Consider the following 55975-nt stretch of genomic DNA (forward strand, 5'->3'; position numbering starts at 1 on the left):
CTCACCCACGAGCTCGGGCAACAGGTCAGCGGTGGTGTCGGAGACGACGAATCGGCCACACATGCGATCAGTGTGCCCGAGCGCAGCCGGTGTGCTCGAGTCTGGGCGCGCTCACCGGACAAGGGCAGCGCGCTACCAGATCGGTGTCATATGCTCGCGCATCCGGCACGTTCCTGATGTGCTGGTACCGGCGCGGACCCCGACGTGCCGTCCACGATCTCGAGAGGTACCCGCCTCGTGACCAACGAACACCCCGACGTCCGTCGTCCCTCCGCGCACCACCTCGACGAGGCGGAGCAGGCGGCCGAGGCCGAGCGCGCCATCGCCATCCGCGAGGAATCCGAGCGCGCCGAGGCCGGCCACGCCGGCGAGGCCGCGCTCGTCGTCCCCGTGCCCGAGGAAGACGACGACGACCTCGACGCCGAACTCGCCCCGAGCGGTCCGTCGATCGCCGGGCTCCTCGCTTCCCCCACCCCTCGGACCGCGCAGGCATCCGCCGTGTCGGTGGCGCGGCCGGGCGACGGCGGTGTCCTCCACGATCCCGACCTGCTCGCCGCACCGAACCGCGCCAATGCCCGTCGTGCGACGCGCCGGAACGTGCTCATCGCCTCCATCGGGTTCGTCGTGCTCGGGCTGGTGCTGCTCGTCATCGCGGCGCCGACGCACGCACCGATCTCCGTGCCGATCGTGCTCATCGTCGCCGGACTGCTCGGTGCGGCCCTGTCGCTCGTGCTCCGCCGCGACAGCCGGGAGGACCGGGAGCCGTCCCACGGATCAGCCGAGGGCCGACGCCGACGCTGAGTCGCCGGGTCGGGCCTCCCGGTCGTGTCCCCGCGGCACCCGGAGCGCGCCGTTCCGGCGCGGTCAGACCACCGAGAACCCGTCCGGGAGCGACCCGCGCCCGGTCAGGGCCAGGAGGACCGCCTCGCCGTCGCCGCGCGCGTTGCCGGCCGACACGGCCAGGACCGCGCACGACTCCACCGCGTCCGGCGGGGGCGCGCACGGCACCTCGATCGCGCGTGCGAGGTCGATCGTGTGCACGACGAGCTCGAACACCCGCGTACGCAGGTACTCCTCGAGCGGGATCCCCATCCCGCCGATCGACACGGCACGGTCCGGGGGAGCCGCCTCGATCGCGGCCTTCGCGCGGGCCAGGGCGTCCGTGATCCGCAGGAGCTGCTCGTCCCCGAGCCAGATCCCCGCAGCGATCCCGCGCTGCGTCACGGTGTTCGAGTCCGTGAACTGCTCGTAGACGGTGGCGTAGTACAGCGCCGCGGTCGGGATCGTCACCTCGGCCGGGGGCTCGAGGTGCAGGTACTGCTCGACCGTCAGGAGCGCGCGCGTGGTGTGCCCGACCAGGCTCCGCACGGTCCACTCGCCCAGTGCCGGTCGCTCCCACGCGTCGTGGGGGACCTGCGCGACGACGGCCACGAAGGCATCGGCGGACGAACTGAACTGGGCAACGCTGCTCATCATCACATCGTGGCCGCTCCTTGCGGTGTGCGTCCACCGGATACACGTCAGCGACCGTCCAGTCCCGTGGTGTGAGGTGGGGTCCATGACCCTTGACATCACGTACACCGCGATCGCCCACGCCACGGGCGGCGGTCGCGACGGACACGTCCGGAGCGAGGACGACCGCCTCGACTTCGACACCCGCCCGCCCACGGAGATGGGTGGCAACGGCGAGGGCACCAATCCCGAGCAGCTGTTCGCCGCCGGGTACTCGGCCTGCTTCCTCGGCGCCTACCACCTGGTCGGCAAGCGGCTCGGCGTCGACACCACCGACGCCTCCGTTTCCGCCAGCGTGAGCATCGGCGACAACGGCGAGGGCGGGTTCGGCCTGGCCGTCGAGCTCGACATCTACGCCCCGAACGTGCCGGCGGACCGTCGGCAGGAGGTCGCCGAGGCCGCGCACCAGGTGTGCCCGTACTCGAACGCGACGCGCGGCAACGTCGAGGTCACGCTCTCGCTCGTCGACTGATCGTCGGCGAGCAGCGCCGAACGCCCGGTCCCCGATGCGGGGGCCGGGCGTTCCACGTGCCGGGACGTCGTACTCCTGTTCGTGAGTGGTTGTCAAACCCCAGTGTTGGAGCGAACGTACCCGCCACCCCCGGGCCTAGCGTGCGCAGGAGAACAGCTCGTGAAGGGGGCGCCATGCGACGGAGCGTGGGAATGCGGTTGTCCGCGGTCGGCTTGTCCGCGGGACTGGTGGTTGGAGGTGCCCTCGTCGTCGCAGGACCGGCGTCAGCGGCACCGGGGGATGCGTCGGCGGTCGGCATCAGTGCCGTCGCGGACGCGGATGTCGCAGGCGTGGCCGCGCTGGACGTCAACGCGGCCGTCGGTGACGTCGCGGTCACGGGATCAGGTGACCGCGCCTTCACCGATGCGGACGGCTCGACGCTGGCCGATGTCGCGGCGGCGGACATCACCGTCGGGGCGGTGACGACGTCGGCGAGCAGCAACGCGACGCGATCCACCGCGTCCTCGCGGATCGCGGGTGCGAACGTGGCGCTGTTCGGGCAGAGCGTGCTCACCGCGGACGCGGCGACCGCGACGGCGACGTGCCCGGTCGGCGGGACGCCGACGAGCGCCGCGGACCTGGTCGGCCTGACCCTGCTCGGCCGTGCGGTGACACTGAACGCCGCCACGCCGACGGCGACGGTGAGCGCGGACCTCACCGGCGCGCTCGCCGGTGCGACCCTGACGGTCCAGGCGAGCCGCGTCCAGACGACCACCGGGACCACCGCGACGGGCACGGCCGTTCGCGCGGTCGCGACGCTGAACGGCACCGTCGCCGGTGTTCCGCTGGTCAACGAGACCGTCGCGACGGTCGTCCTCGCGAACGCGACCTGCGAGACGCCCACCGCGCCGACCCCGGTCACCGCGACCCGGATCACGCCCGCGACCGGACCGACCACCGGAGGCCAGACGGTCACCATCACCGGCACGGGGTTCACGCCCGACACCACCGTGACCTTCGGCGGGACCCGGGCGACGAACGTCCAGGTCGCCGCCGACGGGAACTCCCTGACCGCCGTCACGCCGGTCGGCGCCGCGGGCCCGACCACCGTGGTCGTCAGCGACCCGAACGGGACCGCCCGGCTCGGGTACACGTACGTCGCGCCGACCGTGACCGGGATCACGCCGGACCAGGGCCCCGCTGCGGGCGGGACGTCCGTCACCATCAGGGGAACGGGCCTTCAGAACGCGACCGGCGTCACGTTCGGCGGAACGGCCGGCACCGTCCGCTCCGTCTCCGCGGACGGCACGCAGATCGTCGTCACGACGCCGCCGGGTGCCGGCCTCGCCGACGTCGTCGTCGGGTTCCCCGGTGGCACGACGGTCGCCGCGCCGGACCAGTTCCTCTACGTCACCGCCGGTGCGCCGACGATCACCGGTGTGACCCCCGCGTCCGGTCCGACCTCCGGCGGCCAGACCGTGGTCGTCTCGGGTACCGGGCTCGGTGACGTCACCGGCGTCACGTTCGGTGGCGTTCCGGCGACGATCCTGGGCACGCCGACCGACACCAGCGTCACCGTCACCACGCCCGCCGGCGCGGCCGGGCCGGTCGACGTCGTCCTGACCGACCCGGCCGGTGCAGCCCGTGACGATGACGGCTACACCTACCGCGCCGCACCCACCGTCACGGGCACCGACCCCGGGCAGGGATCGACGACGGGAGGCACGACGGTCACCGTGAGCGGAACCGGCTTCGTGCCCGGCGGGACCAGCGTCACGATCTGCGGGACGACCATCCCCGCTGCGGACGTGACGGTGAACGCTGCCGGCACCCGGCTGGTGTTCACGACGCCGGCCTGCGACCCGGGAGCCACGACGATCACCGTCACGACGACCGGTGGCACGAGCGGCGCCACGGGCTTCCGCTACGTGGCTGCGGCGGCCACCGGGACCGACGCGACCGGTGCAGGCACCGGCGCTGCGCCGCTGACCGGCGACCGTGGCGGTGACGGCACCGGGGCGAACGCCCTCGCCTACACCGGCTCGGACGCCCGACCCGCTGCGATCACGGGCATCGGCCTGCTCGGGCTCGGCGGGATCGTCGCGCTCATCGGGTACCGACGCCGCCGCCACCTGCGTCTCCGCTGACGCGGCGACCGGTGACCTGGAGGCCGCCGTGGGTGATCCTGATCACCCGCGGCGGCCTCCGTCGTCCGTGGGCTACTGCGCTGCCGCGTGCCGCTGCAGGTGCTCCGACGTCTTGAGCGTCAGGTAGGAGCACAGGTGGCCGATCGCGCTCACCTCGGCCGCCAGGGTCAGCACCTGCTCGGCCGAGACCCGGGCGTCGTTCTCACGGCGCTCGAACGTCACCGTCCACTCCGGCGAGACACCGATCTCGCGCTGCAGGTAGACCTCGGTGCCACTGGTCTCCAGGTGCATGACGATGAGCGCGGTGTCGATGGTCGCCTGGTCCCACGACATGTCGACCGCCTGCGGGCTCGAAAGCAGGTGCGACGACCCCGCCCGGAACTCCGAGATCCAACCCTCGAGCTCGTCCATCGTCAGTCGGGGCACGGCGCCTCCTCGGGGCGGGATCGTGCGGCGGTCTCATCCGTCGCGTGAGCCATTGTCCCTGATCGGACGGGCTGCTCGTGTCAGCCGACCCGGTCCACGTCCTCGGTGTCGACCTCATCGCGGTCGCTCAGCGGCTTCCGCATCACGACGAAGTGCACGTCCGGCACGAGCGGCGTCGCGCCCCAGGCCTCGGCTGGGAACGGCCGGGTCGCGCCGGTCGGCACGAACCCGAGGCGTCGGTACCAGGCGATGAGTGCCGACTGCTGCGCGACGACCGTGATCTCGAGCGCGGCGGCGTCGAACGTCGTGCGGGCGTGTTCGGCGGCGGCCTCCATCATCCGGCGCCCCAGGCCCCTGCCCTGGATCGTCGGCTCGACCGCGAAGGTGCCGAAGTACGCGAGGCCTGGGCCATGCCGCTGGACCTGGCAGGTGGCGATGATCCGGCCCTCGTCGACGCCGACGAACACGACCGAGTGCGGCGCAGCGATGAGCGCGCGGATCTGCTCCGTGTCGGTGCGTCGACCGCCGATGACGTCGACCTCACTCGTCCAGCCCTCGCGGCTCGCCTCGCCGCGGTAGGCACGCTCGACGAGGTCCGCGACGGTCGCGGCGTCCTCGAGCGTGGCGCGGCGGATCGTCAGGGGAGTGCTCATGGACCAACCGTAAACGCGGTCGCGGGGTGCGGCGGTCCTCTCGGGCCGGTGGTGGGGTCGATGCGGACGTCACGCGTGCGGCGGGGAGGGGTCGGGCCTCCCGAGCCGGTGGCGAGGCGGCGTCGCGGTCCTACGCTGAGGACATGTCAGCGGAACGATGCCCCTGCCTGAGCGGCAATCCGTACGCGGAGTGCTGCGGCCCCCTGCACGCGGGAGCGGCCGCGCCCACGGCCGAGCGGCTCATGCGCTCGCGGTTCACGGCGTTCGCGCTCACCATGCCGGAGTACCTGTTGACGTCGTGGCACCCGCGGACGCGGCCGACGAGCCTCGAGCTCGACCCGATGATGCGGTGGACGCGACTCGACGTCCTCGGGACCAGCTCGGGAGGCCCGTTCGACACGAGCGGGACCGTCGAGTTCCGCGCGTGGTGGCGGACGCCCTCGGAGCGGGGCGAGCTGCACGAGGACAGCGCGTTCGTGCGCGAGGCCGGGCGCTGGTTCTACGTGGACGGTGTGACGAGCTGACGCCGGTTCCTCCCGGTGGCCGGTTCCTCCCGGTGGCCGGTGCCTCCCGGTGGCCGGGCCCCTCCCGGTCGTCGGTCCCTCCCGGCAGGGGGTCAGTCGGCGTGCTCGACGGCCTGGACCGCCGCGGCGACGCCGCCGCTCCACGGGGCGCCGTGACCGGGGAGCACCCAGTGGGCGTTCGTGTCGACCAGGGCGCGGAGCGACCGGACCGCCTGCTCGGGTTCGTCGGTGAACGGCGCGGGCGCGGGACCCGTGCGGCCGGTGAGGACATGCCGGGTCGTCAGGCCGTCGCCGACGAACACGGCGTCGACGGCCGGGACGAACACGGCGATGCTGCCCGGCGAGTGCCCCGGCGTGCTGATGATCCGCGGGGCGCCGGGGAGGTCGAGGGTCTCGCCGCCGTGCACCTCGACCACCTCGGTGAGCCAGTTCGTCCGGAGCCCGCCCTTGCGCATCGAGTAGCCGACGAATCCGAGCAGGGGGCCGAGGCGCATCGACTGCTTGCCGGCCTTCGGCTTGTCGCCGCCCTTGGCCCGCGCGGCGTCGGCGGCGTGGACGTACACGGGGACGCCGCGCTCACGGCGCAGGCGTTCGGCGAACCCGACGTGGTCGGAGTCGCCGTGGGTCAGGACGAAGCCGCGCACGTCGTCGAGCGAGCGGCCCATCGAGGCGAGTTCGGCGACCAGGTCGTGCCACGACCCGGGGAGGCCGGCGTCGATGACGGTGATGCCCTCGGGCGCCACGACGAGGTACGCGGCGACGATGTCGTTGCCGATGCGGTGGAGGTTCGGTGCCAGTTCCATGATGGCTACTGTACGTAGCCATGATGGCTACCGTCAATAGCTATGCTGATGGACATGCCCACCCCGGAACGCACCTCCCTCGACGCGATCGTGACCGCCGCCCGTGACCTGCTCGAGCACGACGGGCTGGCCGGTCTCACCATGCAGTCCGTCGCGCTGCGGGTCGGGGTGCGGGCGCCCTCCTTGTACAAGCGGGTGTCGAGCCGCGACCACCTGATCCAGCTCGTGGCCGAGGCGACCCTGTCGGACCTCGCGGGGCGGATGGAGTCCGCCACCACTGCCGCCGAGGTCGCCGACGTGTTCCGGGCGTTCGGGCACGAGCGGCCCGCTGCGTTCCAGCTCGTCATGACGCCGGGCGCGGGTGTCTCCGCTGCCCGGCCGGAGTTCGGCGCTGCGGCCAGTGTCGCCGTGGTGCGGTTCGGCGGCGAGCTTGCCGGCGAGGAGCACGCGCTCGAGGCGGCGCGGACCCTCACGGCCTGGGTGGTGGGGTTCGTCGGCATGGAACTCAACGGGCGCTTCGAGCTCGGCGGGGACGTCGAGGCGGCGTGGGCGTTCGGGCGGGAGCGCATCGTCGCGGCACTGGGGATGGGGCGCTGACGCAGGTCGGGTGCGCATGCGGACGACAACGGGGCATGCGGCCGCGTGCGCACTCGTCGTCCGCATGCGCAGCCCTGGCGTCAGGCTCGGTCCCGCGCTGGCGTCAGGCTCAGTCCCGCGCCGGCTCGAACCCGTGGCGGCGATCGCCGAGCACCCGCTCGGTGACCTCGCGCTCGGCCTCGGGCGAGAACGGCTCCTGCCGCGCTCGCACCGCCGCGGCCGTCTGCTCCTCGATGAGGTCCATGTTGACGGCCGCGCCGGCCATCACGCCCGCGGCGGCGGAGCTCATGACCTGCGCGCCGATGTCCGTCACGTTCCCGGCCGCCCACACGCCGGGCAGTGCAGTCCGACCGGTCGGGTCGGCCGGGACGTGTCGGCCCATGCCGCTCGGATGCTCGGCGACCTCGCCGCCGAGGTGCTCGAACACGTCCGCTCGGGCGACCACCCGCGTCTGCACGGCCACCGCGTCGAGGGGGAACACATGCCCGTCGTCGAGTTCGACGCCCGTCAACCGGTCGTCGTCGACGAGCACCCGAGCGACCGGACCCTCGACGACGCGGATGCCCCGAGCCGCCAACCGCTCCCACTCCTCGTCCGAGGGCTCGGGCATCGTGTGCCGGAAGAGCGTCACGTCGTCGCTGAGCTGCCGGAAGAGCAGCACCTGGTGGACGGCCATCGCGCCGGAGCCGAGCACGCCGATCCGCTGGCCCCGGACCTCCCAACCGTGGCAGTAGGGGCAGTGCACGACGTCGCGCCCCCAGCGCTCGCGCAGTCCGGGCACGTCGGGGAGCTCGTCGACCGCGCCCGACGCCAGGACGAGACGGCGGCCGCGGAGTCGGCTGCCGTCCTCGAGGCTGACGGCGATGCGGTCGCCCTGCCGTGCGGCGGCGGTCGCTCGTCCGACGGCGATGCGGACGCCGTAGCGCTCGGCGTCCGCGCGGGCCACGCGCAGGAGGTCGGTCGGTGCGGTCCCCTCGCGGCCGAGGACGTTGTGGGCGGCCCCCGCCCGTGCGTTCCGGGGCTCGCCCGCGTCGACGACCACCACCGATCGCATCGAGCGCGCCAGTGCCGTCGCGGCGCTCAGGCCGGCCGCACCGCCGCCGATGACGACGACGTCGTGGTCAGTGTGTGTGGGCATGTCGTTCCTCCTCGTTCGACCGTCAGCTTGTGCGGTGCTCGCGGAAGTGGCAATCGTTCTTGCGGGAATGGCAAAGTGAGTCCATGGACGAGACGTGGGAACGCACCCTCGACGCGGTCGGCGGCCGGCTTCGGAAGCTCCGGACGAACCGCGGATTGACGCTCGCGCAGGTGTCCGCCGCCACCGGGGTGTCCGTGAGCACGCTGTCACGGCTCGAGTCGGGCGGGCGACGTCCCACACTCGAGCTGCTCCTCCCGCTCGCCCGCGAGTACCAGGTGCCGCTCGACGAGCTCGTCGGAGCGCCGCCGAGTGGCGACCCGCGCATCCACATCCGACCGTTCCGCGCCCACGGCCACACGATCCTGCCGCTCGGGCGCGGGGCCGTCGGGATCACCGCGTTCAAGCACGTCATGCCGGGGCGGGTCGCGCCGGCCGTGCCCGAGCCCATGACCCATCCCGGGCACGAGTGGCTGTACGTCCTGACCGGCCGACTCCGCCTCGTGCTCGGCGACCAGGACATGGTGCTCGGTCCCGGTGAAGCGGCCGAGTTCGACACCCGCACCCCACACTGGTCCGGTGCTGCGGGGCCGGAAGCGGTCGAGTTCCTCAGCCTGTCCGGGAGGAGCGGGGAGCGCGCGCACGTCCTGCCCACGTCCGGCGCGCGGTAGCGTAGGGGCGTGCGCAACTCGTCATGGCAGGAGGTCGCCGGCGGTCCATCCGCCGACGTCAGGTGACGGCCGCCCCGGCCCCCGCTTCCGCGGATGCCGGCTGGCGGCGCAGTGGATCGATCCCGGTCGTCGTGACCGTCGTCCGCTGTGCCCTCCTCCCCATGACACCCGCCCGGCGCCAGCGCGCCCGGGCTGAGAGAACGGCACACCCATGCTCCCCATCACCGAGAAGGCCATCCGCGCCGCGTTCGTGAACGCCTCGCGGAAGGAGGTCTCCGACATCACCCTGCCCACCGGGTTCGACGCCCTCGACTGGGACGCGCTCGACTACCTCGGCTGGCGCGACCCGAAGATCGGACGTCGGGCGTACGCGATCATCCCCGACGGCGACGCCCTCGTCGGCATCCTGTTCCGCCAGGCCGATGGCGGCACCCGCACCCGGCCGCAGTGCGCCTGGTGCCAGGACGTCCGCCTGCCGAACGACGTGCTGTTCTACAGCGCGCGCCGGAGTGGGGCCTCGGGGCGGAACGGCAACACCGTCGGCACGCTCGTCTGCGCCGACTTCCAGTGTTCGGCCAACGTGCGGAACCCACCGCCGCCGGCGTACCTCGGGTTCGACGTCGAGGCGGCCCGGCAGGAGCGCATCGTCAGCCTCCGGCAGCGGGCGGCCGCGTTCGCGCGGGACGTGCGGGGGGCGTGAACCGTCCGGGGGGCGTGAGCCGCTGGGGAGGCGCGGGCCACTGGGGAGGCGCGGGCCGCGCCTCCCCAGTGCATCGGAATTGACAATCATTATCGATAGTGAATAGCGTCGCGGTGCGGGCGCAGCGTGGTCGCCGCCGCCCGTCCCTGTCGAGCGGCCTCGGAACGGACCTCCACCCCTCATGCGTCAACGCGCCCTCATCGCCCTCGCCGCCGTCGCCGGCGCCGCCGCTCTCGGTCTCACCGGATGCTCGAGTTCCGGAGGGGCGGGTGGAACGTCCGGATCCGGGTCGTCCGCCTCCGGTGGCTCCGGGTCCTCCGGCCGCATCGACGTCGTGGCGTCGACCAACGTGTACGGCGGCCTCGTGTCGACGATCGGCGGCTCCCACGTCCACGTGACGAGCATCCTGTCCGACCCCTCGCAGGACCCGCACTCGTTCGAGGCCTCGCCCCGCACCCAGCTCGCCGTGTCCCATGCGGACCTGCTCATCGAGAACGGCGGCGGGTACGACTCGTACATGGAGACCCTGCGTGACTCCACGAAGTCCAAGGCCGACCTCATCGACGTCGTCAAGCTGTCCGGGCTCCAGAAGGCCGGCGACGACGACTTCAACGAGCACGTGTTCTACAGCTACCCGACCATGGTCCGGTTCGTCAGTCGCGTGGCGACCGAGCTCGGCCAGGAGCAGCCCGCGCACAAGGGGTCGTTCCGGGCCAACGCGGCACGGGTCACCAAACAGCTCCAGGGCCTCGAAGCGCAGACGGCAGCGCTCAAGCAGCAGGACGCCGGCGACCGCGTGGCCTACACCGAGCCGGTGCCGGGTTACCTGTTCGACGCGATCGGGCTGCGCAACGTCACCCCGCAGGACTTCTCGGAGGCGATCGAGGAAGGCGACGACGTGCCACCCGCGGCGCTCAACGACACGCTCCAGCTGTTCAGTGGCAAGGACCCCGTCAAGCTCCTCGCCTACAACGACCAGACCTCGAGCCCCGAGACCGAGCAGGTCAAGTCCGCGGCGCGCAGCAACCACGTGCCGGTCGTCGGCGTCACCGAGACCCTGCCGTCCGGCAAGGGCTACATCGCCTGGCAGCAGAGCAACATCGACGCCGTCAAGAAGGCGCTTGCGGGCTGATCGCCGACAGCCCGACCGAGGCCCGCATGGCATCGCGGACGCGGGCCTCGTCGGGCAGCAGCAGGTCGGCGTCCCCGCTCGTGAAGAACCGGATCTGACCGATGGCCTGCTCGACGAGCATGTCGAGCCCGTTGAGCACCCGGCCGCCCGCTGCCGACCAGCGCTCGGCGACCACCGACGGCCACGGGTCGTACGCGACGTCGAACAGGACGGCGTCGTCGCCCGACGGGTGCAGTTGCAGGGTGTCGGCGGCGCCGCCCGGCAGCGTCGAGATGACGAGCCCCGACGCGGGAGCATCGGGCAGGTCCGCCAGCGGGTGCACCTCGAGCGTCACACCGAGCCGCGTCGCGAGCAGCACGAGTTCGCTCGCCTTCGTCGTGTCGCGCAGGTACACGCGCACGAACGACGCACCGAGACGGAGTGCCGCGAACAAGGCGCTCGCCGCGGTGGCTCCGCCGCCCAGGATCGTCGCGGCACCCGGCACGTGCCCCAGGGCCTCGACCGGGCGGACGATGCCGTCGACGTCGGTGTTCGCCCCCGAGAGCACGGTGCGGCCGGCCTCGGTCCGGAGGAGCAGGGTGTTCGCGACGCCGAGCTCGTCGACGAGCGGCGTCGTGCGATCGAGCAGGGGCAGGACCTCGCGCTTGAGCGGCATCGTCAGGCTCAGGCCGCGCCACGAGCTGTCCAGGTCACCGACGAACGCCTCGAGCTCGCCGGAGCCGACCTCGTGCCGCTCGTACGTCAGATCGAGACCGAGGGCCTGGTACGCCGCGGCGTGCAACGTCGGCGAGAGCGAGTGGTCGATCGGCTGACCGAGGACGGCGAGGCGGGTGCGGTCGGGATCGGGGAGAGCAGCGGGCACAGCGCATCACCCTACCGACCGGCACCGTGACCGCTGGGCGACTCAGCTGGGCAGGAGCGGCGAATCCGCGGGGTCGAGCGGTGCCGCCCCGGTCGCCCCGAGTGCCCGGATCAGGTCGAACCGCGAGGCGTCCTCGGTGCCCGGCTCGGCCGTGTTCGTGACGATGTGCAGGTCCTCGCCTGACACGTTGAGCACGTCGCAGTCGAGCAGCACCGGCCCGACCGTCGGGTGCAGGATCGTCTTCCGCTCCGTCCGGTGTCGGGCGGCGCCGACCTGCGCCCACAGCTCGGCGAACCGGGGACTCCCGGCGACGAGCTCGTCGATCAGCGCCTGCAGCTGCCGGTCCTGCGGGTAGCGCACCGTCGTCGTCCGCAGGTCCGACGTGATCGCCTGCTCGAACCGCTCGGTCTCGCCCTCCTCGCGCAGCAGCCGGGTCGGCGAGCCGAGGAAGTGCCGCCGGACGACGTTCCGCTCCGGCCCGCTCGCCGGAGGAGCGCCGTGCAGCGCGTCCCATGCCGCGTTGGTCGTCAGGATCGTCCAGTCCGCGCTGCACACCGCGATGGCGGCGTCCGGCATCCGCGTGATCAGCCGTTGCACGCTCGGTGGCACGAACGTCGGGACCACCGTCGGTAACGGAGCGGCGAGCCCGGCCGCCACGTACAACTGGTCGCGCTCGCCCTCGGACACCTGCAGCGCGCGGGCGATCGCGGCGACGACCTGCGCCGACGGCCGGTCCGCCCGCCCCTGCTCCAACCGCACGACGTAGTCGACCGACACCCCGGCCAGGGCCGCCAGTTCCTCACGCCGCAACCCAGCCGCCCGCCGCCCGGCACCGGCCGGGAGGCCCGCCGCGGCCGGGTGCAACCGGTCGCGCCACGCGCGCAGCAGGGTCGCGAAGTCGCCTCGTTCGGTCATGCATCGATGGTCCCACCGACCGCGGTCCCCTGGGTGGTACCGCCGGTCACACTGTTGACGGTTCCCTGGTAGCCCCCGCTGTGGAGGAGCACGGTGGAGCCATGACAACGACACTCATCACCGGCGGCAACAAGGGACTCGGGTACACGGCGGCGCAGCGACTCCGCGACCTCGGGCACACCGTCGTCATCGGATCCCGCGACCCCGAGCGCGGTGCATCGGCAGCAGCGGAGCTCGGCGTGGACTGGATCACCATCGACGTCGCCTCCGACGAGTCGGTCGCGACGGCCGCCACCGAGTTCACCGAGCGGTTCGGCACGCTCGACGTGCTCGTCAACAACGCGGGCATCGCCGGAGGCCGTGCACCGCTCGACGAGGTGGACGGGCCCGCGATCGCCCAGGTGCTCGACACGAACACGGTCGGCCCCGTCCGGGTCGTCCACGCGTTCCTCCCGCTGCTCCGTCGTTCCACGGCACCCGTCGTCGTGAACGTCTCGAGCGGCCTCGGCTCGTTCGCCGTCCGCGCCGACGACTCCCGGATCGAGGCGCAGATCCCGACCCTCTCGTACAGTGCGAGCAAGGCCGCGCTCAACATGCTCACGACGATCTACGCCAAGTGGATCCCGGAGGTGCGCTTCAACGTGGTCGACCCCGGCTACACCGCCACCGACCTCAACGGCAACTCCGGCCACCAGACCGTGGAGGAAGGCACCGACGCGATCGTCGCCATGGCCACGATCGGCGCCGACGGCCCGACCGGCACGTTCGTCGATCGCAGCGGCGCCGTCGCCTGGTGATCGGGCCATCGGCCACGGCCGGGAGGCGGGGCGCGCGTCCGACGTGCGTCGCGCCTCCCGGCCACGTCCTGGAGGGGCGGTGTGCGTCCGACGTGCGCCGCGCCACCCGGCGGGGCCGCGGACGCGTCGCTAGCGCTGGGCGATGAGGACGGCGGCCGCGTCGCGGGCCTCGGCGGCCCACGGCAGCTGCGGCTCAGTGTGTGCGCCCACCATGGCACCGTCGTAGAGCATCGCGAGCCGGATCGCCGTCGCGGCGGGGTCGGCGGTGCCGGCCCGGCTGGCGAGGTCGGTGAAGAGCGCCCGGATCCAGGTGCGGTGCTCGACGTTCACGACGTGCGCGGGCGAGTCCGTCGTGCTCTCGGCCTCGGCGTTGATGAACGGACAGCCGTTGAAGTCGTCCGTCGCGAACCACGTGCCGAGCAGGTCGAAGACCATGAGGATCTGCTCTGCCGCGTCGACGTCGGCCGCGGCGAGCTGCGTCGTGAGATGGTCGCGCCAAGCGAGGCTCCGGCCCTCGACGTACGCGCCGACCAGGTCGTCCTTCGTGCGGAAGTACGTGTACATGGTGGCCTTCGACACGTTCGCGGCATCGGCGATCGTGTCGACGCCGGTCGCGTGGATGCCGTCGGCGTAGAAGAGCCGGTCGGCGGTCTGCACGACGCGGTCGAGCGCAGGGCGCTTGCGGGTGCGGGGTGTCGTGGTCGCCACGTCGGGCCTCCTTGAACTGATCTGTTCAGTCTACGACGCGGGCGGGGGCGCCGATCGAGACGGCGGCGTCCCCGCGCCTTCCGCGTCAGGCCTGCGGCTGGTACGCCAGATCGGCGGCGGTGAGGCCCTCGAGCGCCATCCCGAACGGGACGTCCTGGGTCAGCCGGCGCCGCAGGGCGAGGTTGAGCGTCTGCTTCTGCAGCGAACGGTAGAGCGCGGGCTTGGCGGCGAGCTTCCGCGCGATCTCGATGCCGCGCTCGAGGGCGTGCTCGTGCGCGACGACCTCGTTGACGACACCCCACTGCAACGCGGTCTGCGCGTCGATGGTCTCGCCGGTCCAGAGCAGCCACTTGGCGCGCTGGGTGCCGGCGATCTCCTCCCACACCACGTGCAGGCCGTCGCCGGCGGTGATGCCGAACGCGGGGTGTGGGAAGTCGCCGTAGGTCGCCCGCTCCGACGCGATGTGCACATCGGCGAGCAGCAGGTACTCCGAGTGGATCGTGGCGGTGCCGTTCGCGACGCCGACGACCGGCATCGGCAGGTCGAGGAGGCGCTCGAGGACCTTGCGGCCCTCGACGCGGGTCTTCTCCCACGCGGCCGGCTTGAAGATCTCGCCGAGGCTCGGGCCGTCGATGTCCTTCATGAAGTGCTCGCCGGTGCCCGTGATGACCAGGGCCCGGTTGTCGGCATCGAGCGCGATGTCCTCGAGAGCCTGGGGGAGGTCCTCGTGGGTCCGGCCGGTGAAGGTGAGAGGTCCGCCGTCCGTGTGGAAGCGGAGGACGAGCACGCCGTCCTCGTCGCGCTCGAAGGCGAGGTTGTCGTACTGGTCGAAGTAGGTGGGCGTGGTCATGGTGGCTCCTCGGGCTCGGTTGGCAACTGAACAGGTCTGTTCAGCCGCGTTGGCTCAACCATACAGATCAGTTCAGTTACGTCAAGCCGGACTCCCGGGAGGCGTGGGGGCGGCTTAGGGTAGCCTCACCTTCGTGACTGCCAGCCGTCGGCCCGCGCGCCGCCTCCGTTCCCTCGTCGCCGCCATCGCGACCGCCGTCGTGGCCACCCTCGTCCTCGCTGGGTGCAGCAGCGGCACCGCCTCGAACAGCGCCTCGCAGACGGCGACGAGCGGCTCCTCCTACCCGGTGTCGGTGCAGACCGCGTTCGGCACGACGACGATCCCGTCCGCGCCGAAGCGCGTGGTCGCGCTCGGGTGGGGTGACGCCGAGACGGCCCTCGCCCTCGGTGTCCAGCCCGTCGGCGCGAGCGACTGGCTCGCGTTCGGCGGCGAGGGCGTCGGCCCCTGGCTCAAGGGCGCGTACACCACGTCGCCGAAGATCATCGGCACCCTCGAGCCGAGCTACGAGCAGATCGTCGCGCTCAAGCCCGACCTGATCCTCGACACGAAGAGCTCGGGCGACAAGGACCGCTACCAGAAGCTCTCCGCCATCGCCCCGACCGTCGCCATCCCGAAGGGCGGCGCGAACTACCTGACGAGTACCGACCAGCAGGTGACCATGATCGCGAAGGCCCTCGGCAAGGTGCAGCAGGGCAAGGACCTGCTCGACCAGGTGGACTCCGCGTTCGCCAGCGCGCGGAAGGCTCACCCCGAGTTCAAGGGCAAGACGGCCGTCATCGGTGCGTACACATCGAGCGGGTACGGCGCCTACGCCTCGGGCGACTCCCGCGTCGCGTTCATGAAGCAGCTCGGGTTCACCCAGCCGAAGGCGGTCGACAAGGCCGCGGGCAGCGCGTTCTCGGCGACGCTGTCGAACGAGAACCTCGACCTGCTCGACGCCGACCTCACCGTGATCCTGCCGATCTACACGACGGCGGCCCAGGCGTCCTCGAGTCCGTTGTTCAAGCAGGTGCCCTCGGTGAAGAAGGGTCACGTCATCGTCGAGCGCAACGCGGACGTCTCCTCCGCGTTCTCGATCGGGACCGTGCCCGCGATCCTCTGGGCCCTGAAGCGGCTGCCGGACCAGTTCGCGGCGAAGCTCGGCTGACCCGCCCCGGGCCCTCGGCCCCGCCCCGGGCCCTCGGCCTCGCCCCCGCCCTCCTTCGGAGACCGCCTGTTCCCGACACTGTGCGCGTCGTCCGACAACGGGAACGTCGCTTCATACGTCCGCAGATACTGCGTGCGCATGTGACGACGGAACCACTGTCGGACGACACGAGTTCGGTCGTCTGTGGACACGACGCCGTCCGAGCAGTGCTCCGCGGCCGGGAGTTGGATGAGCGACATGACCGATGACAGCGCCTTCCGCCCCGCCGGCTACACCAGCCTGACCCCGTTCCTCGTCGTGCACCCCGCGGCCGAGGCGATCGCGTTCTACGTCGATGTATTCGGCGCCGAGGTCGTCTACCGCCTCGACGCTCCCGCCACCCAGGGCGGCGAACCGTTCGTGGGGCAGGCGGAGCTCGACTTCGGGACCGGGCGACTGCAGCTGTCCGACCCGATGCCGGCGATGGGACTGACCCCGCCGCAGAAGGGCGGCGACGGCGTCAGCAGCTCGACCGTCCTCTACGTGGCGGACGTCGACACCGTCTACGCCAGGGCGGTCGCAGCAGGGGCCGACGGGCGCGAGGCCCCGAGTGACTTCGTGTCCGGCGATCGCTTCGCTTCGATCATCGACCCGTTCGGACACCGCTGGGCCCTGCTCAGCCGCCGCCCGGACATCTCCGAGGAGCAGAGCATCCGCGCCGTCGAGGAGTGGTGGGGGCAGGCCGCCGCACAGCTCGCCGCCGACGCCTGAGCACCGGGCTGCTCAGCGCCCGAGCCGTAGCCAGCGCCCGAGCCGTAACCAGGGCCCGGGCCGTGCCCGAGCCCGAGCCCGAGCCCGCGGTCGAGGCCCGGTGTGGGACGAGGTGCTCGAGGATCCCGCGTCGCCCCCAGGTCATGCGACGGGTGACGTGACCGGCCACGACCCCCGTGTGCCGCGAGGGATGGCCGATCGCCGCCGCCCGTGGACGTCAGAGTGAACGCCTCCCGTTCATGACGTCCACCCGACCGCGGTCGCCGCGGTCCGCGGTGGTGGAAGGCCCACGCTGCCCCGATGCACACGCAACACCACAGGAACCGCCCCGGCGGCGCACCCATCCGGAGGCGGATCGCGGCTCTCGCAGCCGCCGTCCTCACCGCGAGCACCGCTCTCGCCACCGGCGTCCTCGCGCCCGTCGCCGACGCCCGCACCGTCTCGGATTCGCCCACGGGCTGCGGGTACGGCAGTGGAGGGACTGAAGCGTCCAATCTGTGCTGGTTGGACATGTCCTCGTACGACGAGGGTCAGGCGCGCTCCGCGACCGGCCAGACGATGAGCGCCCGGCTCCCCGGCGGTTACGTCCTGCGATACACCATCAGGACCGCGACGCCGAGCGGGTACCGTGCCGGCACCACGCGTGCTGCGAGCACACCGACGTACAAACAGGCGTACATCGGGACGCAGATCTACCGGGGCATCCCAGGTCGACCGGCACTCGGGTTCGACGACGCGCGGAACGTCGGGGCGCGCTTCGCATTGAGCGACATCCACGTCGAGGACGCGTCGGGGACGCCGGTCACAGGATGGGGCATGGTCGCCGCCGATGCGGAGACCTCGGAAACCCACGAACGGATCGACTTCGCGTCGGACGTTCCGCTCGGTCGCCTCGACGTCCCGGATCCGGCGCGACCCGCATGCAGCGGGGGCGTGACCGGGATCGGATCGACCGCGGTCCGGTGCGAGGGGGGCAGAGGACCGTTCGGCGCGCTCGTGCTCCAGGCGAACGAACCGACGTCGATCGAGGCCGTCCTGAGCGAGACCAACCGCAGCGGCGCGGAGGCTGTCGCGTTCGCGTTCGTCACGTCGAGGTTGACTCTGCGGAAGGCGGTCGACGGCCGCTCGAGTCCGTCCGACTCGTTCGACACGGCGATCACGTCACCGCAGGGGACCATCCTGGCATCCGCGACGACCGGGGGTGCCGACACCTCGACGACGGGGTCGACCACGGTCCTCCCGGACAGCCGTGGAGGCGCGTTCACGCTCTCCGAGACCGCCACCACGGGCACGGGCACCGACCTGTCCGGGTACGCGCAGCAGTGGACCTGCACCAACGCGAATCCCGGGAGCCCGACGCGGTTGCCGTCGGGCGGCGGCACCGTCCAACGCGTGACCCCGGCGGCCGGTGACGACATCACGTGCACGGTCACCAACAGCGCCCGGAGCTACACGGTGACCAAGTCCGCCTCAGCGACGGTCGCACAGCCGGGGGACCGCGTGTCGTACACGATCACGGTGGCCAACACGGGGAACGTCGACTACACGTCGGAGGACCCCGCGTCGTTCACGGACGACCTGACGGGTGTCCTCGACGACGCCAGATACCGCGACGACGCGTCCGGTGGTGCGGTCGTCACCGGGAAGACCCTCTCCTGGTCGGGCGCGCTCGCGGCCGGTGCGACCCGCACGATCACGTACTCGGTCACGGTGGACGATCCCGACCAGGGTGATCACCGACTCCGCAACGTGGTCGCCCCGTCGTCCCCGGGCGGGACCTGCGGAGCGGCCGGGTGCGCCACGACGACGCCGGTCCGGTCGTACGTCCTGACGAAGACGGCGGACCGTTCCGACGTCGTCGCGGGATCGACCGTCCGCTACACCATCACGGTCGAGAACACGGGCGCGGCCCCGTACACGGACGCGCATCCGGCGTCGTTCGAGGACGACCTCGCCCAGGTCCTCGACGACGCCGCGTACGGCCGGGACGCGACGGCGTCCGGCGGTGCCGTGGCGTACGACGAGCCCGGGCTGCGGTGGTCGGGGCCGTTGGCGGTGGGGGCGAAGGTCACCGTGACGTACTCCGTCCTCGTCGGTGATCCGGGTGGTGGCGGTGACGGCCGGCTCGACAACACCGTCGTCGGCACTGCTCCGGGCGCCAACTGCACGACCACACACCCGGACCCGGGCTGCACGGCCCACGCCCGCGCCGCCGCCTACACCGTCGAGAAGCGAGCGTCTGCGTCGGTCGCCGACCCGGGCGACGTCGTGACCTACACCGTTCGGGTGTCGAACACCGGCAAGGTCGACTACACGGCTGGGAACCCGGCCTCGTTCACCGACGACCTCTCCGGCGTGTTCGACGACGCCGACCACCAGGGCGACACTCCGGACGGCGCGACGATCTCCGGGAACACCCTCTCCTGGTCGGGGGCCCTGGCCGTGGGGCGGACGAAGACCATCACCTACTCGGTGGCCGTCCACGACCCGGACACGGGCGATCACGAGCTCGTGAACTCCGTCCGACCGACGGCCGCAGGGGGCTCCTGTGGGACGGCAGGGTGCGCCACGACCACGAAGGTGCGCTCCCTGGCGGTGAGCAAGACCGCCGACGTCGACGTCGTCACGCCCGGGGGGACGGTCACCTACACCGTGACGATGCGGAACACCGGTACCGCGGACTACACCGCGGCACACCCGGCGACGTTCGTCGACGACCTGTCGGGGGTGCTCGACGACGCGACCGTCGACACCCTCCCGGACGACGTCACCTACCGCGAGCCGGAGTTGACGTGGAGCGGCCCGCTCGCCGCCGGCGCCTCCGAGGCGTTCACCTACTCCGTCACCGTCGGTGACCGTGCCGCGAGTGACGCCGACGACGTCCTGACCAACACCGTCGTCGCGCCCCACAGCAACTGCCGCTCCGACCTGCAGGACCCGACGTGCGTCGTGCGGGTCCCGGTCCGCTCGTACTCCGTGCAGAAGACGGCCGACACCGACCACGCGGATCCGGGGGACGTCGTCACCTACACCGTCACGGTGGAGAACACCGGGGCCGTCGCGTTCACGGACGAGGACCCGGCGTCCTTCGAGGACGACTTGTCGGCGGTCCTCGACGACGCGACCTACGACCGGGACGCTGACCACGGCGCGACGGTGTCGGACGCCACCCTCGCCTGGTCCGGGGCGCTCGGGGTGGGCGAGACGACGAGGGTCTCGTACTCGGTGACCGTCGACGATCCCGACACCGGCGACCGTTCGCTCGTGAACGTCGTCACCCCGAGTGCTCCGGGCGGTGCCTGTGTGACCGACGCAGGATGCACGACGACCACGGTGGTCACGCCTCCCGAGCCCGAGCCCGAGCCCGGCGCGGAGGTCGCGCCGGACGAACCGGTGACCGGCGCGGCGGTGCACACCGGGGGCACGGTCGCCGAGCCCGGGGCGGGCGCGCGCTGGTGGACGGTGCTCCTCGGTGCCGGAGGCACAGCGCTCGCCGGTGTGGTGCTGTTCACGGTCCTCCGGCGTCGCCAGCGGTGACCGATCCGCAGGCGGATCCCGCGCGACGGGGACGTCGGACGGGCCGGCGCCGGCCGCGGGTGCTCCTCGCGGCCGGCGCCCTCGCCGTGCTCATGATCGTCGGTGGCGTGGGCGGGTACTTCCTGGACGCCGGACCCTCAGCGGCCGGAACGGCGGTGGACATGCGCGGCAACGCCGTTCAGCTCGACCCGGAGGGTCCGATCGCGACCCGGCCCGCGACCGGGGCCGGAGCCACGACCGGGGCCGGAACCGCGGCCGGGCAGGAGGAACGGGCCGGCTCCCGGTTCATCGTCAGGTCCCTCGATCTCGACGTGCCCCTCGCTCGGCTCGCCGCCGTCGGCGGGGTCATCACCCCGCCCGGGTTCACGTCCGCCTACGTCGTGGACGGTCTCGGGGCGTCTCTCGCCGAGGGGGACCGCGGCACGGTCTTCGTGGTCATGCACTCCCTCCGCAACGGCGGCCTCGCGCCGGGGAACTTCTTGATCGACGTCGCTCGGCGGCGTGCTTCGGTGGCACCCGGAACGGTCATCAGCGTCGGCGGTGTCGAGTACCGCGTCAGCACGGCGCGCGTCGTGCCGAAGGGTCGGCTCGCGTCGACGTCGTCGATCTGGAGGGACGTGCCGGGCCGACTCGTCGTGATCACGTGCCTCCAGCGACCGGACGGCCGCCGCTCCGTCGACAACGTGGTGATCGAGGCGACCCGGGAGTGAGCGGGGCCCGCCACGCGGTGCGGCCGGGAGGCGCGGCTCAGGACGCGAAGAACGACCCGATGAACGCGAACGCGAGCGCGATCAGCGGGAACGACCCCTGCACCAGCGCGGAGTTGCGGTAGCGGCGACCGGTGGCCCCGAGGATCACCGATGCGCCGACCATGCACGCGCACGCGAAGACGACGAGAGCCCACCCGGTCGCGCTGCTGCCCGTGACGACGAGGACGACCCCGAGCACCGCCCCGATCGCCAGGAAGAGGTTGTAGAAGCCCTGGTTGAACGCCAGTGTCCGGGTCGATCGCGCCTCGGCCTCGTCCGTGATGCCGAACACCTGACGCGTGCGCGGGCTCGTCCAGGCGACGGATTCGAGGAAGAAGATGTAGACGTGCACCAGTCCGGCGAGGACGGCGAACACACACGAGATCCCGAGCACGATCGACATGGGAACCATTGTCCCAGGAGCGGGGAGATGCCCGGACCACGCCCGGGAGTGGTGTGGACGGCAGTGGTGTCAGCGGGGTGTGTGGGGGAACCCCCGATCAGAGTGCGCGGAACGTCCGCCGCTCCCGGCCCTCCAGATGGGGGATCGCTCCCAGCGTGCCGTACTCCGAGAAGTGGGGCGAGTCGATGTGTGCCTGGAACGCGTCGTCGTCGACGTACTTCTCGAAGATCCGGAACACGCGCGGCTCGGCGTCGTCGACGTAGACCTCGTACACGAGGTTGCCCGGCTCCGCGTGCGTGGCCTCCACGAGGCTCTGCAGGGACTCGGCGACCGTCCCCTCGTGTCCCTCGATCGCGATCCACGTGGCGCTGACGATCGTTGCCATCCTCGACTCCGTTCCCGTGCCTCCCGGCCCGCGCCGGTCCCGGCCGACGCCGGGCGCTGCCGAGCCTAGGCGGGCAGGAGGGCCGTGTCCGGCATCCTCCCCTCCACAGCGCCGACCGCACCGCCGTCGTCCCCAGGGTCAGCCGGGAGGCCCCGGCGCGCCCGCCCTGGCGCGTAGCGTCACCGACATGGACCGCCCCGTGATCGTGCTCGACGTCAACGAGACCCTCTCCGACCTGTCGGCGCTCACCCCGGCCTTCGAGGCCGAGGGGGCTGCCGGTGCCCTCGCGCAGACCTGGTTCGCCGCCACCCTGCGCGACGGCTTCGCCCTGACGATGGTGGGCGAGTCCCGTTCGTTCGCCGAGGTCGGACGCCCCGTGCTGCTCGGGCTCCTGGCACACGTCGAGGGTCTGCTCGACGAGCCGGCGGATGCGGCTCACGCGATCCTCGGAGCGTTCGCCGAGCTCCCGCCGCACGACGACGTCGCAGCGGGGATCACCGCGCTCGCTGCAGCGGGGCACCGGATCGTGACGCTGTCGAACGGGGCGGGAGCCAACGCACGGGCACTGGTCGAGCGTGCCGGGGTCGGGGACCTGGTCGAGCGGCACCTCGGCGTCGAGGACACGGGCGTCATGAAGCCCCACCCGGACGCCTACCGGCGGGGGCTCGCGTCGCTCGGGGTCGAACCGGGCGATGCCATGCTCGCCGCGGTGCACCCCTGGGACCTGCACGGTGCTCGGCGGGCCGGGCTCCGGACGGCGTTCGTCGACCGCACCGGAGCGCCCTGGCCGGCGGTGTTCGAGCGCGCCGAGTTCGCCGTGCCGTCCCTCGTCGAGCTCGCAGGCGTGATCCACATGTGAGTGCTCTCCACAGCCGCTGTCACACAGCGACCCGTGGTGGTGGCCGCCGTTAGGCTCGTCGCATGACCGCCGCCGATCAGCCCTCCGGGACCACCACCGACACCCGAGGAACCCGCTCGGCCTCACCGTACGAGCGCTCCGCGGTCGACGAGCTCGCGGCGATCCGGCAGAGCATCGACAACATCGACGCGGCCGTCGTGCACATGCTCGCGGAGCGGTTCAAGTACACGCAGCGGGTGGGGTACCTGAAGGCCGCGGCCGGTATGCCGCCGGCGGACCCGGAGCGCGAGCAGGTCCAGGTCGCGCGGCTGCGGTCGCTCGCGGCGGAGTCGCACCTCGACCCCGCCTTCGCCGAGAAGTTCCTCAACTTCATCATCGCCGAGGTGATCCACCACCACGAGCGCATCGCGGTGGGCGACGAGTGACGGACACCGCGGACGGGGCGGGGCAGGGACTCGCCGCGCTGCGGTTCCTCGTCGGCGGGTACACGGCATCCCGGGGTGGGAACGCGACGGGGATCTCCCTGGTCGAGGCGGACACCGCGGGTTACCTGGCGGCGCGGACCATCGCCGTCGTCGACAACCCCTCGTTCCTCGTGCAGTCCGGCGACAGCGTGTTCGCCGTGTCCGAAGCGGCGGAGGGCAGCGTGCATGCGTTCCGCCGTCACGACGCCACCCTCGAGCACCGTTGGGATGCCCCGAGCCACGGTGCAGACCCCTGCCACGCGCACGTCGATCCGTCCGGGGTCCTGCTGCTTGCGAACTACTCCTCGGGCAGCGTCGGTGCGGTCGCACTCGAACCAGCGGACGTGCACGCCGAGTCGGTCCTCCACGACGGGACGGTCGCGTACGAGCACGGCGCGGAGACCCGGGCGGGAGCCCCGGTCCTCTCGACGACCGGCACCGATCTCCCGCACGGCTCGGGGCCGGTCGTGACTCGGCAGGAGCAGCCGCACGCGCACCAGGTCGTCGCGGGCCGCAACGGCACCGTCCTGGTCTCGGACCTCGGCGGGGACGCGATCCACGAGTACCGCATCGGTGTCGACGATGACGGCGCCCCCGTCATCGACCACGTCCGTCAACATGCCCTGCCCGCCGGGACGGGGCCTCGGCACATGGCGTGGTGGGGCGACCACCTGCTCGTCAGCGGGGAGCTCGACGGACGGGTGCACCGCCTCCAGGCCGATGCCGGCGGCGTCCTGCACGACGTCGAGAGTGCACCCGCGTTCGACGGGCCCGTCGGCGAGACGCTGCTGTCCCACATCGAGGTCGACGACACCGGTCGCGTGTACGTGGCGGCTCGCGGGCGCGACACCATCTGCGTGCTCGATGCCGCACAGGGGCTGCGACGCCTGGCGGAGGTCCCGTGCGGTGGATCGTGGCCGCGGCACTTCGCCCGCGTCGGCGGGTTCCTCCTTGTCGCGAACGAGCGGTCCGACGGCGTCGCGGTCCTGCCGCTCGACCAGGACGGCATCCCTGGTGTCCCCGTCGCGGTCGTCCCCGTTGGGACCCCGACCTGCATCGTGCCCATCGCCTGAGCCGAGGGTCGGGCCCGGGGCGACGTGTCCGCGGGCGCCGTGTCCACAGGCCACGCCCGGACCGTCGAAGACAGGCGGAACGGGATCGGTGGGCGCGGTCAGGCCGCGGGGGAGCCCGCCGCCTCGGGCTGGACCACGTTCACGAGCGGCCGCCCGGCCGCCAGGGCCGCCACCTGCCGCCGCATGAGGTCCACCGTCCGCGGCACGCTCAGACCCGTGTTCCCTCCGATGTGCGGCGTCAACACGGTGTTCGGCGTCGTCCAGAGCGGGTGCCCCGCGGGCAGGGGCTCCGGGTCGGTGACGTCGAGCGCCGCGGACAGGCGCCCGGACGACAGCTCGGCCACGAGCGCCTCGGTGTCGACGACCCCACCGCGGGCGACGTTGACGAGCAGGGCGCCGTCGGGCATGGCGGCGAGCAGTTCGGCGGACATCAGCCCGGCCGTCGTGTCGGTGAGCGGGGTGATGAGCACGACCACGTCGGCCGTCGCCACGAGCGTCGGGAGCTCGGTGAACGCGTGCACCTGCCGGCCGTCCTGCTCGCGAGCGGTGCGGGCCACGACGGTGACGTGGGACTTGAACGCCTCGAACCGCGCGGCGATCTCGCGGCCGATGGAGCCGTACCCGACCACGAGCACCCGCCGTTCCGCGAGCGAGCGCCCGAGCCGAACGGTCCACTCCTGCCGGGTGCGCTCGAGCGTGTGCACGTCGAGGTTCCGGAGCGAGGTCAACGCCAGCCCGACGGCGAGTTCGGCGGTCTCGTCGTCGTGGATCCCGCGGCCGTTCGCGAGCGTGGCGTGTCCGGGCACGTGGGGGAGCGCCCACTCGTACCCCGCGCTCGGGAGCTGCAGGAGATCGAGCCCGGGCAGGTCGTGCACGTACTGCCAGCGGTGACCGCCGCGGAAGTACGCCGGGATGAGCACGCCGGTGACGGAGGACGGCCGGGGGTGGGGCGACTCGATGTCCCACACCTCGAGCGTGACGCCGTCGGGCGCGGGCCCGAACAGGTCGAGCATCTCCGCGGTCGGCAGGGTGACGACCGTCATCGTCAGCCGAGCGTCCCCTCGGTGACGGTCTCCTCGACCACGGCACCGAACCGCTCGGGCAGGGTGCTGCCGTGGGTCCGACGGAGCTCGGCGAGCGGCACGGTGAAGGCGCCCTGGAGCTCGAGCGCCTGCGACTCCGCGTCGGTCACGCCGATGCGGAGCACCGGGTACCCGCGGCCGTCGCAGAGTCCCTGGAACCGGACGTCGTCCTCGCGCCGGACGGTGACGAGCACGCGGCCGGTCGACTCCGAGAACAGCGCGGTGGCGAGGTCGATGCCGTCGCGGTCCTCGAGCTCGTCGAGCACGACGCGCGCGCCGATGCCGAACCGCAGCACGGACTCGGCGAGCGACTGCGCGAGCCCGCCGTCGGCGAGGTCGTGCGCGCTCGTCAGCAGCTGCTCGTCGGCCGCGGCGTGCAGGAGGTCCGCGAGGGCCTTCTCCTGGTCGAGATCGACCGCCGGCGGACGCCCGCCGAGGTGCCCGTGCACGGTGCCGGCCCAGGCCGAGCCGTCGAGCTCGAGCGAGGTCCGACCGAGCAGGTAGACGTTGTGGCCGTCGTCCTGCCAGCCCGACGGCACCCGCTTGGCGACGTCGTCGATGATCCCGAGGACACCGACCACGGGGGTCGGGTGGATCGGCGTCGTGCCGGTCTGGTTGTAGAACGACACGTTGCCGCCCGTGACGGGGATCCCGAGCTCCATGCAGCCGTCGGCGAGGCCCTCGACCGCCTGCGAGAACTGCCACATCACCTCGGGGTTCTCCGGGGAGCCGAAGTTCAGGCAGTCGGTCACCGCCGCGGGCACCGCACCCGTCGTCGCGACGTTGCGGTAGGCCTCGGCGAGGGCGAGACGGGCGCCCTCCTTGGGGTCGAGGTAGCAGTAGCGGCCGTTGGCGTCCGTGGCGATCGCCACACCGAGGCCGGTCTCCTCGTCGACGCGGATCATGCCGCCGTCGTCCGGGAACGACAGGGCCGTGTTCCCGAGGACGTACGTGTCGTACTGGTTCGTCACCCAGCGCTTGTCCGCCATGTTCGGCGAGCCGAGCACCTGCAGGAACTGGGTGCGGAGGTCCTCGCCCTCGAACGGACGGTCGAGCGAGGCCGCGCTGTCCTCTTGCACCGCGTCGATCCAGGTCGGGTAGGCGACGGGCCGGTCGTACACGGGGCCGTCGACCGCGACGGTGCGGGGGTCGACGTTGACGATCTCCTGACCCTGCCAGTCGATGACCAGGCGGCCGGTGCCGGTGACCTCGCCGAGGACGCTCGTCTCGACGTCCCACTTGGCGGTGACCGCGAGGAACGCGTCGAGCTTGTCCGGCCGGACGACGGCCATCATGCGCTCCTGGCTCTCCGACATGAGGATCTCCTCGGCCGTGAGCGTGGGGTCGCGGAGCAGCACGTCGTCGAGCGAGATGTGCATGCCGCCGTCGCCGTTCGACGCGAGCTCCGAGGTCGCGCACGAGATGCCGGCCGCGCCGAGGTCCTGGATGCCCTCGACGAGGTCAGCGCGGAACAGCTCGAGGCAGCACTCGATCAGGACCTTCTCGGCGAACGGGTCGCCGACCTGGACCGCCGGACGCTTGGTCGGGCCGCCCTCGGTGAACGTGTCGGAGGCGAGGATCGACGCGCCACCGATGCCGTCGCCTCCTGTCCGGGCGCCGAACAGGACGATCTTGTTGCCGGTGCCCGACGCGTTCGCCAGGTGCAGGTCCTCGTGCTTGAGGACCCCCACTGCGAGCGCGTTCACCAGGGGGTTCCCCTGGTAGATCGGGTCGAAGTAGGTCTCGCCGCCGATGTTCGGCAGGCCCAGGCAGTTGCCGTAGAACGAGATGCCCCCGACGACGCCGTGCACGACGCGCGCGGTGTCCTCGGCGTCGATGGCGCCGAACCGAAGCTGGTCCATGACCGCCACCGGGCGCGCCCCCATCGAGATGATGTCGCGGACGATGCCCCCGACGCCCGTGGCCGCGCCCTGGTACGGCTCGACGTAGGACGGGTGGTTGTGGGACTCGACCTTGAACGTGACGGCGTAGCCGTTGCCGACGTCGACGACGCCGGCATTCTCGCCCATGCCGACCATGAGCCGCTTGGTCATCTCCGGCGTGACCTTCCGGCCGAACTGCCGCAGGTAGTTCTTCGACGACTTGTACGAGCAGTGCTCGCTCCACATCACCGAGTACATGGCGAGCTCGCCCGAGGTGGGGCGGCGGCCGAGGATCTCGCGGATCCGGGCGTACTCGTCGGCCGTGAGCCCGAGGGCCTCGTACGGCTGCTCCTTGTCGGGCGTCGCGGCGGCGTCCTGCACGGTGTCGGGAGCCGGGACCCCTCGGCCGCCCGCGGACGGACCGCCAGCGGCGCCAGCGGGAGCGGGCCCGGGGATCGTCGGCGCCTCGGCGACCGGGGCGCCCGGCGCGGTCGTGGCGGGCTCGGGCGCGAACTGCGCGTGGGCGTCGGACTGCTGGGCGTCGGTCACGGCTGCGGAGGCTCCTGGTCGCGGGCGTCGACGGTTCGGCGCCGGGTGGTCACGTCGGTGCTCGCCGTGTGACGAGCGGGGGTGCTCGTCACCGGACGAGCGTCGACTCGATGACCGAGGTGAAGAAGGTGAGGCCGTCGGTGCCCGAGGACATCGCGGCGGGGGTGTCCGGCCCGAACCCGGGCTCGGTGGCGTGCTCGGGGTGCGGCATGAGCCCGACGACGTTCCCGCGCTCGTTCGAGACGCCGGCGATGTCGTCGATGGAGCCGTTCGGGTTGACCCCGACGTACCGGAAGACGACCTGCCCCTCGCCCTCGATGCGCTTGATCGTCTCGCTGTCGGCGACGAACCGGCCGTCGGCGTTCTTGAGCGGGATGGTGATCTCCTGCTCGGGCGCGAACCCGCTCGTCCACGCGGTCTCGGCGTTCTCGACGCGCAGCTTCTGGTCGCGCCGGATGAACTGCTGGTGCGCGTTCCGGGTGTGCGCGCCGGGGACGAGCCGGGCCTCCGCGAGCATCTGGAACCCGTTGCAGATGCCGAGCACCGGCATCCCCTTGTCGGCGGCGTCGATGACCTCGGCCATGATCGGCGCCTTCGCGGCGATCGCACCGGCGCGCAGGTAGTCCCCGTACGAGAACCCGCCGGGCAGCACGATGCCGTCGACGCCCTGGAGGTCGTGGTCGCCGTGCCAGAGCGCGACCGGCTCGGCACCGGCCAGGCGGACGGCGCGCTGGGCGTCGCGGTCGTCCAGCGATCCGGGGAACGTGATGACGCCGATGCGCACCGGGGTCACTCGCCCTCGACGTGGACGGAGACGACGTCCTCGATCACGGCGTTCGAGAAGACGTCGGCAGCGATCCCGCGGACCTCGTCGAGCTTGGCGTCGTCGACAGGCCCGTCGACGGACACCTCGAACCGCTTGCCGATGCGGACGTTCGTGAGGTCGGACTTGCCGAGGCGGGCCAGGGCGCCGCCCACGGCCTTCCCCTGGGGGTCGAGGATCTCTGCCTTCGGCATGACCTCGACGACGATCGTGGGCACCTTGTCAACTCCAACAGGGGTCGGGGGGAAGGGACCAGCCGAGTCTACCCTTGCGTCCGATTGTTCCAAGGCGTATATTCCACGTCGAATAGTCGACGTCGGACAACAGGACGGGAGGCCCTCCATGCCGGACATGACACCGCTCGCGTTCGCCGCGCTCGCGCTGCTCGCCGAGCGCCCCATGCACCCGTACGAGATGTTCCAGACGATGGTGCTCCGGAAGGAGGACCGGAACGTCAAGGTGCGCCCGGGCACGCTCTACCACCAGGTCGGGCGACTGACGCAACTCGGATACCTGGTCGAGCAGGGCACGGACCGCGAGGGCAACCGGCCCGAGCGCACCACCTACGCCATCACGGAGCAGGGGCGGGCGGTGCTCCGCGAGCAGCTCCTGACGATGCTCGCGACCCCGGCCGAGGAGTACCCCGAGTTCCCGCTCGCCATCGCCGAGGCGCACAACCTGCCCCGCGTCGAGGTCCTCGACACCCTCGGCACGCGGATCGCCGCGCTCCGGGAACGGACGGCCTTCCTCGACGAGGCGTACGAGAGCGTCACCTCGAAGCACCTCCCCGAGCGCTACTGGCTCGACCTGGCGTACCAGCGCACCGTGCTCGCCGCCGAACTCGCGGCGGTCGAGCAGGTCGTCGACCGCCTCACCACGGGCGACCTCGACTGGGAGGGCGCGGACGACCACCCCGACGCCCTCGCGTACCACGCGACTGACCACCAGAAGGAAGCAGAACCGAACGCATGACCACCGAACGCAAGCCCTGGCCGGCCCTCTGGGCCCTCGTCATCGGCTTCTTCATGATCCTCGTCGACTCGACCATCGTGTCCGTCGCGACCCCCACCATCGAGCGGAAGCTCGACGCCGACATCGACTCCGTCATCTGGGTGACGAGCGCCTACCTGCTCGCGTACGCCGTGCCGCTCCTCATCACCGGTCGCCTCGGTGACCGCTTCGGCCCGAAGACGATGTACCAGATCGGGCTCGTCGTCTTCACCCTGTCCAGTCTCTGGTGCGGGCTGTCCGGCTCGATCGGCATGCTCATCGTCGCCCGCGTCGTGCAGGGCCTCGGTGCCGCGATGATGACCCCGCAGACCATGGCGACCATCACGCGGATGTTCCCGCCCGAGCGCCGTGGTGCCGCCATGGGCCTCTGGGGTGCCACGGCCGGCGTCGCGACCCTCGTCGGACCGATCGCGGGCGGCCTGCTCGTCGACGGCCTCGGCTGGCAGTGGATCTTCTTCGTGAACGTGCCCGTCGGCGTCGTCGCCTTCGTGCTCGCGCAGCGGCTCGTCCCCACGTTCGACACGCACGCGCACTCGTTCGACGTCCTCGGCATCGTGCTCAGCGCCGCCGGGCTGTTCCTGCTCGTCTTCGGCATCCAGGAGGGCGCAACCTACGACTGGGGCACCATCACGGGCCCGATCTCCGTCTGGTCGCTCATCATCGCCGGCATCGTCGTGCTCGCCGCGTTCGTGGTGTGGCAGGGCGTGCAGAAAGGTGAGCCGCTCCTCCCGCTCGGCCTGTTCGCGGACCGCAACTTCTCGCTCGCCAACCTGGCCATCACGGCCGTCGGCGTCTCGATCTCGTCCTTCGCGCTGCCGGTGACGCTCTGGGCGCAGGACGTCACGGCGTTCTCGCCGACGCAGGCCGCGCTCCTCCTCACGCCCATGGCCGTGCTCTCCGCGGGGCTCGCGCCGTTCGTCGGGCGCAACATGCACCGCGTCAACCCGAAGTGGATCGGGGCGTTCGGGCTCGCCTGCACCTCGGCCGGGCTGTTCTGGATCGGCTCCCTCATCGCCGGCAACGCGGCCTGGGGTTGGATCCTGCTCCCCGCGCTGCTGCTCGGCCTCGGCAACGCCTGCATGTGGGGGCCGCTGTCCGTCACCGCCACCCGGAACCTGCCGCCGCGCCTCGCCGGCGCCGGCTCCGGCGTCTACAACACGACACGGCAGATCGGCGCCGTGCTCGGTTCCGCCGGCATCGCCGCGCTCATGGAGTCGCGGATCTCCGCCGAGTTCCCCCACTCGGGAGGCGCGGGGAACTCCGGCAGCGCCTCCTCCGCGATCGGGGTGCTCCCGTCGTTCCTCAAGCTGCCGTTCAGCACCGCGATGGGGCAGGCGCTCGTGCTCCCCGCGGCCGTGCTGATCGTGGCGATCGTCGCCGCGCTGTTCTTCGCGAAGCCGAAGGCCGCGGCGTGGGGCGGGGCCGGTCGTCCGGCGGCGGGTGCGGGTGCCTCGGCGCAGGCCGGTGCCCCTGCCGCGGCGGCTGGTACTCCGGTCGGTGCCGGTGCCGGTGCCGGTGCCGGTGCTGGCGCAGGGGCGGAGGCCGGTGCGACCGCTGTCCCGGCCACCGTCGGCCCGACCACGGACGCGACGCCGACCATCCTCGAGTAGCCGCGCCCGGCCTCCCGGCCCCGCCGTCCCATGCACCTGCATGTGGCGACGGGGCCGTCGTCGTTCGACCGCGGGGATGTCGAGAACCAGGGGAAGAGGGTGCGTGCGGCTGCATGCCGGGGAATGTGGCGACGGGCCGCCGTCGTCCGACCGCGGGAGTGTCGGGAACAGGCGGAAGCGGGGGCCCCGGAGGGGGGACGGCGGGTCAGGCCTGGCGGCGGAACCGGTCGAGGTGTTCCCGCGTCATGGCCTCGACCTCCTCGTCGGACAGCTCGTCGATGCTGCGGGCCTCGCGGCGGTCGGTCCGCTGCCACCGGATGAACAGCGCGATGAGGATCGGGATGTCCCCGACCTCGGCGATGAACCAGAGCAGGTCCGCCGCCAGGTGCTGGTCCTGCAGGGCGGACGGCGCCCACGACGGCCCGACGAGCCCGACGCCCGCGTGGTCCATGACGTGGTTCGTGATCCGCATGACGACCCCGGGCACGGCGTCGAGCAGCAGCTCCACGAACGCGAGCAGGAACTCTGCCGTGAGGAACGTCGTGGAGCGCAGCACGCCCGGCTCCGAGATCGGCGCGACGAGCGCGAACCCGAGCATCGGGACGAACACGGTGATGACGACCTCCCACACGCCCGACGTGCGGATCGTCGCCGCGAGCGGGGTGAGGAGCACCGCGAACACCGCGAGCGCGACGAGCGGCGACACGATCGCGTTGCCGAGCAGCCGGACCGCCCGCGAGTGCAGCAGACCGTCGACGATGCGGACGCTCCGCTCGGAGCCCGCCAGACGGACGAGCGTGAGCGGGCCGCCGAGCGCGGCGAAGGTCGGCACGGCGATGAGCAGCAGCGCGAGCCGGAGGACGAACGCCCAGCGGAGTTCCCGGTCGTACACGCCGGTGATCCCGAACTGCAGGACCGCGAACAGCACGAGGGCCGCGACGAAGCCGAGCACCCGCGCTGCCGACCACTGGTGTCCGCGGCGCCGTGCGATGACGAGCCACCGCCCGTACGCCACCGCAGCGACGACGAGCATCACGGCCGCGAGCGGGTCGAGGTGCCAGGTGCTCCAGAAGACGGCGGGCGTGGGCGTGGGGTGCCTCCTGGCGTGCGGGGCCGCGGCTCGCGCGGGAGCCGCGGCGGTGGAGGTTCCATTGTCGGTCCACGGCGACCGTCCGGCGCGCTCCGCCTCGGTGAGATTCGGCTCAGCCCCGCTGTGCTCCGCACCGGGTGCCGTCGCGGCGGACCGGCATCCGGCTCAGACCAGCTGCGCGTCCCAGTGCAGTTCGCCGCCCGGCCAGTCCTCGAGCGTCGCGCGGACGGGTAGCACGAGCCACCCCTCGTCATCGACGACGGTGAGGCCCGCCCCGTCGGCGGTGAAGGCCGAGTACCAGCCCGCGGTGTCGGAGAGCAGTCGCCAACCGGCCGAGCCGTAGAACGGCACGCGGTCCTCACCCGTCCCGAGCAGGCCGAAGGGGACCGCGAGCTCGTCGAGCACCGCCGCGGTCCGCGCCAGGAGCTCGCCACCGAGCCCCCGGCCCTGGAGGCGCGGGGTCACCCCGACGAGCCCGACCGCCCCGACGAGCTGGTCGCGTCCGCCGACGGTCACGAACATCCGCCGGATCCCGACGTGCGCGACGACGACGTCGTCCACGGTCGCGATCACCCGCCGTTCGGGCTGCATCCCGCTCCAGCTCCGCCCGCCGACGTACCAGTGGTCCCAGTCCGGGAACGCCTGCGCGAGCATCGCCGCGATGGCCTCGTGGTCGGTGAGGGTGAGGTCGCCCTCGCGGACGACGGTCCACTCGGGTGCGGGCTCGGTCATCGCTCCATCCTGCCCCGGCTCAGACCTCGAGCGAGAACCCGCCGTCGGACTTCAGCAGCTGCCCGTTCACCCAGCCGCCCTCGGGCGAGCAGAGGAACCCGACGAGCGCGGCCGTGTCCGCGGGGGTGCCGAGTCGACCGCCGGGGGTCCGCCCGAGCACCATCTCGACGACCTCGGGCGTCATCCACCCGGTGTCGTTCGGTCCGGGGTTCACGAGGTTCGCCGCGACACCGAGGTCGGCGAGCTCCTTGGCGGCGGCCAGGACGATCCGGTCGAGCGCGCCCTTGCTCATGCCGTACGCCAGGTTGAACGCGGTGTGGTCGCTCGTCAGCGCGACGATCCGGCGCCGCTCCCGCGGGACCTCGGCGGCCGGGCCCCGCAGTGCCTCGGCGTACGCCTGGATCATCAGGAACGTGGCCCGGGCGTTCACCGCGACGTGCCGGTCGAAGGCCTCGACCGTCGTGCTCGCGATCGACGAGTCGACCGACTCGGCGTGCGACAGCACGAGCGCCGCCACCGGTGCGTCGAGCGCCGCCGCCGCCGCGGGCACGAGTCCCGCCGCCTGGTCCGCCTCCGCCAGGTCGACCGGGAGGCGCGCCACTCGGGCACCGGCAGCGGCGCAGGCCTCGACCACCGCGTCGACCCCCTCGGGGTCCGGTGCGCCGTACACGCGCTCGTCGTACGGACCCCACCAGCTGAAGGCGAGGTCCCAGCCGTCCGCCGCCAGCCGTTCCGCGAGCGCCGCCGCGATGCCCGCGCGGCGCCCGACCCCCGTCACGAGCGCGACCGGTCGCGCTGATGTCCCTCGGTCGACCACGTCGTCGTCCTCCCCGTCGGTTGTCCCGTCCGCCTCGGACATCATGGCCTCGCTGATGACCGTCGACGGGCGGCACACGCCGGAGCGGAGATCAGCGGTGGCAGCCCCCGGTGCCGAGCCGGACGTGGACGACCTCGTCGACGTGCAGCGTCGTGCGCAGCGTGCAGAGCCCCGACGCGCGGACCGTGATGCGCCCGAGCGGCACCCCGGCGAAGTCGGACGACTGCCCGGGGAGCATCGACTGGTGCTCGACGAGCTGCCCGTCGGCGTCGAGCACCTGCACGGTGTAGCGGTGTCCCTGCGCGGCGTCGGTGCTCACGTCGACGCTCACCCGACCCGTGCTGTCGTGGACGGAGCAGCCGGCCAGGCCGGTGACGAGGCCTGCGGCCAGGGCGATGGAGCACAGGACGCGAGGCACGGATCCAGCGTACGTCGCGCCTCCCGGACCGGTGCTCGGAGCGTGACCGGCCGGTGCCGTGCTGCGACGCGGCGGGTCAGGCGCCGAGGCGTTCGATGAGCTCCCGGTACCGCGCTGCGGTCCGCTCGACGATCTCGTCGGGCAGCACGGGCGGGGTGCCCTGCCCGTCCCAGTGCTCGGTGAGCCAGTTCCGCACGATCTGCTTGTCGAACGACGCGGTGCGGTCGCCGCCCTCGTGGGCCTCGGCGTCCCAGTAGCGGCTCGAGTCGCTCGTCAGGACCTCGTCCGCGATCCGGATCTGCCCGGCGGCGTCGTGGCCGAACTCGAACTTCGTGTCCGCGATGACGACGCCGCGCTGCAGGGCGATCGCGGCCGCGGACTCGTACACGTGCAGGGACATGTCGCGGAGCGCGGCGGCGACGTCCGGCCCGACGAGCTCGACCGTCCGCTCGTAGGTGATGTTCTCGTCGTGGGCGCCCTGCGGGGCCTTGTACGCGGGGGTGTAGATCGGCTCGGGCAGCCGGTCGCCGTTCGACAGCCCCGCGGGCAGGGCGACGCCGCACACGCTCCCGGTCTCCTGGTACTCCGCCCAGCCGCTGCCGACGAGGTACCCACGCACGACGCACTCGATCGGGAACATCGTGAGCGGCCGGACGCGCATCGACCGTGCCGCCACGGCCTCCGGTACGGGCGTGCCCTGGTGGGTCTCGCCGAGCAGGTGGTTCGGGACGTCCCCGAGCTGCGCGAACCAGAACCGCGAGAGCCGCGTGAGCAGCTCGCCCTTGCCGGGGATCGGCGGTTCGAGCGCGTGGTCGAACGCGCTGACGCGGTCGCTCGCGACGAGCAGGAGCTCGGTCGCGGTCGCCGGGGAGGCCGCGCTCGCCGGCACGTACAGGTCACGGACCTTGCCGGTCGCGACGTGCCGCCAGCCCTCGAGCTCCGCTGCGGTCGAGGGGCGCACGCCCCCCGTCTCCGCGGCGGTCACCGTGCCACCCGCGCCGCGATGTCGGTGCGGTACTGCGCGCCCTCGAGGTGGATCCGGGACAGGCCGGCGTAGGCCCGGGCCCGCGCCTGCTCGAACGAGTCACCGATCGCGACGACGTTGAGCACCCGGCCGCCCGTGGCGATGAGCTGTCCCTCGAGCATCCCCGTCGCGGCGTGCAGGACGGTCACGCCCTCGAGTGCCGCGGCGTCGTCGAGTCCGGTGATCGGCCGGCCGGTGACGGGGTTGTCGGGGTACCCCTCGCTCGCGAGCACGACGGTGACGGCGGCACCGGGCGCGAACTCCGGACGCGGGGTCTGGCCGAGCCGTCCGGTCGCGGCGGCGAGCATGAGCGCGCTGAGCGGCGTCACGAGGCGGGGGAGCACCACCTGGGTCTCCGGATCGCCGAACCGCGCGTTGAACTCGATGACGCGGACGCCCTGCTCGGTGACGATGAGGCCGCAGTAGAGGAGCCCGATGAACGGGGTGCCCTCGTGCTCGAGCCGGCGGACCGTCGGCAGCGCCACGAGTTCGGTGACCTCGTCGACGAAGGCCCGCTCGGAGCCCCAGCGTTCGTCGAGCCACGGCAGGCGCGAGTACGCCCCCATGCCGCCGGTGTTCGGCCCGACGTCGCCGTCCCCGAGCCGCTTGTAGTCCTGCGCGGGGGTCATCGGCAGCACGTCGTGGCCGTCGCTGAAGAAGAAGAGCGAGACCTCCTCGCCGTCGAGGAACTCCTCGATGACGACGTGGCCGTACTGGAGCCAGTAGGTCGCGTGCTCGACGGCGGCCTGGCGGTCCTCGGTCACGAGCACGCCCTTGCCGGCCGCCAGCCCGTCCGCCTTGACGACGTACGGCGCGCCGAGGCGGTCCAGGGCGGCCTCGACCTCGTCCGCCGTTCCCACGTGGGCGGCCTCGCCCGTCGGGACCCCGGCCTCGGCCATGATCCGCTTGGCGAACGCCTTGGAGCCCTCGATCCGCGCCGCGGCCTTGCCGGGCCCGAACACCGCGATGCCGCGCGTCCGGAGCGCGTCCGCGACGCCCTCGACGAGCGGGGCCTCCGGGCCGATCACGACGAGTTCGATGCCGTTCTCGATCGCGTACTCCGTCACGAGCCCGCGGTTCGTCGCGTCGAGCCCGACCGTCTCGACGTCGGCGGCGATACCGGTGTTGCCCGGGGCTGCGGTGATGACGTGGCCGGCGTCCTCCGCGAGGAGCGCGGCGATGATCGCGTGCTCACGGGCACCGGAACCGAGGACGAGGATGCGCACGGCCACAGCCTACCGAGCGACGGTCGACCGCCGGCCCGGGCGGTACGCTGACGCCGTGCCCCGCAGGACCATCGACGCCGCCGAGGGCGCCGCCGCGCTCGCCGCCGTGCAGGGCGGAGCCACCGATCGCACGTCCACCGCGACCGCCGTGCGGTGGACGCTCCAGGAACTCGCCGACACCGTGCCGGGCAACAGCGTCGAGGTCCGTGTCCCCCCGTACGGAGCTGTCCAGGCCGTTCCGGGACCGCGCCACACGCGCGGCACGCCGCCGAACGTGGTCGAGACCGATGCCGCGACCTGGATCGCCCTCGCCACAGGGGCGATCTCCTGGGCCGAGGCGGTCGGAGCCGCGCGCGTGACGGCGTCGGGATCACGCGCCGACCTGGCCCCGTTCCTCCCGGTCCGCCTGCCGCGCGCCTGACCGCGCTCGATCGGTCCGGTTGTCCCCCGTGTCCCTCGGGCGGGTGACAGATTTAGGTACCTGCTTACCGATGCCGACCGGTGGGTCCCCTCGTTAGCGTTGGTGACGCCACCGGGAGGCGGGCCCGACCCGAACGGGCCCGACCCCGACGACACCCACACGACGCTGCCCGAACAGCGTTCGTGTGGGTGCCATGGCCGTGATCACGGCGCACGTGGTGTGCGGCGGACTCGACGATCAGAGTCGATCGACGAGTTCCGACCGCGAGTGGATGTCCCACTTGGCGAAGATCCGCGCGATGTGCGCGTCGATCGTGCGGACGCTCCGGCCGAGCTGCTCGGCGATCTGTCGGTTGCTCAGCCCCTGCCCGGCGAGCTCCGCGACCTCGTACTCGCGACGGGTCAACGGGGGGCCCTTCTGGCCGACGCGGATCATCACGCCCGCGGCCGCCAGGGTCGCACGTGCCTCGGCGATGACCCGCTCGTCCCCGCTCGCGAGCGCCGCTGCGTGGCCGACGATCGCCGGCGCGAGGGCACCCTCGACGTGCTCGGCGGCGGCGCGGAGCCGGGCCAGGGCGCCCCGGGTGTCCGCCCCCTGCGCGAACAGCAGCACGAACTGGACGTTGCGCGCGAGCATCGCCGGCATCCACGCGCCCGAGCGCTCCGACCGCTGCGCGATCGTCATGGCGTCCGCCATCGCGGCGGGCCGCCCGAGCACCGAGTCCGTGAACGTCAGGCTCAGCGGGATCTCCTCGCCCGTGATGCGCATCCCACGGAGCGGCGTCGCGCGGGCGCGTTCCGCCGACACCACGGCCTCGCGCGTCCGCCCCGCGACGGCCTGCGCGAACGCGAGCTTCGCCCAGGCGTATCCGGCGAACCCGCCGTGGTCGAGCACCGCGAACCGCTCGCACGCGCCGGAGAACGCGGTGATCGCGTCGTCCCAGCGGCGCTCCGCGAGCGCCTGGTTGCCGGCGCCGAGGAGCTCGAGCGTGAAGTCGTACTTGAAGAACGGGCTCCACCGACGGTCGACCTGCACCGTCAGGCCGCTGACGTCGCCCGCCCAGAGCTGGACCTGGTGCAGCACCGAGTACAGCTCGCCGAGGCTCCACGGCGCGACCTCGATGTTCGCTGCGGCGACCTCGAGTGACGTCCGGCACAGCCGCAGGGCCTCGCCGATCCGGCCGGTCGTGGCGAGTGCCACCACGGCGCACGGTGCGATCGCCAGGAACCCGAACGGGATCACGGGCGCGTGCAGCACGCCGCTGCGCTCGACCTCGGCGAGCACCTCGGCGAACCGGCCGCCCCAGCCGAGATGCGTCAGCCGGAGGACCCGGAGACGCTCCCGGGACGCGTCGTCCACGAGCGTCGCGGCCTCCTCGACCAGGGCGACCGCGGCGTCGACGTCGTCGTCGTGGAACTGCCGGAGGTTCGCCAGGACCTCCACGGCCTCGACGAGCAGGTCCCCGGGCAGGGCGGTCGGGTCGGAGCGGGCGAGCAGCCAGGCACGTTCGGCGTCGTGGCGCGCGGCCTCACGCCCGACCCCGTAGGTGCGGGCCGTCGCGCGGAGGCACAGCGCGGCCACCGACACCGCCAACGTCGTGTCGTCGGCCGACAACGCGGACGAGGCGAGCGCCGTCGCGCTCTCGTACTCCTGCAGCCGTACCGCCACCCCGGCGGCGTCGAGCAGCTGGTCGGCCGACGGCACGACGCCGCACTCGAGCGCCCACAACGCGGCACGGAGGCGCGCGGCCGGTGGGGCGTCCCCGCCGACCGGGTCAGCGCGGAACGCGTTCGCCCGCGCGAACAACCGGGCCCGACGTGCCACCGGGACGAGGGACCGGACGACCTCGCCGACGAGCGGGTGGGCGGGCCGGACCACCGGTGTGCCGTCCGCCGTCATGTCGGAGTCGACGGACACGATACCGAGCGACGCGACGCGGTCGACATCGGCGTCGTCCACCAGGGCCAGCAGCCGCGACAACGGGATCGGGTCCGCCAACGCCACGATGTCCACGACGTCCCGGAGGGCCGGTTCGAGGCCCGCGAGTTCCGATCGGTACATGTCCGCCAGGCTGTTCGACGCGGTGATCCGCCCGGGCCAGTACCACCCCGACGCGGTCCGCTCGAGGGCGCCGGACGCGACCGCCGCGCGGACGACCTCGCGCAGGTGCAGGGGGTTGCCGCGGGTCGCGCGGTGCACTCGTTCCACGCTGGCGTGCTCGAGCGGACCGGAGAGCGCCCGCTCGAGCAGCCGCTCGGTCTCGCGGAGGTCGAGCGGCGTCAGGTCGATGCGTTCGAGCAGGTCGTCCTGCCACAGGCGGCGCAGGGGCTCCTCGAGCCGGGTGAAGTCGCGGCAGGTCAGCACGAGCCGTGCGTGCGCGTGCCGGACGAGCCAGGCGACGTACCGCGCGGTGATCGGGTCGAGGTGGTCGGCGTCGTCGATGCGCAGGACGACGTCGCGGTCGACGAGGTCCGCCGCGACGCGGAGGGTGTGCTCGGCCTCGAGCTCGTCGGTGAGCGCCGCGGCAGGCAGGTCCCCGAACCGGGCGATGGCGGCCGCGAACGGCTTGGCCGTCTCGTGCGGTGAGGCCGTGATCGGGATGACCCGGACGTCCCCGGTGCTGCGCTGCGCCACGCGGTCCGTGACGCGCGCGGCCACGACGCTCTTGCCGAGTCCCGCCGCGCCGACGATGGCGACGCTCCAGCCGTCGTCGGCGAGCACGGTGACGGCGCGGTCCTCCTCGCGCCGCGGGACGAGTGGCCACGGCAGACGGGCACCGGGACGGGAAACCCATCGGCGCGTGTCGTCCTCCGGCTCCACCACGGCCGTCGCTCCTCGCATGTCGGGACTTCGTCGTCCCCCATTGTCCTCGGTCCGGGGGACCCATGACCAGGCTGCGGATGTCCCACAGTGGGGGACAATGGTCCGGTGAGCACCACCGAGCCGTCCCCAGACCGCGGGACCCCCGACGAACCGCGGACCGTCGACGCGTCCGTCCCCGCCCCGTCCGAAGTGGCGTCGCGTCGTGAGGTCTCGATCCGGCGTGCTCCGAAGTTCGGCGTGTTCATCGTCGGCGGCGGCCTGCTCGGATTCGTCGTGACCTTCTTCGTCGTGCTCGCCACGCAGCACCTCGCCGACGGCGCGTCCGTCGCCACGACCGGCACGAGCCGCGGGTCCGACGTCGGGTTCTGGGGTCTCGTCGGGTACTTCTCGTTCTACGGTGTGACGGCGGGCGGCGTCATCGGCGCGATCGTCGCGATCGTGCTCGACCACCGGTTCTCGAAGCAGGCCCGACGGCTGACCGCCGAGCACCTCGGCATCACATCGCCGACCGAGACGGTCGACGGCGTCGTCGAGGACGACCGCGGGCGCTGAGCCCGACCGCGGGCGCCGCGGACGACCGCAGGCGCCGCGGGCGCCGCGGGCGACCGCAGGCGCCCTCCCTCCGGTCCGAGCACCACGCCTGGTCCGGCGGGCCGGACACGCGTGACGGCCGGGAGGCGGGCCTCCCGGCCGTCACGCACACGTGCGTCGGGCGTCAGCTGAGCTGGTTCGCCTCGACCCAGGCGAGGTACTCCGGCGTGACGGTGCCCGTCACGTACTCGCCCGTGAAACAGCTCATCTCGAGTTCGGTGACGTCCGAGCCCTCGATGATCGCCTGCTCCATGTCCGCGACCTCCTGGTAGATGAGGTGGTCGCTCCCGAGCACGGCGTTGATCTCCGGGATCCGGCGGCCGTGCGCGATGAGCTCCGCGCGGGTCGGCATGTTGATCCCGTAGACGTGCGGGTAGCGGACCGGCGGCGCGGCTGACGTGAACGTCACGTTGTTCGCCCCCGCCGCGCGGGCCATCTCGACGATCTCGCGACTCGTGGTGCCCCGGACGATCGAGTCGTCGACGATGAGGATGTTCTTGCCCTTGAACTCGCTCGACATCGCGTTGAGCTTCTGGCGCACCGATCGCTTGCGCTCCGCCTGCCCAGGCATGATGAACGTGCGGCCGACGTACCGGTTCTTGTAGAAGCCCTCGCGATACTCGATGCCGAGCTTCCGCGCGACCTGCATCGCCGCGGGCCGTGACGAGTCCGGGATCGGCATGACGACGTCGATGTCGCCTGCAGGCGCGTACTTGGCGACGGTGTCCGCCAGGCGCTCGCCGAGGCGGAGCCGGGCCTCGTACACCGAGATGCCGTTCATGATCGAGTCCGGACGAGCCAGGTAGACGTACTCGAACGAGCAGGGGACCAGGCGCGGCTCGACGGCGCACTGGCGCGAGACCATCTGCCCGTCGACCGAGATGAACACGGCCTCGCCCGGGGCGACGTCGCGCACGATGTCGTACCCGCCGGACTCGAGCACGAGCGACTCGCTCGCCACGATCCACTCGCTCGACCCCGCGTCGTCGAACCGGTGCCCGAGGATGAGCGGCCGGATGCCGTAGGGGTCGCGGAAGGCCAGGACGCCCTGCCCGGCGATGAGCGCGATCGCGGCGTAGGAGCCCTCGACCCGCTCGTGCACGCGTGCGACGGCGTCGAACACCTGGTCGGGGTCGAGGTCGGTGCCGCGGACCTGGGCCTGCAGTTCGTGCGCCAGGACGTTGACGAGCAGCTCCGTGTCCGACGACGTGTTGAGGTGCCGGCGGTCGATGTCGAACAGCTCGCGCGTGAGCTCACGCGTGTTCGTCAGGTTCCCGTTGTGGACGAGCACGATGCCGTAGGGGGCGTTCACGTAGAAGGGCTGGGCCTCTTCCTCGTTGCTCGCGGCACCCTTCGTGGCGTACCGGACGTGGCCGAGGCCCATCGTGCCGAGGAGTGCGCGCATGTCGCGCGTGCGGAAGGCCTCGCGCACGTGTCCGCGGGTCTTGTGGGAGTGGAAGACGTGCCCCTCGGCGGTGGCGATACCGGTCGAGTCCTGCCCGCGGTGCTGCAGGAGGAGGAGTGCGTCGTAGATGGATTGGTTGGCTGGTCCCTGGGAGACGAGACCGACGATGCCGCACATGCGCAGCGGACTCCAGACCGTAGAGTGGGGGGTACCGAACAAGTCTGCCACGCCCTCGGAGGATGAACGAATGGCGAATCCCTACGCCGAGGCCGGTGTGGACACGGCGGCGGGCGACCTCGCCGTCGAGCTCATGAAGACCGCGGTGGCGGCGACGCACTCCGCGTCCGTGCTCGGGGGCGTCGGTGGGTTCGCCGGGCTCTTCGACGTCTCGTTCCTGCGGGACTTCAGCCGTCCGTTGCTCGCGACCTCGACCGACGGCGTGGGCACCAAGGTGGCCATCGCGCAGGCGATCGACAAGCACGACACGATCGGCCAGGACCTCGTCGGCATGGTCGTCGACGACATCGTCGTGGTCGGCGCGCGGCCGCTGTTCATGACGGACTACATCGCCTGCGGCCGGGTCGTGCCCGGTCGCATCGCGGACATCGTCGCCGGGATCGCCCGCGGCTGCTCGGCCACGGGCACGTCGCTCGTCGGTGGCGAGACCGCGGAGCACCCCGGGCTGCTCGGTCCGGACGACTACGACGTCGCCGGTGCCGCCGTCGGCGTCGTCGAGGCCGACCTCGCCCTCGGCCCGCAGCTCGTGCAGGACGGGGACGCGGTCATCGCGATCGCGTCGTCCGGCCTGCACTCGAACGGCTACTCCCTCGTCCGGCACGTCCTGGCCGCGCGGGGCGTCGGGTACACCGACCACTCGGACGACCTCGGCGGCACCGTGGGCGAGGTCCTGCTCGAGCCGACCCGGCTCTACACCGCGCCGCTGCTCGACCTGCTCGGCGACCCCGTGTTCGCCGGCACCGTGCACGCGCTGAGCCACGTCACGGGCGGGGGCATCGCGGCGAACCTCGCCCGGGTCCTGCCGCGCGGTGCCTGGGCCGAGGTCGACCGCACGACGTGGGCGCCCCTCCCGGTCTTCCGCGTGCTCGCCGACATGGGCGACATGGGCGTCGAGTCGACCGAGGGCACCTGGAACCTCGGCGTCGGGATGATCGCCGTCGTCGCGCGGTCCGCCGCCCCGCAGATCGTCGCCGCGCTCGGGGCCTCCGGGCTCGCCGCCTGGCAGGTCGGCGAGGTCTCGACCGCCGAGCACGACCTCGACGGGTTCGAGCAGGGCGCCAAGGGCGTCGACGGGGGCGCGGTCCGCCTGGTCGGACGCTACGCGGACTGACGCGCTCGGGCCTCCACGCCACTGCGCGCTCGGGCCTGCACGTCGCTGCGCGATCGGCCTGCACGCCGCTGCGCGCCCGGACGACACCTGCGCGCCCGGACGACGGCGCCCGTGTGTCCTCGACCCGCGCCCGTTGCGGCCGCGCGCCGACTGCGCGTGCGGGCGACAACGGCGCGATCAGGCGACGGCGCACTCGTCGTCGGGGCGCGCGGTCGCTGACCGGCGCGCACGAAGCCTGCGGACACAGCGAAGCGCCGCGCGGTCCTCCGCGCGGCGCTGCTCCCGACGATGCCGATCCCCATCCGGGACGACGCCCGGGCCGGACGACGAGGTCAGGCGGACCGGTCGTGCTGGTCCTGCTCCTGCTCGACCTCGTCGTCATCGTCGGCGTACTGATCTGCCCACTTGTCGACGTAGTCGTCCGAGGACTCATGCCCTGCGGACAGCTCGCGTTCGAGCGCACCGTAATTCGTCTCGGGGCTGAAGTACTTCAGCTCCCGAGCGACCTTGGTGTGCTTCGCCTTCTGACGGCCGCGCCCCATGCGTGACCCCCTCGTGTGATCGGCCCGGCATCCGGCTCGGGCCCGTCTCTCCGGGTCGAACCCGGGCAGCCGAACGGTGCGTGGTTTCGAAATCTAGCGGTCACTTTACCATGTACCCCGATCCGCTCATGGTCGTCGGGGGGCGTCCACAGGAGAATCGAGGGGATGCACGCCACCCTGCCGACCGGACGCACGCGCGTGCTCGTCGTCGGTGCGGGTCAGGCCGGGCTCGCGGTCGCCTACCATCTCGGCCGGCTCGGGCTCCGGACCGCCGATCCGGCGTCCTCCGCGGGCACCGTCGGCCTGCACGAGGTGGTCGTCGTCGACCGGGCACCCGGGCCGGGAGGCGCGTGGCAGTTCCGGTGGGAAGCCCTGCGGCTCGGCGCGGCGCACCGGGTGCACGACCTGCCGGGCATGGGGGCCATGGGCCTGCACTTCGCCGACGCCGACCCGGAGCGTCCTGCCCGGGACGTCGTCGCGGAGTACTACGGCCGCTACGAAGCGAACCACGGGATCCACGTGGACCGCCCGGTGGAGGTGGTCCGTGTGGCCGACGGCGGCCGGGACGGCGGCGCGGACGCCGGCGGCGGGAACCGCGGCGGCGCGGACGACGGCGGCGCGGACGACGGCGGGGACCGCGGCGGCGGGGACGGCGGCGGCGGGGACCAGGTCGGCGGGGACCGCGGCGGCGGGGACCGCGGGTGGGCGGGTGACCTCGTGGCGACCCTCCGAGCAGCTGACGGCACCTCGGGCGAACTCAGGACCGCCGTGCTCGTGAACGCCAGCGGCACGTGGGGCACGCCCTTCGTGCCGTGGTACCCGGGCCGCGACCGGTTCGCCGGTCGGCAGCTCGACACCACGGGCTACCGCAGCGCCGAGGAGTTCCGGGGCCAGGACGTGGTCGTGGTCGGCGGCGGCACGAGTGCGATCGGCTTCGTGCTCGAGCTCGACGGCGTGGCGGCCTCGGTCACGTGGTGCACCCGCCGTCCGGTCGACTGGCGGGACGAGTCGACGCTCGGCGTGGAGTCCGCCGTGGCCGCCGTGGCCGAGCAGGACGCAGCTGCCCGAGCGGGTTCGGTCCTGCCGAGCATCGTGCACGGGACGGCCGTTCCGGTGTCACCGCGGATCCGGAGTGGCCTGGATCGCGGAGTGCTCGTCCCGCGCCCGGTCCCCGAGCGCATCGAGCCCGACGGCGTGCGGCTCGCCGACGGGTCGTTCCACCACGCCGACGCGATCATCTGGGCCACGGGGTTCCGGCCGGACGTCCGGCACCTCGGTCCGCTCGGGCTGCGGACCCCGGCGGGCGGGATCGAGGTGGCCGAGGGCCAGGCGATCCGCGACCCGAGGGTGTTCCTGGCGGGGTACGGGCCGCAGGCCTCGACGCTCGGGGCCGACCGTGCGGGGCGGTCCATCGCGCGGCGCGTGCTCGCCCGGCTCGAGCGCGGGGCGTCCTGAGCCGGAGACACGGCACCGGCACCGGCACCGTCAGCGGCGTCAGTCCTGCCCGCGCCCGGTCTCCTGCTGCAGCCGGTCGATGTTCTCGGACGCCTCGGCCTTGGTCAGGTCGGCGGGGAGTTCCTCACCGGCCTCACGCGCGAGCGTGTCCAGGTAGCTGCGCTGCGGGCCGGTCATCGGCTCGTCACCGGTGACCCAGTCCGACGGGTCCTTGCTCGCGGTGGTCGAGGGGTCGGGGCGGGGGCCGCCGAGGGTCTCGCCGGCGTGGTCGTCTGCGTTGCTCATGCCCGGGAGGCTACGCCGCACCCCCGACACGCACCTCGACGGCCGGGACCGAGCGGGGTACGCCTACGCGGCGACGGCCTCGGTGACGTACCGGACCAGGTCGGGCCCGACGCCGGAGACCGCCACGGGCACCGGACCCCGGTGGCCGCGGTCGACCCACATGGTGTTCGCGGGGGCGTCGAGGCGGACGATCTCGGCCCGCTCGCCCTGCTCGACCCAGAAGGCACGGACACGGACCGACCCGGGTGCGGGCGCGGGCGGCAGACCCGCGCGGTCGCCAGCGTGGTCAGGGTAGACCCCGGGCGCGAGCACGGGCAACACGGGCGTGGTGAGCACCGCGACGGCCGATGCACCGTCCTCGGTCCGGGCGTCGTCGCGCACCTCGACGACGCGGACGACCTCGTCCCGCGGCAGGGGAGCGTCGAGCCGGAGGTCCCCGGGCGACCCGGCCAACGCGCGGAACGCGGGCCGACCGTCGGGGCCGACGTGACCCTCCCGGTCGTCGATGCGGACGCGACCGCGCGTGCGGGTGTCCGCGAAGAGCCCGGGGCGCAGTCCGGCACCGTGCGCTTGGGGGAGGGGCACGATCACCAGGTCGGGCCGGTACCAGTCGCGGAGCGTCGCGGGGTCGACCCAGCCGACGGTCGGTGTGCCGCGGACGAGTTCGGCGCCGTCCTCGGCGTGTTCGTCGAGCGCGCCCGTGGGCCAGGGGCCGCGGACGGCGACCATGCCGTCGTGGCGCCCGTCAGCGGCCGAGGACGGCACGTCCGTCAGCACCTCGACCCGCTTGGAGACCTTGCCGCCGTGGCTGTCGAGCGTCGCGTAGGTCCGGAGCGCCTCCGGCGCGCTCGTGGTCCAGTCGGTCATGGTCGGCCATCCTACGTCCGGGTCCTACGTCCGGGTCCGGGTCCGGGTCCGGGTCCGGGTCCGGGTCCGGGTCCCGCCCCCGGGCCGGTCAGTCGTGCGAAGCGGGGGTGCGGCCGTGCGCGGCGGGGACGAGCGCGGGCAGCTCGCCGCAGTCGCCCGCCGGGTCCACGCCCTCGGCGGGGCCGGCCGGTCGCGTCGCACGGCGGACGTGCACGCTGTTCCGCTGGTTCGAGCGGAGCAGCCGGTCGGTCCGGAGGAGGTCCTCCGTGCCGCGGTTCGTCTGCTCGGCGCCGCGGTGCACCTGCGGCCGGATCGGCTCGCCGCGTCGCTCCTGGCCGGGCAGCGGCCGCGAGCGGCGGCCGTACAGCAGCTCCGAGGAGTCGAGCAGCCACGGGACGAGGGCGACCGTGACGCCGTGCACGAGGAGCAACTTCTTGCGGATCCGGCGCCCGCGGTGGTTGTGGAGCAGGGCCTCCCACCAGTGTCCGACGACGAAGACGGGCGTGTAGACGGTCACGACCTCGGCGCCGTGCTCCTGCCGGTGCGCCTTGATGTGCTTGATGAGCGGCATCGAGATGTCGCGGTACGGGCTCGGCACGATGGTGAGCGGGCACGTGATGCCGTAGTCGCGCCACTGCTGCTGCAGGGTCGCGGCGTCGGCCTCGTCGATGGCGACGTGCACCGCCTCGAACGACGCGTGCTTGGCCGCGATCGCGTAGTCGAGCGCCTTGATCACCGGCTTCTGCAGCTTGTTGACGAGGACGATCGCGTGGTCGCCCGTGGCGCCGAACCGGGTCTCGTCGTCGGCGGCGATCTCGTGCGAGACGTCGCGGTAGTACCGGTTCACGCCGAGCATGAGCAGGAACAGCACCGGCATGATGACGAACACGAGCCAGGCGCCGTGCGTGAACTTCGTGATGGTGACGACGACGAGCACCACGAAGGTGAACGACGCACCCGTGGCGTTGATCGACAGGCTGCGCCAGATCTGCCCGCGGTTCGGCGGGTCCGTCGCGAGCAGCCGGAGCCAGTGCCGGACCATGCCCGTCTGCCCGCACGTGAACGACACGAACACGCCGATGATGTACAGCTGGATGAGCGCCGTGACGTTCGCCCGGTAGACGATGAGGAGTGCCGCGGCGACGAGCGCCAGGACGATCACGCCGTTCGAGTAGATGAGCCGGTCGCCCCGGGTCGACAGGGCCTTCGGGGCGTACGAGTCGCGGGCGAGGATCGACCCGAGCAGCGGGAAGCCGTTGAACGCGGTGTTCGCCGCCAGGAGCAGCACGGCCGCGGTGGTCGCCTGGATCACGAAGAACAGGACGCTGCCCCCACCGAACGTCGCCGCGGCGATCTGCGCGATGAGGGACCGCTGGGGCGTCGTCGTGCAGTGCGCGAAGCCCCGGAGGTCGCACGCGCTCTCGGCGTAGTGCACGTGCGCGATGAGCGAGAGCGCGACGAGGCCGACGAACAGGACGATCGCGATGCCGCCCATGAACACGAGCGTCGTCTGGGCGTTGCGGATCTTCGGGCGGCGGAAGGCCTGCACCCCGTTGGCGATGGCCTCGACGCCGGTGAGGGCGGAGCACCCCGACGCGAACGAGCGGAGGAGCAGCAGCACGAACGCGGCGCGCGTGACGTTCTCGGTGTTCGCGATCGTGTACCCGGCGCTCTCGGCGACCGGGGCGTGCCCCAGGGCCGTGCGGACCAGGCCCGTGACGACCATGACGAACACACTCGCCACGAACAGGTAGGTCGGGATCGCGAACGCCTTGCTCGACTCGCGCACCCCGCGCAGGTTCACGGCGGCGAGCAGGACGACGAACACGAGCGCGAGCTCGACGCGGAACTCGTCGAGCATCGGCAGCGCCGAGATGATGTTGTCCACGCCCGAGGCGACCGACACGGCGACGGTCATCACGTAGTCGACGAGCAGGGCGGAGGCCACGACGAGCCCGGCCTTCTCGCCGAGGTTCCGGTGCGCGACCTCGTAGTCCCCGCCGCCCGACGGGTACGCCTTGATGAGCTGTCGGTAGGACGCCACGACGACGACGAGCAGGAGCACGACCAGGGCCGCGACCCACGGCGCGAAGGTCAAGAACGACATCCCGCCGAGCAGCAGGATCATCAGGAGCTCCTGCGGCGCGTAGGCGACGCTCGACAGCGGGTCACTCGCGAAGATCGGGAGCGCGAGGTGCTTCGGGAGGAGCTGACCCTCGAGCTGCTGCGAGGGCAGTGGATCCCCGATCAACCGGGCCTTGAGCGACCGGATCTCGTTCGTCACGAGGGGACAACCTACTCAGGATGGAGGGGCTGTCAACACGGCACCCGTCCCCGTTGTTCCCGATCAGTCCCGGAGTGTCGACCGGATCCCGTCGAGTCCTCGCCGGAGGGCGGCGACGACCTCGGGCGTGAGCGTGCCCCGGGTCGAGCGTCGGCGGGCCTCGGCCCGGACCTCCTGCCGGAACGTCGCGAGGAGCAGTTCGACCTCGCGGAGGGACCGGGCGCCCTCGTTCGGCGTCGAGGTCGGCGCCCCCGCCGGGTGGGGACCCGACCGGTGCGGGCCGGCCGGTCGAGCGGACGCGGCGAGGTCGGCGCGGAGCGACCGCATCGCCTCGCCGACCGAGGCGCGCACGCCGTCCGCGAGGGAGCGCACCGAGTCGGTGACGCCGGACTCGAGGTCCGCGACCTCGTCCTGGCGCGCGGCCAACTCGTCGCGGCCGGCCTCGGTGATCGCGTAGACGGTCTTGCGGCCGTCGGCCTCGCTGGTCACGAGGCCGTCCTCCTGCAGCTTGCCGAGACGGGGGTACACGGTGCCGGCGCTCGGGACGTACACGCCGCCGAACCGGGTGCCGAGCGCCTGGATGAGTTCGTAGCCGTGCATCGGGCGCTCCGCGAGCAGCACGAGCAGGTACAGGCGGAGCTGTCCGTGGGCGAACACCGGGCTCATGCGCCGAGCCCCTCGGTGCCGTCCGTCGTCCACGTGCCGTCGGTGTCGTCCGTGGCCGTCGCGCCCGCCGTCGCGCCCGCCGTCGCGCCCGCCGTCGCGCCCGCCGTCGCGCCCGCCGCCGGGCTCGCGGCGCTCGGCTCCGGGTCCGCGTGGAACAGCGCGAACCGGCCGGACACCGTGGCCACGCGCACGTCGGCCCAGCGCCCCTCGAGCGTGCCGGACCGGCGGGTGTACGGGCCGTGCACCCCCCGCACCTCGTCGTCGTCGAACTGGAGGCGTCCGGTCGCCGTGGTCACGGAGCACGCGTACCCCACACCGTCCGCGAGCCGGAGGCTCACCGCGCCCGAGACCGTGCTGACCCGGACGCCGTCCGGGACCCCCTGCAGGTCGAGCAGGACGTCGGCCGAGATGCCGTCCGCCGTGAGCCGGGTGACCGCGCCGGTGGCGGCGACGTCGCCGGAGACCGTCCGCACGGCGAGGGCGCCCGCGTGCTCGCGGACGGTCACGGTGCCCGAGACGCTGTTGACCTGGAGGTCGCCGCTCACCCGGTCGACGACGAGGTCGCCGGACACCGCGTGGAGCGCCGCGTCGTGCGTCAGCCCCGAGACGAGTGCGCCGGCCGAGACGACCCCGAGCGTCAGTGCCGCCTGCCGCGGGACGAGGATGCTGACGTCCGCGGACTCCTGACCGCGGAAGGCCCGGAGGAAGCCGAGCGGGTCGTCCCAGCGGACCTGGGCGTGGTCCACGGTGAGCACGCCCGCGTCCATCTCGACCCGCAGCGGCCGCCCCGAGACGGCGTGGACCTCGACCCGCGCCGTGGGTTCGTCGTGCGCGACGACGTCGACCTGACCCCCGACGAGGCCGACCTTGAGCTGCCGGACCACCCCGGTGTCGATGACCTTCGGCTCGTCCACGAGCCACTTCTCCTGCGCCATGGTGCACTCCGATCTCGCGATGTATCGCGTTGTCGTGCCGGCAACCGTACGCCCGTGGGACGGGGCGATCAAGGGTCATCCGTCCGGCGGATGCCGAGCGAGCCGCCCTCGCCGATCCTGGAGGCATGGAAGCACCGGTCCTGCCCCGTCGCGTCGTCGTCCCCCCGCGATCCGGCGCGCTCCCGCGTCCCGCCGGGGTCGTCGTCGCGCTCGCCGGAGCCCTGCTCGTCGGGATGCTCACGAGCATCGGCCAGAGCGGGTCGGCGTTCGTCGCCACGTTGTCGAACGCAGCCGGCCCGTGGTTCGTCGCCGCGGTCCTCCTGGTGCTCGTGGTCCGACCCGGCGCGCGTTGGGCGGCGGCGCTCGGGGTCGTGTGTCTCGAACTCATGCACGTCGGCTACTGGGCCGCGACCGTGCTCGCCGGTCGACCCGACGCGCTGTCCCCGTTCGGGACATGGGAACTCCTCGGGGTCCCCGCGGGCGTCCTCGCCGGACTCGTCGCCGTCGGCGTCGTGTCCCCTGACGGCCGGGTCCGCGGTGCGGCGGCCGGCGTGGTCGGCGCCGTCCTCGTGGGTGAGGGGATCCGGGGACTCCTGGTCGTCGCGGCGACGACGAGCAGCACGGCCTGGACCTCCGAGGTCGTCGGCGGCGTCCTCTGCGTCGTCGCCGCGGTCGTCGCCGGTCGCAGCCCGATCGGCCGCGTCGTCGCGCTCGGGGCGGGCGTCGTGGGGGCCGCCGGCGTGCTCGGCGCGCTCCTCGTGGTCTGACCGGCGGTCGACCCGCGGGGCACGTCCGGCCGGGCGCGGTGTCAGGCCCCGCTGGGAGGATCGACCGGTGCACCTCCTCTCGGTCCTCAGCCTGCGCAATCGCGCCCTCATCGCGCTGGTCACCATCGTCGTCGCGATCTTCGGTGGGGTCGCCCTCACGAGCCTCAAGCAGGAGCTGATCCCGAGCGTCGAGTTCCCCCAGGTCGCGATCGTCAGCACCTACCCCGGCGCGACGCCCGAGGTCGTGTCGAACGACGTGTCGACCAAGATCGAGCAGGGGATCCAGGCCGTCCCCGACCTCAAGGACACCACCGCGACGTCGTCGACGAGCCAGAGCGTCGTGTCGGCCGAGTTCCAGTACGGGTCGAACCTCGCCAGCGCCGAGGACAAGATCCAGACGGTCGTCAACGCCCTCGACCTGCCCGACAGCGTCCAGACCCAGATCGTCACGGGGTCGTTCGACGACATCCCGGTCCTCCAGCTCGCGGTCTCCGAACCCGGCACGAGCGAGCAGACCCTGGTCGGGCGGTTGAACAAGACCGCGGTGCCGGACCTCGAAAAGCTCGACGGGGTGCGTGAGGCCGACGTCTACGGCAACCCCGGTCGCCGCATCGTCATCACGCCGAACCAGACGGAACTCGCCGAGCGTGGCGTCGCACAGACCGCGATCAGCGACGCCCTCGACGACAACGGCACGCTCGTCCCGGGCGGCACGATCACCGAGCACGGCCGGACCCTGTCGGTGCAGACCGGGTCGAGCCTCGGGTCGGTCGGTGACATCCGCGACCTCCCGTTGGCCGGCGCCCGTGTCGCGACCACGATCGGCGACGTCGCCGAGGTGAGGCTCGTCGAGTCCCCGCGCACGTCGATCAGCCGGGTGAACGGCAAGCCCGCGCTCACCATCGCCATCACGAAGACGCAAGAGGCCAACACCGTCGACGTCTCCCGCACCGTGCAGGACGCGCTCCCCGGCATCGAGGCGAAGGTCGACGGCTCGCCGCGGTTCACCGTCGTGTTCGACCAGGCGCCCTACATCGAGCAGTCCATCGACTCCCTGGCGGAGGAGGGCCTGCTCGGACTCGGGTTCGCGGTCGTCGTGATCCTCGTGTTCCTGCTGTCGTGGCGCTCGACCCTGGTCACCGCGATCTCGATCCCGACGAGCGTGCTGCTCACCGCGATCGGCATGGAGGCCGCCGGGTACACGCTCAACATCATCACCCTCGCCGGCCTGACGATCGCGATCGGCCGCGTGGTCGACGACTCGATCGTCGTCATCGAGAACATCAAGCGGCACATGCAACCGGGCGTCGACCGGCTGCGCGCGGTGCTCGACGGCGTCCGCGAGGTCGCCGGTGCCGTGACCGCGTCGACACTGACCACGGTCGTGGTGTTCCTGCCGGTCGCGTTCGTGCAGGAGCTCGTCGGCGAGCTGTTCCGGCCGTTCGCGCTCACCGTGTCGATCGCGCTCGCCGCGTCGCTGCTCGTCGCGCTGACGATCGTGCCGGTGCTCGCGTACTGGTGGCTCCGGCCCGGACGGGGATCCGGGCCGTACCAGTCCGCGACCGCCGACACGGCCCCGGTCGACCCCGTCGGAGCACGGCGCGCGGCGCCCGCCGAACTGGTGGCGGCCGAGTCCCGGTTCGCCGCGGGGGCCTCGTCCGTCGACACGACGCTCGGCAGCGCCGCGGACCTGCACGACGCCGGGCACCGCGACCGCCTGCGCCGGGGCTACCTGCCCGTGCTCGACTGGGTGCTGCGGTTCCCGGCGCTCGTCCTCGTCCTCGCCGTGCTCGTCCTCGGTGGCACCGCGGCTGCGCTCCCGTTCGTCAAGACCAACTACCTCGGCGACTCCGGGCAGAACACCTTCACGGTGAGCCAGTCGCTCGCACCGGCCACGAGCCTCGCGGAGCAGTCCCGCTCGGCCCGCCGGGTGGAGCGCGCGCTGCGTGACGTGGACGGCGTCGACACCGTCCAGGTGACGATCGGCTCGAGCGGCAACTCGATCCAGGCCGCCTTCGGCGGTGGGGGGAGCGCGTCGATCACGTACTCCGTCACCACGGACGACAGCGCGGACCAGACGGCCCTGCAGTCCCGGGCGCGTGCCCGGCTCCGGGCGCTCTCCGGCGTCGGGACGGTCTCGCTCGCCTCGACCTCGGGCTTCGGGTCGACGTCGGACATCGACGTCGACGTGACCGCCCCGACGCAGGCGCGGCTCCGGTCGGCGGCCGAGCAGGTGCTCCACGCCATGCAGGACGTGCCGAACACGACGGGTGCGTCGAGCAACCTGTCCGCCGCGCAGCCCTACCTGGCCGTCCGTGTCGACCGCGCGAAGGCGGCCGCGGCGGGCCTCACCGAGACCCAGGTCGGCGGGATCGTCGCGGCATCGGTGTCGCCGCAGGACAAGGGGACGGTCGAGTTCGGCGACCAGACGCTCGACGTGTACATCGAGAACCCGCACCCGCCGACCAGCGCGCAGGCCCTGCGCGACCTGTCGATCCCGACTGCCGCAGGTGCCGTGCCGCTGTCGTCCGTCGCCACGGTCGACCAGTCGAACGGGCCGACCACGGTCACGACCTCGAACGCGGTGCGCACGGCGACGATCACGGTCACGCCGTCGGCGACGAACCTCGGCGCCGCGACGCAGTCCGTGACCGACGCCGTGGACGGCCTCCACCTGTCGAAGGGTGCTGAGGCCTCCATCGGCGGTGTCGCATCGAGCCAGTCGTCGGCGTTCCGACAGCTCCTCCTCGCCGCGCTCATCGCGATCCTCATCGTCTACGTCGTGATGGTGGCGACCTTCCGCAGCCTGCTCCAGCCGCTCCTCCTGCTGGTGTCGATCCCGTTCGCGGCGACCGGCGCGATCCTGCTGCAGGTGGCGTCGGGGATCCCGATCGGCGTCGCGTCGCTCATCGGCGTGCTCATGCTCGTCGGCATCGTCGTGACGAACGCGATCGTGCTCATCGACCTCGTCAACCAGTACCGGCGACGGGGGTTGCGCGTCCGGGAGGCGCTCGTGGAGGGCGCGGCCCGACGTCTCCGGCCGATCCTGATGACGGCACTCGCCACGATCTTCGCGCTCGTGCCGATGGCGGTGGGCATCACCGGACACAACGGGTTCATCTCGCAGCCGCTCGCGCTCGTCGTGATCGGAGGCCTCGTGTCGTCGACGCTCCTGACCCTCGTGGTCCTCCCGGCGCTCTACTACGTGGTCGAGCGTCGGCGGGAACGGTTCACGGACGTGCGGACGAGCGTGCCCGTGTCGGTCCCCGGTGCGCGGGAGGCCCACCACCCGCGGCACTGACCCCCGACCGAGCGGCACCCGCTCTCGGGACTGTCACAGGGTGCTCCCACCGCCGACACTGGTGGTCGTGACCATCCGCGACGTCCCGAGAGCCCAGCGCGCGACCACCGAGTGGTCCGGGATGACGTACATCCACACCGCTGCGGAGCTGCTGCTCGGCATCTCGTTCATCGTCACCGTGGTGTTCGCCGCGCTCGGTGTGGTCGAGCACCACCGCTCGATCGTCGCGGAGGTCGCGGCGATCGCGTTCATCTGCTCCCTCGCCGCCGTGCTCCTCGACTGGGTCACCGCGACCGACGAGGACCCGCGCGGCTGGGACTGACACCTTCCCACGGAAGCGGCCCCGTTCCTCCCGGGAGGAGCGGGGCCGTCGTCATGTCCCTGTCGGGCGTCAGCCGAGTCGGCGACGGAAGTACGCGACGACCCGTTCGCTCATCGCGCGGTCGAGCTGCGCGATCGAGTGCGCGGTGCCGCGGACCTCGACGAGGGTCACGGGGACGCCGTGCCGTCGCAGGGCGCGCGCCAGGTGCTGCGACTCCCACAGCGGGATGAACTCGTGGGTGCTGTGCCCGATGAAGAAGGGCGGGGTCTGCGCGGTCACGTCGTCGACGGGGGAGGCCCGCCGCGCCGCCGGACAGTCGGCGTAGCGGGTGCATCCCAGGTAGAGCAGCTGTTTCCGAGCGAACGACGGCGTCACGCCGCCGGCGCCCGTGGAGGCCGCCGTCAGGTCCGAGGGCCCGCTCAGCTCCGCGACGGCCCGGATCCGGTCCCCGCTCGCGTACGCGGTCGACGCGTGGTCCTGCACCGCGAGCATCGCGGCGAGGTTCCCGCCGGCGCTCCCGCCGAACACCCCCACGCGTTCCCGGTCGACGCGGAACCGGGTGAGCGTCGTCGCGCGGAACACCCAGTCGAGGGCCCGCCGGACGTCGTCGAGTCCGGCGGGGAACGGATCCGTCGGCGCCAGGCGGTAGTCGACGTCGAACACCACGAAGCCCTGGGACGCGAAGTACTCGCACACCGCGTGGTAGGCCGCGGTCGCCTTGTCACCGTGTGACCAGCTGCCGCCGTGGATCATCATGACGGCAGGGCGGTCGGTGGTGCCCTGTCCCGCCTGCGCGCCGACCCCGCCACCCGGCAGGGGAGCAGCGGTCGCGGTCGCCGCGGCGGCCTCGTGCCCGGCGGGCAGGCAGACGTCGAGGCGCTGCAGCCGGTCCTCGCCGTACGCGACGTCGGACACGGTCCGGACGTCCGGGTACCGCAGCGACAGCGGGTAGATCACCGGTCCCGCGTCGACCGTGGCGTTCGTGTCGCCGGTGGGGCCCTGGACGCATCCGGTGAGCACGAGCACGAGCGCGAGCACGAGCGCGACCGTGGTGAGGGCCGGGAGCCGTCGGTGGTCCCCGACGCGTGCGACACCGCGGGCGTGACGGCGCTGACGGACGGGAGACGGCATCGCGCCCAACCTATCGGGAGCATCCGTGCGGGGCTGGCGTCCCTCTGGGTTCGCGACTAATGTAGGTAGGTCAGCTCTCGACAGCGCGGCATGTGGCCGCGACGGGTGTGTGTGTCTCGAGGGCTGGAGTCACGTCGATCACGACGGGACGGACCCCCTCCCCGCACTTCGATCCGGCCGACGGCGCCTCGGGTCCTGCGGCATGTCTGCACGCCGGAAAGAACTCGCATGTCCCCCTTCAAGAAGGGCGCGCCCTCGCGCGCCGACAACACCGCCCGCCACGCGAACGGCACCCCTGCCTCGCGGAGCCCGAAGCA

Annotated in this window: 57 protein-coding genes (2 of these 57 running past the window's edge); 26 read left to right on the forward strand and 31 right to left on the reverse strand. The window is 72.6% G+C overall.

The annotated features are described in order from the left end of the window. Positions 1-63, reverse strand: partial view of an SOS response-associated peptidase gene (locus tag DEI93_RS02755; protein ID WP_111012291.1) — the 5' portion only. It extends 669 nt beyond the left edge of the window; only the first 63 of its 732 coding nucleotides appear in the window; the start codon lies at positions 61-63; its stop codon lies beyond the left edge, outside the window. A 174-nt stretch (positions 64-237) separates the two neighbouring features. Here DEI93_RS02755 and DEI93_RS02760 point away from each other — a divergent pair, with 174 nt between their 5' ends. Further along, positions 238-801 carry a DUF3040 domain-containing protein gene (locus DEI93_RS02760; RefSeq protein WP_111011288.1) on the forward strand — a complete coding sequence of 188 codons (564 nt, stop codon included), beginning with the start codon at positions 238-240 and terminating at the stop codon, positions 799-801. A gap of 63 nt (positions 802-864) precedes the next feature. On the opposite strand, the gene DEI93_RS02765 is transcribed toward DEI93_RS02760, so the two are convergent. After that, complete coding sequence (locus DEI93_RS02765; protein ID WP_181436032.1) at positions 865-1473, reverse strand: maleylpyruvate isomerase family mycothiol-dependent enzyme; 609 nt, start codon at positions 1471-1473, stop codon at positions 865-867. 85 nt (positions 1474-1558) lie between these two features. On the opposite strand from DEI93_RS02765, the gene DEI93_RS02770 reads away from it, so the two are divergent. Next, positions 1559-1984, forward strand: coding sequence for an organic hydroperoxide resistance protein (locus DEI93_RS02770; RefSeq protein WP_111011329.1), 426 nt, complete (start codon positions 1559-1561; stop codon positions 1982-1984). 329 nt (positions 1985-2313) lie between these two features. After that, positions 2314-4110, forward strand: coding sequence for an IPT/TIG domain-containing protein (locus tag DEI93_RS02775; protein WP_146244404.1), 1797 nt, complete (start codon positions 2314-2316; stop codon positions 4108-4110). A gap of 72 nt (positions 4111-4182) precedes the next feature. On the opposite strand, the gene DEI93_RS02780 is transcribed toward DEI93_RS02775, so the two are convergent. Then, positions 4183-4536: a hypothetical protein gene (locus tag DEI93_RS02780; protein ID WP_111048921.1), complete on the reverse strand. Its 354-nt coding sequence runs from the start codon at positions 4534-4536 to the stop codon at positions 4183-4185. 80 nt (positions 4537-4616) lie between these two features. Next, positions 4617-5189: a GNAT family N-acetyltransferase gene (locus tag DEI93_RS02785; RefSeq protein WP_220037876.1), complete on the reverse strand. Its 573-nt coding sequence runs from the start codon at positions 5187-5189 to the stop codon at positions 4617-4619. A 143-nt stretch (positions 5190-5332) separates the two neighbouring features. Here DEI93_RS02785 and DEI93_RS02790 point away from each other — a divergent pair, with 143 nt between their 5' ends. Continuing rightward, a complete protein-coding gene (locus tag DEI93_RS02790; RefSeq protein WP_111011280.1) occupies positions 5333-5713 on the forward strand; it encodes a YchJ family protein in 381 nt (126 codons plus the stop codon). A 92-nt stretch (positions 5714-5805) separates the two neighbouring features. On the opposite strand, the gene DEI93_RS02795 is transcribed toward DEI93_RS02790, so the two are convergent. Further along, entirely contained in the window at positions 5806-6516 is a 711-nt protein-coding gene (locus DEI93_RS02795; RefSeq protein WP_111119744.1) for an MBL fold metallo-hydrolase, read from the reverse strand. A gap of 54 nt (positions 6517-6570) precedes the next feature. Between DEI93_RS02795 and DEI93_RS02800 the strand changes: the two genes are divergently transcribed. Beyond that, positions 6571-7113, forward strand: a complete 543-nt coding sequence (locus tag DEI93_RS02800) for a TetR/AcrR family transcriptional regulator (protein ID WP_111012425.1) — start codon at positions 6571-6573, stop codon at positions 7111-7113. 109 nt (positions 7114-7222) lie between these two features. Here DEI93_RS02800 and DEI93_RS02805 read toward each other — a convergent pair whose 3' ends face one another. Then, the gene (locus DEI93_RS02805) at positions 7223-8251 is read right to left on the reverse strand and encodes an NAD(P)/FAD-dependent oxidoreductase (protein WP_111119745.1); all 1029 of its coding nucleotides are present in this window, start codon (positions 8249-8251) and stop codon (positions 7223-7225) included. A gap of 83 nt (positions 8252-8334) precedes the next feature. Here DEI93_RS02805 and DEI93_RS02810 point away from each other — a divergent pair, with 83 nt between their 5' ends. From DEI93_RS02810 to DEI93_RS02820, 3 genes are all read left to right on the forward strand, one after another. Beyond that, positions 8335-8919: a helix-turn-helix domain-containing protein gene (locus tag DEI93_RS02810; protein ID WP_111011277.1), complete on the forward strand. Its 585-nt coding sequence runs from the start codon at positions 8335-8337 to the stop codon at positions 8917-8919. Between the two features lie 211 nt (positions 8920-9130). After that, positions 9131-9619: an FBP domain-containing protein gene (locus tag DEI93_RS02815; RefSeq protein ID WP_111119746.1), complete on the forward strand. Its 489-nt coding sequence runs from the start codon at positions 9131-9133 to the stop codon at positions 9617-9619. 181 nt (positions 9620-9800) lie between these two features. Then, a complete protein-coding gene (locus DEI93_RS02820; protein ID WP_111027206.1) occupies positions 9801-10751 on the forward strand; it encodes a metal ABC transporter solute-binding protein, Zn/Mn family in 951 nt (316 codons plus the stop codon). Here the strand turns inward: DEI93_RS02820 and DEI93_RS02825 are convergent. Together DEI93_RS02825 and DEI93_RS02830 are read right to left on the reverse strand one after the other, a co-directional pair. Next, positions 10729-11613: a shikimate dehydrogenase family protein gene (locus DEI93_RS02825; RefSeq protein ID WP_111119747.1), complete on the reverse strand. Its 885-nt coding sequence runs from the start codon at positions 11611-11613 to the stop codon at positions 10729-10731. The two genes, DEI93_RS02820 and DEI93_RS02825, sit on opposite strands and share 23 nt — an antisense overlap. A gap of 42 nt (positions 11614-11655) precedes the next feature. Next, positions 11656-12528 (reverse strand): helix-turn-helix transcriptional regulator, encoded by an 873-nt coding sequence (locus DEI93_RS02830; protein ID WP_111012304.1) that lies wholly within the window; start codon positions 12526-12528, stop codon positions 11656-11658. A gap of 101 nt (positions 12529-12629) precedes the next feature. Between DEI93_RS02830 and DEI93_RS02835 the strand changes: the two genes are divergently transcribed. Further along, positions 12630-13325: an SDR family NAD(P)-dependent oxidoreductase gene (locus DEI93_RS02835; protein ID WP_111012305.1), complete on the forward strand. Its 696-nt coding sequence runs from the start codon at positions 12630-12632 to the stop codon at positions 13323-13325. 129 nt (positions 13326-13454) lie between these two features. Here the strand turns inward: DEI93_RS02835 and DEI93_RS02840 are convergent, their stop codons facing one another. Then, complete coding sequence (locus tag DEI93_RS02840) at positions 13455-14033, reverse strand: TetR/AcrR family transcriptional regulator (RefSeq protein WP_111011271.1); 579 nt, start codon at positions 14031-14033, stop codon at positions 13455-13457. Between the two features lie 85 nt (positions 14034-14118). Further along, a complete protein-coding gene (locus tag DEI93_RS02845) occupies positions 14119-14883 on the reverse strand; it encodes an enoyl-CoA hydratase/isomerase family protein (RefSeq protein ID WP_111119748.1) in 765 nt (254 codons plus the stop codon). A 133-nt stretch (positions 14884-15016) separates the two neighbouring features. On the opposite strand from DEI93_RS02845, the gene DEI93_RS02850 reads away from it, so the two are divergent. The 4 genes from DEI93_RS02850 (at position 15017) to DEI93_RS02865 (ending at position 21027) form a co-directional block, all read left to right on the forward strand. Next, positions 15017-16030: an iron-siderophore ABC transporter substrate-binding protein gene (locus DEI93_RS02850; protein WP_111011269.1), complete on the forward strand. Its 1014-nt coding sequence runs from the start codon at positions 15017-15019 to the stop codon at positions 16028-16030. A 237-nt stretch (positions 16031-16267) separates the two neighbouring features. Then, positions 16268-16780: a VOC family protein gene (locus DEI93_RS02855; RefSeq protein ID WP_111011568.1), complete on the forward strand. Its 513-nt coding sequence runs from the start codon at positions 16268-16270 to the stop codon at positions 16778-16780. A 510-nt stretch (positions 16781-17290) separates the two neighbouring features. After that, positions 17291-20317, forward strand: coding sequence for a DUF7927 domain-containing protein (locus tag DEI93_RS02860; RefSeq protein WP_181436033.1), 3027 nt, complete (start codon positions 17291-17293; stop codon positions 20315-20317). Then, complete coding sequence (locus DEI93_RS02865; RefSeq protein ID WP_111119750.1) at positions 20314-21027, forward strand: class F sortase; 714 nt, start codon at positions 20314-20316, stop codon at positions 21025-21027. Before DEI93_RS02860 ends, DEI93_RS02865 begins: the two co-directional genes overlap by 4 nt. Positions 21028-21064: 37 nt before the next feature. On the opposite strand, the gene DEI93_RS02870 is transcribed toward DEI93_RS02865, so the two are convergent. Together DEI93_RS02870 and DEI93_RS02875 are read right to left on the reverse strand one after the other, a co-directional pair. Beyond that, positions 21065-21469 carry a DUF1304 domain-containing protein gene (locus tag DEI93_RS02870; RefSeq protein WP_181436034.1) on the reverse strand — a complete coding sequence of 135 codons (405 nt, stop codon included), beginning with the start codon at positions 21467-21469 and terminating at the stop codon, positions 21065-21067. Positions 21470-21566: 97 nt separating this feature from the next. Continuing rightward, on the reverse strand, positions 21567-21854 hold the full coding sequence (locus tag DEI93_RS02875; RefSeq protein ID WP_111011559.1) for a putative quinol monooxygenase: 288 nt from the start codon (positions 21852-21854) through the stop codon (positions 21567-21569). A gap of 187 nt (positions 21855-22041) precedes the next feature. Here DEI93_RS02875 and DEI93_RS02880 point away from each other — a divergent pair, with 187 nt between their 5' ends. From DEI93_RS02880 to DEI93_RS02890, 3 genes are all read left to right on the forward strand, one after another. Next, entirely contained in the window at positions 22042-22713 is a 672-nt protein-coding gene (locus DEI93_RS02880) for a haloacid dehalogenase type II (RefSeq protein WP_111119751.1), read from the forward strand. Between the two features lie 62 nt (positions 22714-22775). Then, entirely contained in the window at positions 22776-23138 is a 363-nt protein-coding gene (locus DEI93_RS02885; RefSeq protein WP_111011557.1) for a chorismate mutase, read from the forward strand. Further along, positions 23135-24250, forward strand: a complete 1116-nt coding sequence (locus tag DEI93_RS02890; protein WP_111119752.1) for a lactonase family protein — start codon at positions 23135-23137, stop codon at positions 24248-24250. The genes DEI93_RS02885 and DEI93_RS02890 overlap by 4 nt, the downstream gene beginning before the upstream one ends. Before the next feature lie 98 nt (positions 24251-24348). On the opposite strand, the gene DEI93_RS02895 is transcribed toward DEI93_RS02890, so the two are convergent. The 4 genes from DEI93_RS02895 to DEI93_RS02910 all read right to left on the reverse strand — a co-directional run bounded on the left by DEI93_RS02895 (position 24349) and on the right by DEI93_RS02910 (position 28805). Then, positions 24349-25293, reverse strand: coding sequence for a 2-hydroxyacid dehydrogenase (locus tag DEI93_RS02895; RefSeq protein WP_111119753.1), 945 nt, complete (start codon positions 25291-25293; stop codon positions 24349-24351). 2 nt (positions 25294-25295) lie between these two features. Beyond that, the gene (gene purL, locus DEI93_RS02900) at positions 25296-27596 is read right to left on the reverse strand and encodes a phosphoribosylformylglycinamidine synthase subunit PurL (RefSeq protein WP_111035607.1); all 2301 of its coding nucleotides are present in this window, start codon (positions 27594-27596) and stop codon (positions 25296-25298) included. A gap of 256 nt (positions 27597-27852) precedes the next feature. After that, on the reverse strand, positions 27853-28548 hold the full coding sequence (gene purQ / locus DEI93_RS02905; protein ID WP_111012427.1) for a phosphoribosylformylglycinamidine synthase subunit PurQ: 696 nt from the start codon (positions 28546-28548) through the stop codon (positions 27853-27855). A 5-nt stretch (positions 28549-28553) separates the two neighbouring features. Beyond that, complete coding sequence (locus DEI93_RS02910; protein ID WP_111011554.1) at positions 28554-28805, reverse strand: phosphoribosylformylglycinamidine synthase subunit PurS; 252 nt, start codon at positions 28803-28805, stop codon at positions 28554-28556. Positions 28806-28929: 124 nt separating this feature from the next. Between DEI93_RS02910 and DEI93_RS02915 the strand changes: the two genes are divergently transcribed. Next, entirely contained in the window at positions 28930-29559 is a 630-nt protein-coding gene (locus DEI93_RS02915) for a PadR family transcriptional regulator (RefSeq protein WP_111035494.1), read from the forward strand. Beyond that, positions 29556-31208, forward strand: a complete 1653-nt coding sequence (locus tag DEI93_RS02920; protein ID WP_111119754.1) for a DHA2 family efflux MFS transporter permease subunit — start codon at positions 29556-29558, stop codon at positions 31206-31208. Before DEI93_RS02915 ends, DEI93_RS02920 begins: the two co-directional genes overlap by 4 nt. A 205-nt stretch (positions 31209-31413) precedes the next feature. Here the strand turns inward: DEI93_RS02920 and DEI93_RS02925 are convergent, their stop codons facing one another. The 6 genes from DEI93_RS02925 to purD form a co-directional block, all read right to left on the reverse strand. Beyond that, positions 31414-32241, reverse strand: a complete 828-nt coding sequence (locus DEI93_RS02925; protein WP_111119755.1) for a cytochrome c oxidase assembly protein — start codon at positions 32239-32241, stop codon at positions 31414-31416. Positions 32242-32463: 222 nt separating this feature from the next. Then, on the reverse strand, positions 32464-33030 hold the full coding sequence (locus DEI93_RS02930) for a GNAT family N-acetyltransferase (protein ID WP_111011550.1): 567 nt from the start codon (positions 33028-33030) through the stop codon (positions 32464-32466). Between the two features lie 19 nt (positions 33031-33049). Next, the gene (locus tag DEI93_RS02935; RefSeq protein WP_258371895.1) at positions 33050-33847 is read right to left on the reverse strand and encodes an SDR family oxidoreductase; all 798 of its coding nucleotides are present in this window, start codon (positions 33845-33847) and stop codon (positions 33050-33052) included. 91 nt (positions 33848-33938) lie between these two features. Continuing rightward, positions 33939-34265, reverse strand: a complete 327-nt coding sequence (locus tag DEI93_RS02940) for a hypothetical protein (RefSeq protein WP_111119756.1) — start codon at positions 34263-34265, stop codon at positions 33939-33941. Positions 34266-34341: 76 nt separating this feature from the next. Further along, positions 34342-35226: a phosphoribosylaminoimidazolesuccinocarboxamide synthase gene (locus DEI93_RS02945; protein ID WP_111119771.1), complete on the reverse strand. Its 885-nt coding sequence runs from the start codon at positions 35224-35226 to the stop codon at positions 34342-34344. A 20-nt stretch (positions 35227-35246) separates the two neighbouring features. Then, positions 35247-36515 (reverse strand): phosphoribosylamine--glycine ligase, encoded by a 1269-nt coding sequence (gene purD, locus DEI93_RS02950; protein WP_111012430.1) that lies wholly within the window; start codon positions 36513-36515, stop codon positions 35247-35249. Positions 36516-36570: 55 nt separating this feature from the next. Here purD and DEI93_RS02955 point away from each other — a divergent pair, with 55 nt between their 5' ends. After that, entirely contained in the window at positions 36571-36936 is a 366-nt protein-coding gene (locus DEI93_RS02955) for a sterol carrier family protein (RefSeq protein WP_111011548.1), read from the forward strand. Between the two features lie 237 nt (positions 36937-37173). Here the strand turns inward: DEI93_RS02955 and DEI93_RS02960 are convergent, their stop codons facing one another. Continuing rightward, positions 37174-39777 carry a helix-turn-helix transcriptional regulator gene (locus tag DEI93_RS02960; RefSeq protein WP_111119757.1) on the reverse strand — a complete coding sequence of 868 codons (2604 nt, stop codon included), beginning with the start codon at positions 39775-39777 and terminating at the stop codon, positions 37174-37176. An 87-nt stretch (positions 39778-39864) separates the two neighbouring features. Here DEI93_RS02960 and DEI93_RS02965 point away from each other — a divergent pair, with 87 nt between their 5' ends. After that, positions 39865-40311, forward strand: a complete 447-nt coding sequence (locus DEI93_RS02965) for a hypothetical protein (RefSeq protein ID WP_111027221.1) — start codon at positions 39865-39867, stop codon at positions 40309-40311. 163 nt (positions 40312-40474) lie between these two features. On the opposite strand, the gene purF is transcribed toward DEI93_RS02965, so the two are convergent. Continuing rightward, positions 40475-41932, reverse strand: a complete 1458-nt coding sequence (gene purF, locus DEI93_RS02970) for an amidophosphoribosyltransferase (RefSeq protein WP_111011545.1) — start codon at positions 41930-41932, stop codon at positions 40475-40477. 70 nt (positions 41933-42002) lie between these two features. Here purF and purM point away from each other — a divergent pair, with 70 nt between their 5' ends. Continuing rightward, positions 42003-43103: a phosphoribosylformylglycinamidine cyclo-ligase gene (gene purM, locus DEI93_RS02975; protein ID WP_111119758.1), complete on the forward strand. Its 1101-nt coding sequence runs from the start codon at positions 42003-42005 to the stop codon at positions 43101-43103. 332 nt (positions 43104-43435) lie between these two features. On the opposite strand, the gene DEI93_RS02980 is transcribed toward purM, so the two are convergent. Continuing rightward, the gene (locus DEI93_RS02980) at positions 43436-43645 is read right to left on the reverse strand and encodes a DUF3073 domain-containing protein (protein WP_111011543.1); all 210 of its coding nucleotides are present in this window, start codon (positions 43643-43645) and stop codon (positions 43436-43438) included. Between the two features lie 165 nt (positions 43646-43810). Here DEI93_RS02980 and DEI93_RS02985 point away from each other — a divergent pair, with 165 nt between their 5' ends. After that, positions 43811-45100: a pyridine nucleotide-disulfide oxidoreductase gene (locus DEI93_RS02985; protein WP_284158554.1), complete on the forward strand. Its 1290-nt coding sequence runs from the start codon at positions 43811-43813 to the stop codon at positions 45098-45100. A 39-nt stretch (positions 45101-45139) separates the two neighbouring features. On the opposite strand, the gene DEI93_RS02990 is transcribed toward DEI93_RS02985, so the two are convergent. The 5 genes from DEI93_RS02990 to DEI93_RS03010 form a co-directional block, all read right to left on the reverse strand. Further along, positions 45140-45385 (reverse strand): DUF3072 domain-containing protein, encoded by a 246-nt coding sequence (locus DEI93_RS02990; RefSeq protein WP_111010194.1) that lies wholly within the window; start codon positions 45383-45385, stop codon positions 45140-45142. Between the two features lie 63 nt (positions 45386-45448). Further along, positions 45449-46252 (reverse strand): hypothetical protein, encoded by an 804-nt coding sequence (locus DEI93_RS02995; RefSeq protein WP_111120355.1) that lies wholly within the window; start codon positions 46250-46252, stop codon positions 45449-45451. Between the two features lie 88 nt (positions 46253-46340). Continuing rightward, positions 46341-48536 (reverse strand): APC family permease, encoded by a 2196-nt coding sequence (locus DEI93_RS03000; protein WP_258372315.1) that lies wholly within the window; start codon positions 48534-48536, stop codon positions 46341-46343. A gap of 63 nt (positions 48537-48599) precedes the next feature. Beyond that, the gene (locus tag DEI93_RS03005; RefSeq protein ID WP_111012323.1) at positions 48600-49202 is read right to left on the reverse strand and encodes a PadR family transcriptional regulator; all 603 of its coding nucleotides are present in this window, start codon (positions 49200-49202) and stop codon (positions 48600-48602) included. Continuing rightward, a complete protein-coding gene (locus DEI93_RS03010; RefSeq protein WP_111120356.1) occupies positions 49199-50137 on the reverse strand; it encodes a DUF4097 family beta strand repeat-containing protein in 939 nt (312 codons plus the stop codon). Before DEI93_RS03010 ends, DEI93_RS03005 begins: the two co-directional genes overlap by 4 nt. Before the next feature lie 125 nt (positions 50138-50262). Here DEI93_RS03010 and DEI93_RS03015 point away from each other — a divergent pair, with 125 nt between their 5' ends. From DEI93_RS03015 to DEI93_RS03025, 3 genes are all read left to right on the forward strand, one after another. Next, positions 50263-50904, forward strand: coding sequence for a DUF6518 family protein (locus DEI93_RS03015; RefSeq protein WP_111120357.1), 642 nt, complete (start codon positions 50263-50265; stop codon positions 50902-50904). A gap of 67 nt (positions 50905-50971) precedes the next feature. Then, positions 50972-54205 carry an efflux RND transporter permease subunit gene (locus tag DEI93_RS03020; RefSeq protein ID WP_111120358.1) on the forward strand — a complete coding sequence of 1078 codons (3234 nt, stop codon included), beginning with the start codon at positions 50972-50974 and terminating at the stop codon, positions 54203-54205. 67 nt (positions 54206-54272) lie between these two features. Beyond that, positions 54273-54527: a hypothetical protein gene (locus DEI93_RS03025; RefSeq protein WP_146244455.1), complete on the forward strand. Its 255-nt coding sequence runs from the start codon at positions 54273-54275 to the stop codon at positions 54525-54527. A gap of 69 nt (positions 54528-54596) precedes the next feature. Here the strand turns inward: DEI93_RS03025 and DEI93_RS03030 are convergent, their stop codons facing one another. Beyond that, positions 54597-55658 carry an alpha/beta hydrolase gene (locus DEI93_RS03030; protein ID WP_111120360.1) on the reverse strand — a complete coding sequence of 354 codons (1062 nt, stop codon included), beginning with the start codon at positions 55656-55658 and terminating at the stop codon, positions 54597-54599. A gap of 228 nt (positions 55659-55886) precedes the next feature. On the opposite strand from DEI93_RS03030, the gene DEI93_RS03035 reads away from it, so the two are divergent. Further along, positions 55887-55975: the 5' portion of a DEAD/DEAH box helicase gene (locus DEI93_RS03035; protein WP_111120361.1), read on the forward strand. 2119 nt of this gene lie beyond the right edge of the window; 89 of the gene's 2208 nt are visible here — the first part of the coding sequence; its start codon is at positions 55887-55889; its stop codon lies beyond the right edge, outside the window.

The sequence above is a fragment of the Curtobacterium sp. MCBD17_035 genome, from assembly GCF_003234815.2.
Lineage (GTDB): Bacteria > Actinomycetota > Actinomycetes > Actinomycetales > Microbacteriaceae > Curtobacterium.

Excerpts from the sequence above, each read along its gene's own strand:
- DEI93_RS02990 (WP_111010194.1), bottom strand. The coding sequence starts at position 45,385 with ATGAGCAACGCAGACGACCACGCCGGCGAGACCCTCGGCGGCCCCCGC.
- DEI93_RS02805 (WP_111119745.1), bottom strand. The coding sequence starts at position 8,251 with ATGCCCACACACACTGACCACGACGTCGTCGTCATCGGCGGCGGTGCG.
- DEI93_RS02895 (WP_111119753.1), bottom strand. The coding sequence starts at position 25,293 with ATGACGGTCGTCACCCTGCCGACCGCGGAGATGCTCGACCTGTTCGGG.
- DEI93_RS02845 (WP_111119748.1), bottom strand. The coding sequence starts at position 14,883 with ATGACCACGCCCACCTACTTCGACCAGTACGACAACCTCGCCTTCGAG.
- DEI93_RS02800 (WP_111012425.1), top strand. The coding sequence starts at position 6,571 with ATGCCCACCCCGGAACGCACCTCCCTCGACGCGATCGTGACCGCCGCC.
- DEI93_RS02830 (WP_111012304.1), bottom strand. The coding sequence starts at position 12,528 with ATGACCGAACGAGGCGACTTCGCGACCCTGCTGCGCGCGTGGCGCGAC.
- DEI93_RS03005 (WP_111012323.1), bottom strand. The coding sequence starts at position 49,202 with ATGAGCCCGGTGTTCGCCCACGGACAGCTCCGCCTGTACCTGCTCGTG.
- DEI93_RS02790 (WP_111011280.1), top strand. The coding sequence starts at position 5,333 with ATGTCAGCGGAACGATGCCCCTGCCTGAGCGGCAATCCGTACGCGGAG.
- DEI93_RS02855 (WP_111011568.1), top strand. The coding sequence starts at position 16,268 with ATGACCGATGACAGCGCCTTCCGCCCCGCCGGCTACACCAGCCTGACC.
- DEI93_RS02765 (WP_181436032.1), bottom strand. The coding sequence starts at position 1,473 with ATGAGCAGCGTTGCCCAGTTCAGTTCGTCCGCCGATGCCTTCGTGGCC.
- DEI93_RS02980 (WP_111011543.1), bottom strand. The coding sequence starts at position 43,645 with ATGGGGCGCGGCCGTCAGAAGGCGAAGCACACCAAGGTCGCTCGGGAG.
- DEI93_RS02985 (WP_284158554.1), top strand. The coding sequence starts at position 43,811 with ATGCACGCCACCCTGCCGACCGGACGCACGCGCGTGCTCGTCGTCGGT.
- DEI93_RS02810 (WP_111011277.1), top strand. The coding sequence starts at position 8,335 with ATGGACGAGACGTGGGAACGCACCCTCGACGCGGTCGGCGGCCGGCTT.
- DEI93_RS02795 (WP_111119744.1), bottom strand. The coding sequence starts at position 6,516 with ATGGAACTGGCACCGAACCTCCACCGCATCGGCAACGACATCGTCGCC.
- DEI93_RS02995 (WP_111120355.1), bottom strand. The coding sequence starts at position 46,252 with ATGACCGACTGGACCACGAGCGCGCCGGAGGCGCTCCGGACCTACGCG.
- DEI93_RS03015 (WP_111120357.1), top strand. The coding sequence starts at position 50,263 with ATGGAAGCACCGGTCCTGCCCCGTCGCGTCGTCGTCCCCCCGCGATCC.
- DEI93_RS02770 (WP_111011329.1), top strand. The coding sequence starts at position 1,559 with ATGACCCTTGACATCACGTACACCGCGATCGCCCACGCCACGGGCGGC.
- DEI93_RS02960 (WP_111119757.1), bottom strand. The coding sequence starts at position 39,777 with ATGCGAGGAGCGACGGCCGTGGTGGAGCCGGAGGACGACACGCGCCGA.
- DEI93_RS02870 (WP_181436034.1), bottom strand. The coding sequence starts at position 21,469 with ATGTCGATCGTGCTCGGGATCTCGTGTGTGTTCGCCGTCCTCGCCGGA.
- DEI93_RS02885 (WP_111011557.1), top strand. The coding sequence starts at position 22,776 with ATGACCGCCGCCGATCAGCCCTCCGGGACCACCACCGACACCCGAGGA.
- DEI93_RS02915 (WP_111035494.1), top strand. The coding sequence starts at position 28,930 with ATGCCGGACATGACACCGCTCGCGTTCGCCGCGCTCGCGCTGCTCGCC.
- DEI93_RS02820 (WP_111027206.1), top strand. The coding sequence starts at position 9,801 with ATGCGTCAACGCGCCCTCATCGCCCTCGCCGCCGTCGCCGGCGCCGCC.
- DEI93_RS02880 (WP_111119751.1), top strand. The coding sequence starts at position 22,042 with ATGGACCGCCCCGTGATCGTGCTCGACGTCAACGAGACCCTCTCCGAC.
- DEI93_RS02920 (WP_111119754.1), top strand. The coding sequence starts at position 29,556 with ATGACCACCGAACGCAAGCCCTGGCCGGCCCTCTGGGCCCTCGTCATC.
- DEI93_RS02860 (WP_181436033.1), top strand. The coding sequence starts at position 17,291 with ATGTCCTCGTACGACGAGGGTCAGGCGCGCTCCGCGACCGGCCAGACG.
- DEI93_RS02815 (WP_111119746.1), top strand. The coding sequence starts at position 9,131 with ATGCTCCCCATCACCGAGAAGGCCATCCGCGCCGCGTTCGTGAACGCC.
- DEI93_RS03010 (WP_111120356.1), bottom strand. The coding sequence starts at position 50,137 with ATGGCGCAGGAGAAGTGGCTCGTGGACGAGCCGAAGGTCATCGACACC.
- DEI93_RS02875 (WP_111011559.1), bottom strand. The coding sequence starts at position 21,854 with ATGGCAACGATCGTCAGCGCCACGTGGATCGCGATCGAGGGACACGAG.
- purM (WP_111119758.1), top strand. The coding sequence starts at position 42,003 with ATGGCGAATCCCTACGCCGAGGCCGGTGTGGACACGGCGGCGGGCGAC.
- DEI93_RS02785 (WP_220037876.1), bottom strand. The coding sequence starts at position 5,189 with ATGAGCACTCCCCTGACGATCCGCCGCGCCACGCTCGAGGACGCCGCG.
- purF (WP_111011545.1), bottom strand. The coding sequence starts at position 41,932 with ATGTGCGGCATCGTCGGTCTCGTCTCCCAGGGACCAGCCAACCAATCC.
- DEI93_RS02835 (WP_111012305.1), top strand. The coding sequence starts at position 12,630 with ATGACAACGACACTCATCACCGGCGGCAACAAGGGACTCGGGTACACG.
- DEI93_RS03030 (WP_111120360.1), bottom strand. The coding sequence starts at position 55,658 with ATGCCGTCTCCCGTCCGTCAGCGCCGTCACGCCCGCGGTGTCGCACGC.
- DEI93_RS02930 (WP_111011550.1), bottom strand. The coding sequence starts at position 33,030 with ATGACCGAGCCCGCACCCGAGTGGACCGTCGTCCGCGAGGGCGACCTC.
- DEI93_RS02925 (WP_111119755.1), bottom strand. The coding sequence starts at position 32,241 with ATGCTCGTCGTCGCTGCGGTGGCGTACGGGCGGTGGCTCGTCATCGCA.